Origin of the sequence: Flavobacterium algoris, from assembly GCF_048158525.1 — a bacterium.
Classification (GTDB): Bacteria; Bacteroidota; Bacteroidia; order Flavobacteriales; family Flavobacteriaceae; genus Flavobacterium; species Flavobacterium algoris.
In genome coordinates this window covers 115,344-173,014 of the sequence record NZ_JBLNKT010000006.1, presented here as the reverse complement: position 1 = coordinate 173,014, position 57,671 = coordinate 115,344, and the positions used below count along the sequence as shown (strand labels likewise).

Here is a 57,671-nt window from a genome sequence, read left to right as displayed (position 1 = left end):
CTAAAAAACGGATACAAAAAACTGCTCAAAATTAAATAGCTGATTTTGCTTTTATTCAAAAAATGATTGGCTTTGTAAATCAAAACAGCATCAACAGTAAATTTCAAAGCAAACAATAAAAAGATATTTGGAAACGAAACGAAACCGAATATCCAAAAGCTACTACCTAAAACCAAACACAAATTCCCCCCGAAAACCAGCAATCCCAATCCTTTTCCGAACCTACTTTGATACGAACTTGTTTTCGAAGCCCAACGCACTCTTTGATAGAATAGCGATTTCCAATCATTCAATGGTTTTGTGATGACAATGTTGTTTTCAGATTTCAAATAATGGACTTTTTCAGGAAATTGGGCGATTGCTTTTTGCAATAGAAAAACATCGTCGCCACTTGCAATTCTATCATTTCCATTAAAGCCATTTAGCTCCTGAAAGAAGGATTTCGTGTAGACAAAATTAGCGCCATTACACATAAATCCTTTTTTAATTCCAAAACTTCCTATTGTGGCTCCTTGTAAACTAGCCAAATCCAATTGCTGGAAATGATGCAGAAATGAATCATCACAATCATACGTCACCGCTCCAGCAATCATCGTAACATCATGAAACTGAATGTAATTATCCAACGCTAATAACCAATTTTTACTGACTGTGCAATCGGCATCGGTAGTGATAATCCAATTGGTATTTACGATTTGCATTGCGGTTACAATCGCATCTTTCTTGGGAGAATTCGAAATCCGGATATTCTTTATAATGGAGACCTGAAACCTGAAGTCTGAAACCTGAAATCTTTCGTCGGATTCGTCATCGACCAAAATCACTTCAAACAATTTCATCGGATAATTCAACTTCGATAGACTGTCTAATAAAATAGGTAGATTCTCCGTTTCATTCCGAAAAGGAACGATAATCGAAAATTTAGTTTTTGGCGTTAAGCTGGAATATTCAATTGTATTTACTTTGGTGAAACCATAAGTCAGGGCAATTATCGCCAAGCAATAAAAGAAGATTATCATGTATAAAACAATTGTAATCATAATTATTTTATAAGGTTTCGTCTCTCTCTCCTTTGGAGAGTCCCGAAGCTTCGGGAGGGGAGAGGATTTTAAAATTCAATACATAATAAGTGCCAATAACTACCGGTAAAACTACATTCAGAAACCACATGAGCATGGTCACAAAAATTACTATCCATTCGTTTACACCAATAATTCCAAAGAAATACACCGCTACACTTCCTTTTACGGCAAAATCCAAAAACTGAAAAGTAGGTAAGGAGGAAGCTAAAAAATAAACACTTGTAACCGTGGAAATAACTGTTAAATAAGGCAGATCAACATCAAAAGCCAGAAATAAAAAATAATATTGGTGTGAAAAAACCAAAAAACGACAAATCGCTAAAAAGATGTTTTTTTGATGAATGGGTTTTGGAATTTCGTTAATCTTATGAATCAATCTTTCGATAGAATAGCCTTTAATAGTGAATTTTTTCAAGAAAAATAAAACTAGAAACAAGAGTATTAAAAGTGCGAAAAGTATTGTTACGGTTTTTGTTGTAATCACATTGTATCGTGCATTAAAATACAATAAGCCGAAAATCCCAAAAACAACGGTTAAAATCATTTGGATTCCGTTGCAAATCAGGTTTAAAAAAAGGACGTTTTTAGTGTCTTTTTTTTCGAAAAATAAAGCTTTTCCTGCATATTCGCCCACGCCGTTTGGTGTAAAAAGCCCGGCAGTCAGCGCACCAAGAACTTGTTTAGTAGCTTCGCCCAGCGATATTTTATGGATGAATCCGACCAAATTCTGCCATTTCAAAATTTCAAAAAACCGATTCAAAATACTTAGAAATAAAATAAAGGCGATTCCACCAATTGATTGATTTTTCTGGAATAAAACAATGAATTTTTGCCAATCCAGTTTGTCGTTATTCGCCAATTGATTGTAAATAAAATAGAATGCGGCACCTACAATCAAAACTTTGATTATAAGAACGAGGAATTGCTTAGCTTTGTGAGGAATTGTAATCATTACTGCAAAATAACAAATTTAAATTGGCAAACGAGCGCATCATATTGGGAATCGACCCAGGGACTACGATTATGGGTTTTGGATTGATAAAAATTGTCAATAAAAAAATGGTATTCTTGCAATTGAATGAGTTGCAATTGTCCAAATACGACAATCATTACCAGAAACTGAAAATCATTTTCGAACGTACCATTGAGTTAATCGATACGCACAATCCAGATGAAATTGCGATTGAAGCACCTTTCTTTGGTAAAAATGTGCAATCAATGTTGAAGTTAGGACGCGCACAAGGCGTGGCCATGGCAGCAGGACTTTCAAGAGATATTCCCATTACCGAATACGAACCCAAGAAAATAAAAATGGCAATTACCGGAAACGGAAACGCCAGTAAAGAGCAAGTGGCCAAAATGCTCCAGCAACTTTTAGGATTGAAGGAATTGCCTAAAAATCTCGATAGCACCGATGGATTAGCAGCAGCGGTCTGTCATTTTTTCAATTCCGGAAAAGTGGTTGGCGCTAAAAGTTATACCGGTTGGGATGCTTTTGTAAAACAAAACGAAGAACGAGTTAAAAAATAGTGTTCACTATTCGGTATTCAGTTTTTAGGACTGACCACTGATCATTGTCACTGACCACTAATTATGTCAGGAATCTACATCCATATCCCTTTTTGCAAACAGGCGTGTCACTATTGCGACTTTCATTTTTCGACTTCGATGAAGAAGAAGGAAGAGATGGTTTTGGCTATTGCCAAAGAAATCGAGATGCGTAAAAGTGAGTTTGAGAATGAAATTGTCGAAACGATTTATTTCGGCGGTGGAACTCCAAGTGTTTTAACATCCGAAGAAATTGAATTCTTAATTGTGGCAGTTTATAGCAATTATAAAGTTTCAGAAAATCCAGAAATCACGCTTGAAGCCAATCCTGATGATTTGTCAAGGGAACGAATAATCGAATTGTCTAAAAGCCCAATAAATCGTCTAAGCATAGGGATTCAGTCTTTTTTTGAAGAAGATTTGCAATTGATGAATCGCGCTCATAATTCGGCGGAAGCCAAAAAATGTTTGGAAGAAGCTACCCAGTATTTTGACAATATTTCTCTTGATTTAATTTACGGAATTCCGGGAATGAGCAACGAGAAATGGAAAGAAAACATTGAAACAGCATTGGCATTTGGTATTCTTCATATTTCGAGTTATGCCTTGACGGTGGAACCAAAAACGGCATTGAACAAACTGATTCAAACCGGAAAAATTGCTGCACCCAAAGATGAAGTCGCCCAAGAACATTTTGCTATTTTGGTCGAAACGCTCGAAGCCAATGATTTTATTCATTATGAATTATCGAATTTTGGGAAGGCCAATTATTTTTCAAAAAATAATTCGGCGTATTGGCTGGGAAAGAAATATATTGGAATTGGTCCTTCTGCACACAGTTATGATGGGGTTTCGAGAAGTTGGAATGTTTCAAATAATTCGATTTATTTGAAATCCATTCAAGAAAATAAACTGCCCAACGAAATAGAAATCCTTTCAGTTGCTGATCGTTATAACGAATATGTTATGACAGGTTTGAGAACCATTTGGGGTGTTTCTTTGGATAGAATCGAAAATGAATTTGGGAGTGCATATTTGAAGTATCTTGATGCACAGGCTCAAAAATTCCTTGAGGATGATTTAGTTTTTATTGAAAACAACATTTTAAAACCTACCAAAAAAGGAAAGTTTTTGACGGATGGAATTGCAAGTGATTTGTTTTACTTAAATTTGGAATAGTTAAAATTCGCCATAAGGATAAAAAGGCACAAAGAAATAAGTAAAGTTTGATTCGCAACTTTGCGCCTTAGCGTCTTAGCGGCATAAAAAAATAATTTGTGTTAGCAACAATCCAACATCAAAATCAAACCTTTGAAGTAGATCTATCAAAACCCATTGATATTTCGATTCCGTTAACGAATACTGATGAAAATCCTATTGCTTGGTATATCGAGAAACCAGTCATTGAACCTGTTGTTTTTGGGGATTGGATTGGCAAAGTATCGGAAGGAAAGTCATCTACCAATTTCAATAATATTTTCTTCAATCCACATGGACACGGAACCCACACCGAATGTCTGGGCCATATTACCCGGGAATTTTACAGTGTTAATCAGTCGCTGAAACAGTTTTTCTTCTTGGCAGAATTGATTTCGGTTGTGCCAGAACGACAAGGAGAAGATTTGGTGATTACTTTGGATAATATCTCGACAGCGCTCGATCTGACATTGAAGTTAGGTATTCCAAGAGAAGCGATTATCATTCGAACAATTCCCAATTTAAAACCAAAAAAACAGTTGAAATATTCGAATACGAATCCGCCTTATCTGAATGAAGATGCTGCGCGTTTCATTCGCGAAAGCGGGATTAAGCATTTATTGATTGATTTGCCAAGTGTCGATAAAGAACATGATGAAGGGAAATTATTGGCGCACAAAGCGTTTTGGAATGTGAAAGATGTTAATAATCTGAATGCAGATGCGCGATTGGATTGCACAATTACTGAGATGATTTTTGTTCCAAATGAAGTAAAAGACGGAAGTTATTTGTTGAATTTACAAATGGCGCCATTCGAAAATGATGCGAGTCCAAGTAAACCGATACTATATAAAATATGATATGCTCCGCCAGTTCGCCTTATGGGCTCGTGTCCGTTTCAACCGATAAAAATAAGTTAGACGTTCCATTTATTCAGCACTTTCTGAAAGATATTTATTGGGCTGCAGGAAGAACAATGGCCGAAGTTCAAATCACCATTGATAATTCGTTTTGTTTCGGAATTTATTTAAATGACAAACAAATTGGTTTCGCACGAGTTATTACGGACTATGTCGTTTTTGCCTATTTAATGGATGTTTTTATTACGGAAGAACATCGAGGTAAAGGATATTCCTCGATTCTAATAAACAGTATGATGAAGGAGCCTAAACTAAAAGAGGTTAAAATTTGGAGATTAGCTACATCGGATGCGCATTTTTTATATGAAAAATTTGGATTTAAATTACTGGCTCATCCTGAAAAATTAATGGAGAAAATTATCAAATGAAAACAATTATCAAACTCGAAGAATTAGGATTGTTTGTGCTTGGAATTTATTTTTTCAATCAATTGGATTATACTTGGTGGTGGTTTTAGTTTTAATTTTAACTCCGGATTTATCTATGATTGGATATGTTTTGGAAATAAAACAGGCGCTTCGTGCTATAATTTATTTCATCACAGAGGAATTGCCATAGCATTATATTTTGCTGGAATCTATTTTTCGAATTCACTAATTCAACTTCAGGAGTAATACTGTTTACGCACTCTTCTATGGATCGAAATATGAAACGGGTTTTATGTACACTCATTTGGGTGAAATAGGAAAAAAATAAAACGATGAATCTAGAAACATACTACGAATACTGCCTTTCTAAAAAAGGAGTGACGGAACATTTTCCTTTTGATGAAGATACTTTAGTTTTTAAAGTAGGAGGTAAAATATTTGCTTTGTCGTCATTAAACCAATGGGAAAAAGGACAGCCAGCCGTGAATTTAAAATGTGATCCAGAGCGTGCTCAGGAATTACGCGCTGAATACGATGCTATTCAACCGGGATTTCACATGAATAAAATGCATTGGAACACGATTGCTGTAAATAGAGATGTTCAAGATGCCTTTTTCAAAGAACTGATAGATCATTCCTACAAATTGGTTTTCAAAAGTTTAACAAAGAAAATGCAGAGCGAAATTCAAGAATTAGAAAATTAGGCATTACTTTTGCGAAGAAAATTAGAATAAAAAATTATAAATACATACTGAGTAAATTCAGCATATAATATGAAAGAACAATTTAAAAAGTTTTTAAACGAAGAACAAGATCCTAAAGCTATCGAAAAAATCGCTTCAAAATTGAGTGATTTATTGATGAAGAATGAAGAAATCGGTTATATTGCTGTTCAAAAAAAACCAGCTATTACCGTTTTACCAGATAGTATTGTGATGACCAATAAAAGAATTATCATTTGTCAGCCAAAGAATCTGGGACTTTCCATGAATTTTATTGATTACACTTGGGACGAGATAGAAGGAACTTTTGTGAAAGAAAATATTCTGGGTTCAGAGTTTTCTTTTACAACGAGAACCAATATGGAAGTTTCGATTGATTATATCCCTAAAATTCAAGCGCGAAAAATATTTACTTACGCCAAAGAACAATTAGATATTTTAAAAGGTGGCGCTGTTTCAAATGCACCAATAATTGATGAAGTTCCCGTTGCGCCAATTGAAGAAGTGGAAGTTATCGAAGAAATGGAAACAGAAGAAGTTACCAGTTTTGCTGAAATAATGCCCGTTACACTGCCAGTTTATACTACGGAAAATGAACAATTCAATACTCCGACAGAAACTCCAAAGGAAAATGGGCTAGGTGGATTGTCGCAGGATGAACTTTTTGAAAAACTGCAGAATTATAAAAAATTACTGGATAACGGATTGATTTTGCAAGGTGAATATGATGCCTTCAAAAAAGAAATTTTGAGTTATATGTAGTTTAGGAATCAGAATTTAGAAGTTTAAAAAAATAGAAAACCCGACATGTTTAAGCTTGTCGGGTTTGTTTTTATTATAAAGTTCTTTTCTGTTTTTCTACAAAATTATGGGCTTGTAATTCCAGCAATTCAGTCGCTTTCTTGCGCTGCAAGTCGTATAGGTTTTTATCTTGGGCAATATCTTCATAGACTTTATCGTGCATAGAAGCACTGGTTTTTACCAGTAAATTTCGTTGGTATTTGTCTTGGTCCAAAGTTGCTTTTAGAGCCGTTTCCAAATCTTCCAGTTTAAAATCATATTCTCCTTTTGGGGATAACAATTTAGCAATAATTGGGGAAGTTTCGATTGCCAGAAATAACAGCATGATAAAAAAGGAAGGCAACCAAGGTAATTTATTCAACGCATTGATTCGTGCCATTAAACCGTCAAATCCATCAATTATGGGTTGGGTTTCGGTTACTTTCTTGTCTAAATCTGCTTCAAGTGTTTTGGATTTTTTTTCCATTTCAGCAATTTTGGCTAAGTTGGTTTTTTGTAAGGTATCCAGTTCTTTCTTAACCAAATCATGTTTGGCTATTTTTTCTTTAAAAACGGGGCCTTTGCCTAGTTTTTTGGTTCCGGCGGTTCCTTCGGCTTCAGTGATATAGGTTTCGTAGAGCGTATTGACTTCTTTTTCTTTTTTGGTGATTTCTGATTTTAAACTCGCTATATCAGCTTTATTTTTGTCTAAATCCGATTTGAAATAATTAGCCACTTCCTTTTTGTTATTCAAAGCCATGGCATTTTTCTCTTTCAATAAAACGGTATTAATCTCTTTTTCGAAGATTTTAATTTCCAATGGTTTTGAGATTACTATTGCAATGATTACCGCCAAAATAATTCGGGGCGTGGCTTGTAGAAATTCACTTCCAAATCGGTCCCTTTTTCGAATGGTAGAAACAATAAAACGATCCAAATTAAAAATAAGTAAACTCCAAACTAATCCAAAGAGTAAAGCGGGATACACATTATCAAAAACAGTGAAAAGCGCATAGGCACTGGCAATAAAAGCCATGACGGCAGTAAAGAAAACGGTGGCGCCAATACCAACATATTTGGTTTGTTCGCCTTCGGAACAGCCTTCAAGGAGATTTTTGTCGGCTCCGGAACAGAGGATGAAAAATTGTTTTAACATGATTGATTGAGTTTTTGATTGATTGAGTTACCAGTTCGCCTTTCTGGCTCGTTTGATAATTACAAATTTAACGCCAAATTTCAAATAATGGTATAAATAGTTGGTTTGTTTTTGTTTAGCGATTTTTAGGCATAAAAAAAGCCGTTCATGACGAACGACTTTTTGGTTTTTGAATTAATAATAACTTATGCTAAAGGAGCTCCTGCCATAATTTCGGCATTAGCAAATTCTTCAAATTTGGCGAAGTTAGCTTTGAATTTTTCAGCTAATTCAACCGCTTTTTTATCGTATAGTTCCGGATCTTCCCAAGTATTTCTAGGATTCAATATTTCGCTGGGAACATTAGGGCAAGATTGTGGTTTTGCAATTCCAAATACGGTGTGATTCTCATACGCTACAGCATCTAATTCTCCGTTTAAAGCAGCGGTAATCATAGCTCGCGTATATTTCAGTTTCATTCGGCTTCCTATTCCGTAAGGTCCGCCTGTCCAGCCTGTATTAATCAACCAAACTTTTACATTCGAATCTTTCATTTTTTTGCTTAACATTTCAGCATATTTTGTTGGGTGTAGTGGCATAAAAGGCGCACCAAAACAAGCCGAAAAATTAGGTTGTGGCTCTGTTACACCAGCTTCAGTTCCGGCAACTTTTGCAGTATATCCGGAAATAAAGTGGTACGCAGCCTGACCTGGTGTCAATTTAGAAATTGGAGGTAAAATACCAAAAGAATCCGCAGTTAAGAAGAAGATGTTTTTTGGATTTTCGCCAATTGAACCGGGCTGGATGTTATCAATATGGTAAATAGGATAACTAACTCTGGTGTTTGGTGTTATGGAAACATCTTGAAAATCTACTTCATTAGTTCCGTCTTTGAAAATTACATTCTCTAAAATAGCCCCTTTTTTAATGGCTCTAAAAATATCCGGTTCATTTTCTTCAGTAAGGTTCACTACTTTGGCATAGCATCCTCCTTCAAAATTGAAAACGGTGTTTTCATTCGTCCAGCCATGTTCATCATCTCCAATAAGTTTTCTTTTTGGATCAGCTGATAAAGTTGTTTTACCGGTTCCGGATAAACCAAAGAAAATAGCGGTATCTCCTTCATCACCCACATTAGCACTGCAATGCATTGGTAATGTGTTTTTAAAAACGGGCAAGATAAAATTCAAAGCAGAGAAAATTCCTTTTTTCATTTCACCTGTATATCCTGTTCCACCTATCAGAACTACTTTTCTTGTAAAGTCTAATATAGCAAAATTGCTTTGACGTGTACCGTCAACAGCTGGATCTGCAAGGAAACTTGGTACACAAAGTAAGATCCATTCTGGAGAAAAGTGTGCAAGTTCTTCTATTTCGGGTCTCAAAAACATATTGTAGCAAAATAAATTTGCCCAAGCTGTTTCTGTGACAACTCTCACATTTAATCTGTAATTAGGATCTGCACATACATACGAGTCTCTAACGAAAACTTCTTTATGGGATAAATATGTCGTAACTTTTTTGTACAAAGCTTCAAAAGCATCTGATTCGAAAGGAATGTTTACTTTCCCCCACCAAACTTGGTTTTCAGTAATGCTGTCTTTTACAATAAAACGATCTAATGGTGACCGTCCGGTATATTCACCTGTATTAATTGCCAATGCTCCTGTAGAGCTCTCCATTCCTTGACCAGATTTTATTGTAATTTCATGTAATTCGTCTGGGGATAATTGGTAATTAACTTTTGCATTTTCAATTCCTAAGTCTTTTAACGAAATCGATTGCGAGATAAGGATGTTATTGTCCATAAATTTGATATTGTGTGTGTTTGTTTTATAGACTGCAAAAGTAGAAATTATATTTCAGATAGGATTTGATTATCTTGTTTTTATGATTTTTTATTAATAATATTCAGTAGTAAAACTCCCCAGCCCAGTATTAATAGGAGTCCGCCGATGGGTGTCACAAATCCGATGACTTTAAAATCAAAAGGGGTGAGGCCATTTGTAGCCAATAAATAAATCGATCCTGAAAATAAAATCACTCCAAAAAGAACTAAAAAATAGATTGTTTTTTTTGCTTTTTGAGATAGCTGATTCGTTAGTCCAATAAATAATAAAAAGACAGCATGGTACATTTGATAGCGTACTCCGGTCTCAAAAGTGGAAAGTTGTTCCAGTGACAGTACTTTTTTTAGGGCATGAGCGCCAAATGCCCCTAAAATTATCGCTATCATCCCAAATATTGCTCCTGTTGAAATTATTTTCTTGTCCATTTTTTTAATTTATTTGCTATGCAAAAGTATCTCTTATCGAGACATTGTAAAAGAAATTCTCAAGATTCTTTTTTGAAGCTCGTTTTTTTATAAATGGTAGGTTTTAGCGATTTTATAGCGTTTTGTAAAAATATTTGAATGTTTTAGAAAATACTATTTGTTATAAATACAACAATATTGTATATTTGTGTTATATTTATGTAGTCATGAGAATAATTTTAATCATTGGAGCAGGAAGATCTGCATCGTCTTTGATACAATATCTTTTAAATAAATCAGAAAAGGAGAATCTTCATCTGATTATTGGAGATTTATCATTGGATTTGGCTGAAAAGAAAACCAATAATCACCCAAATGCAACACCAATAGCCTTAGATATTTTTGATGAAAATCAAAGAAAAGAAGCCATTCAAAAAGCCTGTATTGTTATCTCCATGTTGCCCGCACATTTACATATTGAAGTAGCGAAGGATTGTGTTGTTTATAAAAAACACTTAGTCACGGCATCTTATGTTAGTGACGCCATGCAAGAATTGGATACTTTGGCAAAAGAAAACAACTTAATTTTCATGAATGAAATTGGTCTTGATCCGGGAATAGATCACATGAGCGCCATGAAAGTGATTAATGAAATTAAGGACAAAGGAGGCAATATGCTTTTGTTTGAATCTTTCTGTGGCGGACTGGTAGCGCCGGAGTCCGACAATAATCTTTGGAATTATAAATTTACATGGGCTCCCCGAAACGTTGTTCTTGCCGGACAAGGTGGCGCTGCCAAGTTTATTCAGGAAGGAGCTTATAAATACATCCCTTATTGTAATTTATTTAGAAGAACAGAATTTCTTGAAGTAGAAGAGTATGGAAGATTTGAAGCCTATTCTAATAGAGATTCCCTAAAATATAGAAGTGTATATGGTTTAGATGATGTTCTTACTTTATATAGAGGAACAATTCGTCGGGTCGGTTTTTCGAAAGCTTGGAATATGTTTGTGCAATTAGGAATGACGGATGATAGTTATGTTATGGAAGATTCTGAAAACATGAGCTACCGTAAATTTGTTAATTCTTTTTTGCCTTATCATCCAACGGATTCCGTTGAAATAAAAGTACGCCTGATTCTAAAGATTGATCAGGACGATATTATGTGGGATAAATTAGTGGAGTTGGATTTGTTTAACCACAAAAAAATTGTTGGACTTAAAAATGCCACTCCAGCACAAATTCTGGAAAAAATATTGAATGATAGCTGGACACTTCAGCCCGAAGATAAAGATATGATTGTAATGTACCATAAATTCGGATACGAATTAGATGGGGAAAAAAAGCAAATCGATTCTAAAATGGTATGCATAGGCGAAGATCAAACCTATACCGCGATGGCAAAAACAGTTGGTTTACCGGTTGCAATGGCAACATTACTAATTCTTAATGGTAAAATTACCACGCCTGGAGTACAGCTTCCAATTCGCAAAGAAGTGTATTTGCCTATTTTGAAAGAATTAGAAGAATACGGCGTTGTTTTCAAAGAACAAGCCATGCCTTATCTGGGTTATAATCCGGTAAAAGTTTTTTAGTTAATAGTTTGTAGATTTGTAGTTTGAACCATTCCTTAACGGAGTGGTTTTTTATTTTTTATTAATTTCTTCTTCAGAAATCAGTTTCCCATTATCGTATTTTTTAATTAAAATTGGCTTCCCTTTTTTGTCAAAAAATCTCCAATCGCCTGAATAAAACCAGTGCGTGTATCTGCTATCTTTGTCAAATCTTGTTTTCCCTTTTGATTCGACTTTGCCATTTTGATAGTATTTGGTTCGGATGCAATAATCATCTTTGTACTTTTCTTTCATGATGATTTTGTCATTTAGGTAATACTTCCATCTTTTTACCGGATCTCCTTTATGGTATTTCCCTATTGATTTGTATTGCGAACTGTCTTGGGAATATTGCTCTATCCAAAGGCCTTCTCTGCTTTTGTTTACTTTTTGATTAATCGAATTTGTTTTACAGCTGTGCAGTAATTGGAGGAGTAGAAATAAAAAAATAGTATAGCGCATATTTTGAATTTATTCTAAAGAATGGAAATTGTTCCATAAATATAGAAATTATAATCAAACTTTAACAAGAAATATTTTAGCTATTCAGATATTGCGTTAGGGATAGCAGCGGCATCCTTTTGTGACAGGAAGAACGATTGGCGAAACAAATGAAAATGGAACAAAAGATAGAGCGAATAGCCCGACCTTGTTTCTAAATAGAAGTTTTTATTGAACCGGATAGTTCTGGAACAAGGTAACGCCCAAAAAAAAATCCGCTCATTTCTGAACGGATTTTACTATTTATCTGGGAAAAATTATTTAGATAACTCCACAAAATACTTATAAAACAAGGGGATAGTTTCAATTCCTTTCAGGTAATTGAAAATTCCAAAATGTTCGTTTGGCGAGTGAATAGCATCACTGTCAAGACCAAATCCCATCAAAATTGTTTTGCTTTTCAGTTCTTTTTCGAATAAGGCAACAATAGGAATACTTCCTCCTGAACGCACCGGAATGGCAGGAACACCAAAGGTTTCTGTATAGGCCATATTAGCGGCTTTGTAGCCTATGCTGTCAATTGGAGTTACATAACCTTGTCCGCCGTGATGAGGTTTTACTTTTACGGTAACGCCGGCAGGGGCAATGCTCATGAAATGTTTGGTAAATAATTCGGTAATTTGTTCCCAATCTTGATTTGGAACCAAACGCATCGAAATTTTAGCGAAAGCCTTACTTGCAATAACTGTTTTAGCACCTTCTCCGGTGTATCCTCCCCAAATTCCGTTCACGTCAAGTGTAGGACGAATGGAATTTCTTTCGTTAGTAACATATCCTTTTTCGCCATAAACGTCGTTAAGGTCGAGTGCTTTTTTATAATTTTCTAAGTTGAAAGGCGCTTTGGCCATTTCGGCTCTTTCTTCAAGAGATAATTCTTGTACATTGTCATAAAAACCGGGAATGGTAATGTGATTGTCTTCGTCATGAAGGGAAGCAATCATTTTCGCCAGAACGTTAATAGGATTCGCGACTGCTCCTCCATATAAACCAGAATGTAAATCACGGTTTGGCCCCGTAACTTCGACTTCTACATAGCTTAATCCGCGTAATCCAGTAGTGATGGATGGTTGCTGGTTTGAAATCATTCCGGTATCCGAAATCAGAATTACGTCATTCTTTAGCTTTTCCTGGTTGCGTTCCACAAACCAACTCAAACTTTTAGATCCCACTTCTTCTTCGCCTTCAATCATAAATTTTACGTTGCAAGGTAAAGTATTGCTTTGAACCATATATTCCAATGCTTTTACGTGCATGTACATTTGGCCTTTGTCATCACAAGCACCACGAGCAAAAATAGCGCCTTCAGGATGTATATCTGTCTTTTTGATAACGGGTTCAAAGGGTGGAGAAGTCCATAATTCCATTGGATCTGCCGGTTGAACGTCATAATGTCCGTAAACTAAAACCGTAGGTAAGGCTGGATCGATAATTTTTTCACCATAAACGATTGGGTATCCTGGTGTGTCGCAAATCTCAACAAAATCACATCCTGCTTTTTCTAAGCTTATTTTTACAGCCTCGGAAGTGTTGATAACATCTTGAGAGTAAGCGGCATCTGCACTTACGGACGGGATTTTTAATAATTCGATTAATTCGTTTATAAAACGATCTTTATGTTGTTGAACATAAGATTTTATATTTTCCATGGATTTAAATTTTATAGTTTCAAAAGTACAAAAAATAGTATAAATATTTTTTCCATAAATTGCTTTGAAAATTGGAACTTATGTTTATCTTTGCACCCACAATTGAGCGGATATGGTGAAATTGGTAGACATGCCAGACTTAGGATCTGGTGCCGCAAGGCGTGTAGGTTCGAGTCCTATTATCCGCACAAAAAAAGCTTCTCAAGTGAGAAGCTTTTTTTTTATTGTAGTGTAGAAATGAATTTTGCCATTTCAATAATACTCTTTTCATCTTTTAAGGAGTATTTGTGATCCTTTAGATAAATCGCAATTTCTTCTTTTTTAGCAGGAAAGAGATCTTGAAGTTCTTTTTTATTTCTTGGTATTGCTACCGCAATTTCGTTTTTTAGACTCAAATAATACTCTTCATTTGCTTTAACAAGTTTCGCTGGTATTGCTTCCTGATAAGAAGTTCGGGCTTCTACTGCCTTTTGCAACACAATTCGATCTCTTCTATATAAAATGACAGTATTTGTATTGTGTAATTCCGATAAGTATCCATAAATTTCGCCCTCCTTATTCCTGAAATTTAAAAGCTTTATTTTATTTTGCTTCCCAATTATAGTAATTGTGTGATAAGGATTTTGTTTAGTGAGTAAAAATCCTTGCGTATCTTCACCTTTAACTTCAATTGCGTCTGTTGCAGCATTGTAGCGTACTAATAATTTTTTATTGACACCCGAAACTTCTGCTAATTGAAAGTCTTCAATTAGGTATGGAGAACCTTCTATTTTGACTGAATCATGATTGTCGAAGTTTGGATTTCTAAAGAGAACTCCACTTGAGTACGGATCAATTTTTTCAATAATTAGCTGTGCATTAACACTAGAAATAATAAATAGAAGTAATAAGCCGTTGAATAGTTTTTTTTTCATTTTTATTTAGATTCATTTATCCAAGTATTAATTTTCTTTTCTAATAAAGCTAATGGCATTACTCCGGATTCTAATACTTTTTCGTGGAATTTTTTTATATCGAATTTGGTTCCCATTTTATCCTGAGCTTTTTTACGCAATTCCATTATTTTTAATTGTCCAATTTTATAAGATAATGCCTGTCCGGGAATTGCCATGTAGCGTTCGATTTCTGGAATTATACTTGCTTCACTTTCGGCTTCATTTTCCAGAGAATATTTAATCGCTTGTTCTCTAGTCCACCCTTTTGTATGTAAGCCGGTGTCAACCACTAGTCGTACCGCTCTATGCATTTCGTTGCCTAGCATACCAAAATATTGATAAGGATCCTTGTACAGGCCTAATTCTTTACCTAAGCTTTCCGTGTATAAAGCCCAGCCTTCGCCATAAGCGCCAAACCAATTGAATTTTCTAAAATCTGGAAGACTATTGTTTTCTTGTTGCAAGGAAATTTGGAAGTGATGCCCAGGAATGGCTTCATGCAGAAACAAATCATCATCTCCATAAACATTATAGTTAGTTACATCTGGTATTGGTACATAAAAAATACCTGGACGGGAACCATCTGCAGTACCTTGCATGTATTCTGCACTGGCTGTTTTTTCTCTAAAAGCTTCCGTTCTTCTGATTTCAAATTTTGTTTTGGGTTGCAACGAGAATAATTTATCCACATTCGGTTTTATACGGGTATAAATACGTTGGAAATTGGCAATAACTTCTTCGGGTTTTTTGAAAGGTTTTAATTCCTTTTTATTTCTGACTTCTTCAAAAAACTCTAATAAAGTGCCTTTGAACCCCACTTGAGTTTTTACCTTTTCCATTTCGGCATTTATTCGAGCTACTTCTTTCAATCCCAATTCATGAATTTCTTCGGGAGTCATTTCGGTAGTGGTCCATTGTTTTACGTAGGTTGTATATAATTCTTTGCCAAAAGGTAAACTGCCTATTCCACTTGTTGTTCTGGACGAAGGAAGGTATTCGTTTTTTAAGAATTCAGCCATTTTTTTGTGTTGTGGAATCAATTTTTCATTGATTATCGCGGTATATTTTGTCGTTAGCTCTTTTTTTACGGCGTCAGAGAAAGTGGCGGGCATCAATTTTATAGCCGAATAAAACAAATTATCTTCTATTTTTGGGTTTGCCATTTCTGCAAATTGAGGAATTAACTGTATAGTTAATGCTTTTGGTATAACAATACCTTGTTTGATTCCTTTTTTCATATACACCATAGCAGAATCAATCCAAACCGAATATTTATCCATTCTTTTTAAGAAATTAGTATAGTCTTTCTCTGTTTTAAACGGTTGTGCATTCGTTCCTCCGGCAAATTGTCCCATGGTCAAGTGCGTTCCCCAAAATTGGTGTACTGGCATTAAATTAGTAGGTTGCTTTAACAGATTTTTGCCTATTTCGACTTCCCATTTAATGATTTCGTAGCTATTTTTTTCTTCTTCAGAAAGTTTAGTTTCATCAACAGTTTGCAAAGCTTTTTCATATTTGTCAAAAAATGCAGCTTGGGATTTTCTATAACTATCCGTCATTTCAAATTGCAACTGATCGTTGTATTGGTTTTGACCATTTTGTGTTGCAGTCAAAGGATCCAGCGCATTTTTATCGTCAAAGTAGTTTTTTGTCAAGGCACTGAAATCTTCTTTTTTCTCTTTGGACTTGCAGTTTTCCAGCAATAGTAAAATAGTGAATGCTGTTAAAACAAGGGTTATTTTTCTCATAGGGATTGATGGTTAAATAGTTGTAGCTAATTTACTAAAAAAAATGGATTAGTGGTTAATATATTTCTGGGTTTATTGGAACAAAAAAGCTTCTCACATCGAGAAACTTTTTTTATTTAAACGCAATATGGTATAAAAATAAAATCCCATTTAGCCAAAAGCTAAATGGGATTTCTATTTTATTTAAAGTTCGTTTTTATCCGTGATACACTCGGGAAGCAATTATTTTATTTTCCTTTATGTCTAATACTTCTGCAACAAGCATATCTTCTTCTCCGTTCACGGTTCTGACATATTCCATAAAAACACGATCAACGTTTGCGGTAAGGGATTTTACTTTATAGTTCAAACTTGGTAAACGCTCAAAAGCATCTTGCCACCATTCCCGTAACGCATCTTTACCAGTAACAAAGCCATTAGTGTCAGGTTTGTATATTTTTAGTTTTGGACTAAAATGTACTGCATCTTCATCGTACAAAGACAATAGTTTTTCTAACTCTTTATTATTAAAAGTTTCAAACCATTTAAAAGCAATTGATTGTAATTTTTCTGGCGTCATACTAATTTAGGATTGAATTTTTAATTAAAAAAAATCCCATTTCGCTTTATGCGAAAGGGATTTCATTTTTATAATTTCAAAGAAATATTAAACGTTCTTCAAATTGATAATTTCTTGGTCTGTAAGCAATCTCCAGTTTCCTCTTGGCAAATTCTTTTTAGTTAGACCTGCAAAAGAAACTCTGTCAATACGCAATACATCATAGCTGAAGTGTTCAAAAATGTTACGAACTACTTTTACGTTAGACGATCTTAATTGTAAACCAATTTCACTTTTCGCTTCACCATCAATGTAACTTACATCTTCTACAAAAACACGGTGTCCATCAAGAGTCAATCCTTTATTTATCTTTTCTAAATCTTCATATTTCAAGTTTTTATCTAATGAAACTTGGTATATTTTAGATGATTTTTGACTTGGTAAAGTAAACTTACGAATCATATCCGTGTCGTTCGTAAACAATAATAATCCAGTTGTATTCTTATCCATTCTTCCAACAGCACCAATTTTTGCAGTTGTAGAACCTTTTACCAGTTCCAATACATTACGATACTCCTGACCTTCATCCATGGCAGTCGTAAAGTTTTTAGGCTTGTTCAGTAAGATGTACACTTTTTTCTCCGGAGTCAAAGTTGAACCGTCAAAATTCACAACATCTCCAGGTTTCACCATATATCCCATTTCGGTAACAGGAATCCCGTTTACTTTCACCGTTCCGGATTGAATATAAATATCAGCATCACGACGCGAGCACGCACCCGAATTAGCGATGTATTTATTCAAACGAATCTCGTCTTTTACTTTCGGTCTCTTTGGTGCTTGATTTGGTTTTTTCTCTACTTTATCAGTAGCGATATCGGCAACTTTAGTATTTACTTTAACTTTTTTCGGCCCTTGAGCGCGCTTCTGCATGGCAGGTTTTGGCTTATTCGAACTTGGTCTTGAGCTATTTGCTCTTGGACCACTTTTCTTATTATTGCCTTCCTTGTTATTCATAATATTCCAATAATTTGTGCAAAGATACTATTTATATAATTGACAATCAATAAGAGCCAATTATAAAAACGCTAACTATCTAGTTAATAAGCTGATTAATATCTTTTAGTTAGTCTTTTTTGGAGCTATTTCCCGCTTTCCACTCTATCTTTTTCTTTTTAAAGAAAAAAGAAAAAGGATGCCGTTGTAATCGGGGCTAACCTAATGGAGAAATTTGGGAGTTTTTTTAGGAAATGGATTCCCCTTTTTTATAATTCTCACGAAAGAGAAATCTAAATCATCATCAACAATCTTTTTCCGTGCCACAAAACGCTTGGATTGATAAGAACAATACAAAATACTCCAGCCACAATAAGGAATTTCAAGACATTGTGGAGTAACAAAAATTGTGATTTGGTGTTTGATTTCCACAAATAAAGCAAGAAAAAAATCAAGACAATAAGACAGGAATAAAAATAGATATCCATATACCCTACATCGTAAATTTCGATTAAAACATAAACGGGTAATACCGTCAGAATAGTTAAAATAGTAATCGTTTTTTTTGATGTTTCTTCGCCATAAACTATCGGAATCGTTTTATAATCATTGGCTAAATCACCTTTTAGATTTTCTAAATCCTTAATCATTTCCCTAATAAGAAGTAATAGAAATAAAAAAGTGGCATGAGCAAAAATTACTGCAAATTGACTTTTGTAACTCTCCATTTCATAGAAAGGAATTTTAGTGTAAAAATATAATAGTATCGCAAAAAAAGGTAAAACTGCCAGCAATGAAGCCATTAGGTTGCCAATAATTGGGTATTTTTTTATTTTATGAGAATAAAACCAAATCAGGAAAATATAAACCGAAAAGAATAAAAAAGCACGCCACGAAACAAACATCGTTATCAGGGCAACGATAAAATTTAGGCTGAAATAAACGCTTAGTTTAGTTTTTTGGCTGACCAATCGGTCGAGCATCGATTTATTGGGGCGATTGATTAAATCTTTTTGGCTGTCGTAAAAATTATTGATAATATACCCGGAAGCAATGGTAAGCGAGGAAGCAAAGACAATTAAGAATAAAGGAAAATCAAGTAGAATAGTCAAAGCTCTTATCTCAGGAGCGAGAATAAATATCGCCGAAAGGTATTGCGCCAAAATTATAATTGGAATGTTATACCCTCTAACCACAGAGAACAAACTTGCAATTTTCATTATAAGAAGCTTGTGCTGTCTGCTTAACATTTTTTATTAAAAGTTTTTATCAAGTTTTACAAGGTTGTGATTATGGTAAACTTATTTATTTTCAAATTTAGGATTTTGTTTTTAAAATCAACTTGATTTTTTTACAAATAAATACAGGAGAATTCTTCTAAGATGATATTACTGATAAATTTGCTGAATTAAGAGTATTTCTTAGCTGTAAATAGGGGAGAATTTTGGTTTTATCGGATTCAAAATATTGATTAGGCTGTTTTTGAAGATGAGTCAGGATAAATCATTTCGCTAAATTCCTTAACGGGCAAAGGTTTGCTTAAAAGATGTTTTACATATTTATTGCTTTTTGCTCGTGTAATATCATTAGGGTCTAATGTAGATGAAAGCATGAAAATTTGAATTTCTTTTTTCAATTCTTCAGGTAGTATTTCATATTCCGAAAGGAACTCGAATCCATCCATTTCTGGCATTTTTATATCCAATAAAATAATTAGAGATTCTTCAGGATTCCTTTTATAATTGTTAAGCCATTCAATTCCTTGTTTGCCATTATTAACAGTACATATTTCACTTATACCGAGTGTTTTTTTTAGTAATTGTTTGGTGATAATTTGATCAATTATATTGTCGTCAATTATCAAAATTTTATAATTAGACTTCATATTCTTTCGGTATAGTTACTATAAATGTACTTCCAATATTCATTACCGAATCAACTTTTATATATCCATTAAGATTTTCAACAGCTTCTTTTACCAAGTAAAGACCTAATCCAGAACCTTTATTATTGTTATTAGTTACAAAAAACATTTCAAAAATTTTGACCTGATATTCGGTATTAATTCCGATGCCATTATCTTCAATTTCTATTTTGTAAAATTCTCCCATGGTATATGTTTTAATTGAAATATACCTTTTTTCTTTTTTTTCGTCAGAATACTTAATGGCATTTGACAATAAATTATTTAAAATAATTTTTAATCTCAAACCATCACTATGCAATTCATCAATTGATAATTCTTTTACGATGGCGATTTCATCCGTGCCCTTAATATATTGATGTTGAGTAATGATCTCATCTATGATTTTAGTTAAACTGACGGGACCAATGGCTACTTTTTTTCTTTTATTTCTAGAATAATCTATTATTTCTTTTATAAATTCATCTTGCTTATCAAGGCTTTCATGCATTAAGTCTAAATAATACCTAATTTGATCTAAATCATCCTCTAGTCTTACGATTTCTATTAATCCTTTTAGCGACAAGATAGGAGAACGCAAATCGTGTGAAGCGCTATACACAAACTTGTCAAGTTCAGTATTGGCAATGATTAAATTTTTATTTTTATCGTCTGTTTCATCTTTCGAGCGTCTTAGCCTGTTAATCATGACGGAGTAGTAAATACTTACGCTGCCTATGATCACCAAAGTAAAAAATATATTGGTTAAAAGAAGATAGGTTTTAATCAAACGCGTGCCTTCCCCAAGTGATTCAGAGAAATTACGTTCGTTTTTTGTTAATTTATCAGTAATGATATTGATCCGTTGAAAAAATTTTTGCGTGTCTTCAGGTTTTAAATTATTGGTACTTATTTTTTTGTGAGAGTCAATTCCAATTGATTCTAATTGAGCAATTAAATAATCGCCTTTTTGCCATTCATTAATCGCTTTTGCTAAAAAAGGAACGGAATGAAAATATCTAAATAACCAAATTAGATCATCCAGATCTTTCTCATTATTTCTGCCTGCTCTAAATCCATTTTTGATGGTCTCAGTAGTGTCATCATTTGTCAAGCCGATTCGTGCAATTTTATCTCCTTTAGGAACACTTAATTCTTCATTGAATAATTTCCACTGAATTGGGTCCTTAGTAAAAAGATAGGTGATAAGGTGGCGGGTTGCATCTTTTTGTCCTTTAGAATAATGGGACTCTCCATTTACATACGCTCTGGATGCCGATAAAATTTTAATAGTTAGATAGTTAATGACAATCAAAGAAGAACAAGACAAAATCACTATAATCAGAGGAATGAATATATTGCGAAGCTTGAAATTTCCAACAATTTTATTTTCAGACATATTGTTCTTTTTGTAAATAGAAGTGCAAAAAAGCAGATGTTTAAAGATAGGATGTTTTTATTAAAAATGTAGGATTTTTTTTAAATTTATTTGGTAATAAGTTTTAGGAAGAATGATGTAAATTATTGCTTTTAAGTAGCTCATCGAGAAAGTGAAATTCCTATAAATTGCATTGTTATCAAAATGATTTAAAAGTATATAGTTGTACCCAAAAATAAATAATTAGGTAGGTATTCATAACAAATCAAATTGCTTCAAAATGATAATTGTGGTGTAAGTTAAAAGAGAACAAACAGAGTTCACATTATAAAATGCTTGTACAGCCTGCCTAACATTCGGGGAGTTTAAAGTTTAAATTTTTGAGCTTTTAGAACTGATAAACCACTTCTAGTTTGTAATCTTTCAACGAGATTTTGGCTTTCTCTAAATTTTCAGTAAAACCCAAGATGTAGCCACCGCCGCCAGAACCACATAATTTTAAGTAATAATCATTGCTGTCAATTCCTTGTTGCCAGATTCCGTGAAATTGTTCCGGAATCATTGGTTTGAAGTTATTCAAAACCACTTTTGATAATTTTTTGGTGTTCATGAACAAGGATTTCATATCGCCACCAAGGAAATTTTCCACACAGGCATCAGTGTATTTTACAAATTGATTTTTCAACATGGCACGGAATCCTTTGTCTTTAAGGTTTTCCATGAAAATATTCACCATAGGAGCCGTTTCACCTACAATTCCTGAATCTAACAAAAATACAGCACCTTTTCCATCTAAACTTTGTGTTGGAATTCCGGTAGCTTCAATGTTATCTTTAGAATTGATAAGAATTGGAATACTCAAATAACTGTTTAAAGGATCTAAACCAGAACTTTTTCCGTGGAAAAAACTCTCCATTTGAGAAAATATATTTTTTAATTGCAATAATTTTTCACGAGTCAAATTCTCCAGAACCGTGATTTTATTTTGTGCATATTTATCGTAAATAGCTGCTACAAGAGCCCCGCTACTTCCTACACCATAACCTTGAGGAATGCTGGAATCAAAATACATTCCAGTTTCAATATCATTTTTTAAAGTCGCTAAATCAAAAGTTACTAAGTTGGGTTGCTCACTTTGTAATGTTGCTAAATAAGTAACAAAACGTTTAAGATTGCCATTTGATTTTATTGCTTCATCAGATGGATTTTCGTCTCTTTTAAGTGCGCCGTTATAGAAATTATAAGGAATGGACAATCCTTTTGAATCACGAATAATTCCGTATTCTCCAAAGAGTAATATTTTTGAATAAAATAAGGGTCCTTTCATATATGGTCAGTAGTTAGGTAATTTGGGGCTGGTAATTTTCAATAATTTAAAAATCGACTATGTCACCACGATTTTCCTTTTGTATTACTATGTTAATTTCTTCTTGTTGCTCAGGAGTTAATTTTTCCCAAACCTCTTTTTTATTTGATTTCAAAATGTTTTTTATGGCTTCTATTGTAGCTTTGTCGTCAGTTTCTAACAACATCTTTATTAATTCTAATTTTTCAGATTGAATATCCATAACTTCAACTATTTAAAAATAAAGATATTAAAAATTATTCAATCTCAATAGCTCCATTCCCAATTTGATCACAAATGTACTGACCATTTTGACAATAGCCAACTAATTCGTCCTTAATAAATTGTAATACTTTTGGTTTATCCCTATTTGGATACAAAACATGCACATTTGCTCCGGCATCCAGTGTGAAACAAACGGGGATTTTAGTGTCATTTCTAAATTTCCAAATCGCATTAATGATTTCCAAAGTGTTGGGTTTCATCAATATGAAATAAGGCATTGAAGTCATCATCATGGCATGCAAAGTCAAGGCTTCGCTTTCTACAATTTTGATGAATTCCTGTAAATTTCCATTTTCAAAAATGGGGATTAGTTTATCCAAGTTTTCGTGAGCCTGTGCAAATCTTCTTTCGGCAAAAGGATGTTCGTGCATTAAGTCATGGCCAACGGTACTCGAAACCTGTTTTTCACCTTTATCAACTAATAAAATCGTATCCTGATAATCCTTAAAATTAGCATGAATCGGATTTGGAAATTCCACCCCAAATAAATCAGAACTTCCTGAGATATTGGCATGATTTCCCCAAACCACCACACTTCCTTTTACACTTCTACAAGCGCTACCGGAACCTAAGCGTGCTAATAAAGAAGCTTTTTGATAGAAATAGGCTGAAGTCATTTCAGGATTTAATGCTTTTTCTAAACTCATCAGGTTCATTGCTAATGCAGCCATTCCAGATGCAGATGAGGCAATTCCCGAACTGTGTGGAAACGTATTCTCCGTGTCAATTGTAAAATGGTAGTCTTTCAAAAAGGGTAAATAGATTTCAATTCGTTCCAAGAATTTTTGGATTTTTGGTTTGAAATCTTCTTTTGGTTTTCCTTCAAAAAGTAAATCAAAGGAAAATGTACCATCATTTTGTTTTTTGGCGAAAGCCAATTTGGTAATGGTTTTACAATTATTCAATGTAAAACTAACCGAAGGATTGGCCGGAATTTGATTGTCCTTTTTGCCCCAATATTTTACGAGGGCAATATTACTGGGTGCGCTCCATTGGAAATTTCCCTTTTCAACGGAATACATATATTTTGATGGAATAAAATCGTTTGCTGAAATCATGAACTTAAAAATTTATGTAAAGATACTTTTTTTGTTAATTTGTTTATCCGGTTAATCGTTAGAAAGATTTAAGTAAATTTGACCGATAAAAAAATAACCATATAAGTTATATACGTCCATTTAATGGTTTGTTTTATTAAACTTATATTTTCTTTAGTGTCTTATATGGTTTTAAAAAAAAATATCCTGTTTCAAAAATTTTTAAAAACATAAAAATGAATAAGATTACCCGAATATTAGCAATTGTTGTTACTTGTCTTGCTATTGGTTATTTCTCCGGAATAGTCACTCGTTCTGCAATAACAACATGGTATCCTACTTTAGTCAAGCCAAGCTTTAATCCGCCCAATTGGGTTTTTGCACCTGTTTGGAGTATGTTGTATATTATGATGGGCGTTGCTGCAGGATTGGTGTGGAGCCGAATTGATTTTGAAAAAGAAGCGGTTAAAAAAGCATTGATTTTCTTTACGATTCAATTGGCACTAAATGCATTGTGGTCCTATTTATTCTTTGGATTGCACAATCCAATGTTGGCAGGTTTAGAAATTATTGTTTTGTGGCTGATGATTTATGAAACCTATATTCAATTTGCTAAAATCAATAAAATTGCAGGTTATCTGTTTCTTCCGTATTTGGCTTGGGTAAGTTTTGCTGCCGTTTTAAATGGAAGTATTTGGTGGCTTAATAAATAGTTCGCAGGCCCAGTCTCAGTTTTCGGTGCGATTTGAGACTGAAAACTGAATACTAAATTGAGTTCGCCACAATAAACCCACTTGTCCATGCATTTTGGAAATTGAATCCACCTGTAATAGCATCAATATTCACGATTTCTCCTGCAAAATAGAGGTTTTCGTGTAGTTTGCTTTCCATAGTTTTGAAGTTGATTTCCTTTAAATCGATTCCGCCTGCAGTTACAAATTCTTCTTTGAAGGTGCTTTTTCCATTCACTTGAAAAGTCCCATTTGTCAACTGATTTGCCAGATTTTGCAATTGAATTTTAGATAAATCGGCCCATTTAGTTTCTGATTCAATTCCGGAAGCGAGTACCAAACTTTCCCATAACCGATTGGTTAATTCGAATGGTGATTTTTTAGAAACCGATTTTTTGGCGTGTTCTTGTTTTAATTCTTTTAATTTTTTCTCGACATCTTCTTTGTCAGCATCATTCAACCAGTTCACGAAAATAGTGAACTGATAATTTTTTTCATGCAAGATTCGGGCGCCCCAAGCGGAGAGTTTCAATATTGCTGGTCCGCTCATTCCCCAATGGGTAATTAACAATGGTCCTGTCGAGGTAAGTTTGGTGTCTTTTACTTTTACGGTTACTTGTGCCGCAACTCCGGGTAATTCTTTTATTCTGGAATCTTTGATGTTGAAAGTGAATAGGGAAGGTACCGGACTGACAACTGCGTGACCAAAATTCTGCAGCATTTCCCAGACTTTAGGATTGCTTCCTGTAGCTAAAATTAGCTTTTCGGCAAGATAGTTTTCAGTTTGGGTTTCTATTTTCCATTCATTTTCTTTCTTGAAAATAGATTGTACGCTTTGTCCCCTAAGCACTGCAATTCCCAGTTTTTGTGTGGCTTTCAGGAAACAATCAATAATCGTTTGAGACGAATTGGAAACGGGAAACATGCGTCCGTCCGCTTCAATTTTTAATTCTACGCCATGTTTTTCAAACCATTCAATAGTATCGCCAGAGCAAAACTGATGAAAAGGACCTCGTAATTCTTTTTCGCCACGCGGATAAAATTTCACTAATTCGTTAGGCTCAAAACAAGCGTGTGTTACGTTACATCGTCCGCCGCCGGAAATGCGAACTTTATTCAGAAATTCTGTACCACGTTCTAAAATTGCGACTTTCAGTTTTGGATTTTTTTCTACAATATTAATTGCCGTAAAAAATCCTGCTGCGCCACCACCTACTATTATTATATCGAAATTTTGATTCATATTCTATCTGGGAAATCTGTAATAATTCCGTTTACGTTGAATGTTTTTATTTTTTGAATGTCTTCTACTTCATTGATGGTCCAAGGGAAAACCTGCAATCCTTTTTCCTGCATTTGCTCCGTATTCTCTTTTGTTAATAAATGAAAATGCGGGTGAATTGATTTTGCCTGAATGAATTTGGCGAAAGCCAAAGCCAAGTCTAAATTGGTTTCCGTTAAAACGCCAATTGGAATTTTATCATTTAAAAACGCCACTTGTTGCAATGCATTCCAATCAAAACTGGAAACTAAAAAACGGTCGTATTTCCACCCTTTTTTAGTAACATACTTTTCTATAAGTGAAACTACTTTCTCTGCAGTGTCATAATTTTTTAGTTCAATATTGATAAAACAGTCTTGATTTACCAAATCAAAAACATCTCTTAGTGTTGGGATATTGTGTTCTCCATTTATTCGAAAGGCTTTCAATTCGCGCAAAGATAATGCATTTACAAAACCTTTTCCATTGGTCGTTCTATCTATGGTTTCATCATGGATAACCATTAATTCACCATCTGCACTCAAATGCACGTCGAGTTCAATTCCGTCCACCTGCATATCTAATGCTTTTTGGAACGAAACTAAGGTGTTCTCCGGTTCAAAACCTTTGGCGCCGCGATGTGCGATTCTAAGCATTGTTGTTTATTTTTTGTAAAGGTAAACATAATCCAAACGCCTTCATTTCTAAAGGCGTTTGGATTATTACGTTTCTCTTAATAAATATACCTAAACCGTTTTTAAAATGGTACAGGATAAATAGTATGCTCTAGTTTTTCGGTTTCGTCTCCCTTTCCTTTGCAGAGGGTTGGGGAGAGGATTCTAATAAAACAATGTCGAATTCTGAATCGATACTCACTTTCCCATTTGAAACAATCCCTGTTTTTCCAGAATACGCATCTTTTACTTTGACTCCATCTTTAAAAACGGAACCAACGGCAAGTTCTTTTTTGCCAATTGGTAAATCCAGCCCAATTACTACAGCATCTGAATAATTTCCTTTTGTGAAAGTTCTATTAAAAGTGTACGGTTTTGGTGAAATTTGCTTGTGAATTCCTGCTCCAACAGAAGGATGATTTTTTCTGAATTGACCTAATTTTTGCCAATGTAAAAGTGTTTTTTGTGTTTCAGGATTAGTCTTAATATCCTCCCAATTCATCAACGAACGTAGTGTAGCATCCCCTTGAGTTCCTTCAACTACTAATGAACGCGCAGATTCATCTCCGTAATATACTTGTGAAAGTCCTGGACTCAGTAATAATTTTGTTCCCGCTTCTTTACTTTTGGTGCGTTTTGCATCAAAAGGGCCACCATCATCATGGGAAGATAAATAGTTCAAAACACTGTAACCTTTCAGTTCATTATTTAGCTTATCAGAATATTTAGAGAAGATAAATTCATAGTCTTTTTGAGCATCCCATTTGAATTCGAAATTGATCATATTATTGAAGCCATTTTTGTAATAGTTTACTTTTTTGTCTCCAAAATCGAAAGTTTGTCCGCCGCTGATTCCATAATTATACACTTCAGCAATCGTGTAAAAAGAATTGTTATCCAATACTTTTGTAGGGTTGTTTTTCTTCCAGTTTTCAAAAGCATAGTTGCATTGTGTTTTGAAATCAGCCCAAACAGTTTCGTCAGTGTGTTTTACGGTATCGCCTCTGTAACCATCAATTCCATAATCAGCAATATAATCGGTCAGCCATTTGATGATGTAATATTTTGGTGCTTTTGGATATCCGGTGCGAATAAAAAATGCATCCAATTCTTTCATTTCTTGTTCGTAACGACCTTCTTTTTTCCATTTTTCGATTAGAAAAGGAGGTAAGTCTACATTTTGATTGCTCTCTGTTTTTACATCCGGAAGATTCGCGACTAATGTACAAGCGGTTGTATTCGCAAAAGATTTATAATCACAAGTTGGTCCCGTTCTCACCCAGTCATTTGGCCAAACCGTATCCTCAGTCGTTACTGGTCCGGTATGATTGATAACACCATCCAGAACGATTCGAATTCCGTGTGCATGTGCTTTTTCTACTAATGCAGCTAAATCTTCTTTTGTGCCAAAATTAGGGTCTAAGTTCGTCCAGTCTCTGGCCCAATACCCATGAAAGCCATAGCTTAATCCCGTTCCTTCATCTACACCATCGTGGATTTGTTCCACTATCGGTGTAAACCAAATGGCATTAATCCCCAGTTTATCAAAATAGCCTTCGTCAATTTTTTTCGAAATTCCTTTGATGTCACCGCCTTCAAATCCACGAAGTTTTCCTGCAGTTTTGGTTCTGTTGAATGAAACATCATTTGAGGTATCTCCATTATTAAAACGATCAGTCATAAGAAAATACAGATTGGCTCCTTCCCAAACAAATGGGGTTTTAGTTGTATTTTTGTTGCTTTCAGAAACCGTTTTTGTACTGCTACAACTGGTAAAAAGTGTTGTTATTGCTATTAAAATTAGCATTAAATATTTTTTCATTTAGTTGAATTTAATGATTGGTCTTTCGGTAGTTGTTTTTTGAAAAACATAATAAGTATAAGTTTCATTTAAGGTTTCTTAAATGTCTTATAGGATTTAAATTACTTCAATTCTAAAATCAAAACCGATTTTGGTTCTATTATTATTTCATTTGTTATATCAAATGTTAATTCCGAAATTACATCCTTTCCTATTTTAAAATCTTTGATATTTTCTTTAAAACGATGTGTGTTTATTTTGTGCGTTTCATTGCTGTTATTTATCAAGACCATAACCGTTTCCTTGTCATTGTATCTAAAATAGGTGTAGACATTATTCTCCGGAATATAATGTGTCATCTTTCCAAAATGAACCACTGATTTGGTCTTTCTCCAATTGAATAACTTGGCAGTAAAATCAAAATATTCATTTTGCCCAGGAGTTCTTCCTTCTTTAATGAAAGCATTATTTTCATCCCCTTCCCAGCCGCCTGGAAAATCTTGACGAATATCCGCATCACCTTTATTTTTATCACCAATCATTCCAATTTCACTTCCATAATACAATTGCGGAATTCCGCGAATGGTTGCCAGTAAACTCATTGCCATTTTGTATTTTCTAATGTCGTTTCCGTACGTTTGATTGAATCGATTGGTATCGTGATTTTCAACAAAAACCAACATATTATTGATGTTTGGATACAGAAAGTCATTAGTAAAATTGTCATATAGTTTTATCATTCCTTTGTCCCAAGAGCCGTCATCTTCGTTGAAAACTTTTGTTGTTGCTTCGTACAATGTAAAGTCCATTACGCTTGGCAAATAGGAATTGTAATTTTGAATTTGGCCTATTTTACTGTCTTTTTGCCAATACGCCATTTGAGCTTGGCTTTGCATCCAAACTTCCCCTACGATATTGAAATTGGGGTATTCATCTGTGATGGATTTGGTCCACGTAGCTATTCCTTTTGGATCAGAGTAATTATACGTATCTACTCTAAAGCCATCTAAATTTGCATATTCAATCCACCAAATTGCATTTTGAATCAGGTATTTTAATGCCAAAGGATTCGATAAGTTTAAATCTGGCATTGATGGTGCAAACCAGCCATTCAGGCATGTTTCGGTATCAATTTTAGAGGCATGCGTATCGTTTATAACCGTTCTTTTATGATTGGTTTGTGTGTAATTTTCAAACTGATTGATCCACCCTTTTGTAGGTAAATCTTTCATCATCCAATGTTTAATTCCCCAATGATTGGTTACATAATCCATAACCAATTTCATGTTTTTTTTATGCATTTCAGAAGATAATCGTACGTAATCTTCATTGGTTCCGTAACGAGGGTCTATTTTATAAACATCAGATTGACCGTAAGTGTGATACGAAAAAGAAGGGTCGTTATCTTCACAAAGTGGCGTGCTCCATATTGTCGTTGCTCCAAGAGAAGATATGTAATCTAAGTTTTTTATAATCCCTTCGATGTCACCTCCATGTCTGCCTCCGGGTAATTCCCGATTGTATTTTTCAATGGTGGAGTTTTCGCTGTCATTATTTCTGTTTCCATTGGCAAAACGATCTGGCATCAATAAATACATCATATCCGAGGAATCGTAACTTTTGCGTTGAGCGGAATTTTCTCTTCTTTTCTTTAAAGAATATTTTTGTGTGAACGACTCTCTATTGTTATTTTTGAAAGTAAAAATCAAATCGGTTGCCGGCACTTTTTTCGTGTCAATAGTGATGAAAATATAGTTAGGATTTTCAGTTCGGGTAACGTTTGTGATTTTTATTGCATTAGATACTGAAACTTGATATTGCGCTATATTTTTACCGTAAAAGAGAATTTGCAATTCCGGATTTTTCATACCCGCATACCAAAAAGGAGGTTCGACCTTTTGAATTTGAGCGTTTAAGGATAAAGACATAAAGAAAAGGAATAAGGTTATTTTTTTTAGAAAGCTCCTATTTATGAAAGGGAATGTAGCAATTTTATTCATTATTTTGTACTTTTTAGTGATATTAAATTTGTAGTTAGGAGAAAACTATATTTTAAAAACTGTTGATAATTAAACAATCCCAATAAAAATTGGGATTGTCTGTGAGCCTTTGAGGCCTCTTACTAAATGATAGAATTGACTACAAGTTCCAACAATTAATTTACTTATACGGATACTGATTGATTAGCCAAAACAGCGATTTCTTTTCCGTTGACGACTATAGATAAATCTTTTTGACCATCGATTGAAAATGAAGTTTCTTCATGAGTAATGTCCACTTTCAAAATTTGATTTCTGAAATTTATTTTAAAGGAATAACCGTTCCATTCTTTTGGAATTTTTGGAGAAAAATGAAGTTTGTCTTCTTTAATTCTCATTCCGCCGAAACCTTCCACAATACTCATCCAAGTCCCGGCCATTGAAGTTATATGGCAGCCTTCTTCTACTTCCTTATTATAATCATCTAAATCAAGACGTGAAGTTCTTAAATAGAAAGTATACGCCATATCCATTTTGTCCAATAGCGCCGCTTGAATCGAGTGCACGCAAGGCGAAAGTGAACTTTCATGAACTGTAAAGGATTCGTAAAATTCAAAATTATTTTTCAGTTCTTCTTTCGAAAAATGATCTTCAAAGAAATAGAAACACTGTAAAACATCGGCTTGTTTGATATAAGGCGAACGCAAAATTCTATCCCAAGACCATTTTTGGTTGATTGGTCTTTGGCTTTTGTCTAAATCAGCCACTTTTACTAAATCTTTGTCCAAGAATCCGTCTTGTTGCAAGTACACATTATGTTCTTCCGAAAAAGGGAAGTACATATTATCAGATACTTTTTTCCAAGATTGCAATTCAGAATCCGAAATTTTAACTTTCTCCGAAATTCTTTTGTGATCCGATGGATATTCCAATGATACTTTTTGAATCTGTTCGTACGTATAATCCAAACACCATTTTGCAATATAATTGGTATAGAAATTATTGTTTACGTTGTTTTCATATTCGTTTGGTCCTGTAACTCCAAGGATAACATATTTGTCAAGATTAGTCGAAAAATTAGCTCTTTGATGCCAAAAACGTGCAATTCCTATTAATACTTCCAGTCCTTTTTCAGGAATATAACTGTAATCTCCAGTGTATCTGTAGAAGTTATAAATCGCAAATGCAATGGCGCCATTTCTATGAATTTCTTCAAATGTAATTTCCCATTCGTTATGACATTCTTCTCCATTCATGGTCACCATTGGATACAAAGCAGCGCCGTTTGTAAATCCTAATTTGGCAGCGTTTTCAATGGCTTTGTCCAATTGATTGTAACGGTATGTCAATAAGTTTCTTGCTACTTCCTGGTCTTTTGTTGCCATGTAAAATGGGATGCAATACGCTTCAGTGTCCCAATAAGTAGATCCGCCATATTTTTCTCCTGTGAAACCTTTTGGTCCAATATTCAAACGGGAATCTTTTCCTAAATAGGTTTGGTTCAACTGAAAAATATTGAAACGAATTCCTTGTTGCGCTTTCACGTCACCATCAATCGTGATATCCGACATTTCCCAAATTTTTGCCCAAGCCTCAATTTGATCTTGTAACATTTGGTCGTATCCTTTTGCTAATGCAGTTTGAATCACTTTTTCGGCAGCAGTTTGCGTATTTACATGATTCAAAGAAACAGTGTAACCACCAATTTTTTGGATTGATGATTTTTGGCCTTGAGCCACAACAACATCATAACTAAATTTGATTTTATCTGAAACAGCTTCGATATTGGAAGGAGAAATACTTGTTTTCTCTCCTTTAATCAAAATGCTATTCTGCATAAAAGTAGTTACCTTGAAATGCGTCTTGAATGTCTGTGCAGTTATAAAAGCTTCGTTTCCTGATTTTTTGACATCAAGTATTTCCCAGAATTTTTCTTCCCAGTTCGCATCTTCATTGGTTACACCAGCATCAATATAAGGTTTGTAAATTATTTTCGCATCCTTATTTAAAGGTGTGATTTCGTAATTTATGATTCCAACTTCATCTAAAATTATAGAGAGGAATCGACGGATATTTACAGAGATTTCAGTCCCATTTTTTAAAGTTGCCTCAAAAGAACGGTGATACCAGCCTTCTTTCATATTTAATTCCCGACGAAAGTTTTTGACCTCTGAACAGGTGTTCAAATCTAATTTTTCACCGTTGATTTCGATTTCAATTCCAATCCAATTTGGCGCATTGAGAACTTTTGCGAAATATTCTGGATATCCATTTTTCCACCAGCCCACTTTGGTTTTGTCAGGATAATATATTCCGGCAATGTAACTTCCTTGAAATGTTTCGCCGCTATAATTTTCTTCAAAATTCGCACGTTGTCCCATTGCTCCGTTACCAATACTGAAAAGACTCTCAGATGATTTTACGCTCTCTACATCAAATCCTTCTTCAATGATCGACCAATTGTCAGGTTTTATATAATCTTGATTCATTTTTTCTAATTTAAAAATTCAATGATTTAAAAATTCAAGGATTGTTTTTTGATTATACACAATCTTGTCTTTTTTTACTTTTTTGAATCTTGTTTCTTTATTCTTTAATTAATTCTTCTATAAAATCGGTATCTATTTCCGTAAAGTCTTTGAAGATGTATTTTGCTTCATGTAAAACAGTCGCTTCACCAATTCCTACACTTGTCATTTTTCCGATATTGGCGGCTTGTACACCAGCTACTGAATCTTCAAAAACGATAGCGTTTTCTGGACTTATATTTAATAGTTTAGCCGCAATCAGGAAAACTTCCGGATCAGGTTTCGCGTTGGTAACATCATTTCCATCTACAACAACATTGAAATAAGATAATATTCCAGTTTTCTCGAGAATTGGTCTGGCATTTTTACTTGCTGAACCTAAAGCGATAGGTTGATTTTTTTCTTTTAAAAATTTTAAAATTGTAAAAACACCAGGAAGAATTTCACTTTCATTCATATCTACCAAATAGGTTAGATAATCCTCGTTTTTTTGAATTAACCATTTGTCTTTGTCTTCTTGTGAAGCTTCAACATTTCCTAATTCTAAAATTATGTCTAATGAACGCACTCTGCTAACTCCTTTCAAAAGTTCGTTATGTTCGAGTGTGAAATCAATATTTAATTCTTTTGCAATTTTTTGCCAAGCCAAAAAATGGTATTTGGCGGTGTCAACAATAACTCCGTCGAGGTCGAAGATGAATGCTTTTTTATTCATTGATTGTAATTTTTGATTCGTCATTAATGGTAAGAGCAATAATTCCCGCAAGAATCATTGATGCTCCACCAATCAAAAGTGCATAAATAGGTTCGTTATTAAAAAATTTAGAAACTAAAAATCCTAAAATGGATGCAGCAACTAATTGTGGTATTACGATAAAGAAGTTGAAAACGCCCATATAATATCCCATTTTGTTAGATGGTAATGAACCGGATAACATAGCATACGGGATTGATAAAATACTTGCCCAAGCTATTCCAACACCAATCATTGGAAGCCATTCCATAGTGAATGCAGTTGGTTCTGATATAAAATAAATAGAGATAAGACCAAGACCACCACAAACTAATGCCGCAAAATGGGTGAATTTTCTACTGGTATATTTGGCTAATAATGGCAGTAAAAAAGAAGCAATTGCCGCAATTAAATTATAATTAGCAAACATTTCGCCTACTTGATTTGCGCCGGTATTATAGGCCGTAGATGTGGTGTCTGTTGTTCCATAAATGTGTTGGGTAACTGCAAGAGTGGTATAAATCCACATGGAGAAAAGCGCAAACCAGGAAAAGAATTGAACCCATGCCAATTGTTTCATGATTTTTGGCATAAACTGAAAATCATTCATAATAGTTACGAATCCATTTTCAGTATTATTTGTTTTTTGCATTAATCCGGAAAGTAACATAGCCAATCCGCCAAGACCAATAAGTCCCAGTGATAAAACGTATAAATCTTTCTTTAAATCAAATTCATAGATGGCTAACGAAAATAGTACACTAACAATCAGGAATGAAATTCCCTTTGTTAGATGTGATTTTGCATTAGATGCAAACCAATCAGCAGAATGTTCTTCTTTTATAAAAGTGTCTTCTTTGTGTTTTTCAAAAGCGGCTAATTCTTCCGGAGAATATTCTTTGGATGTGATAACTGTCCATAGTACCGTTATGATAAATACAATTCCACCGAAGTAAAAGGAATATTTCACCGAATCTGGAATGATACCTAGAGGAGCTGTGTTTTGAACTCCGAAATGGGTAAAAATCAAAGGCAGTTTTGAAGCGAAATAAGCACCAATACCAATGAAGAAACTTTGCATAGCAAATCCCATCGTACGTTGTTTTTCTGGCAGGTTGTCTCCAACAAAAGCACGAAATGGTTCCATTGAAACATTGATAGACGCATCCATGATCCAAAGCATTCCTGCAGCAATCCAAAGCACTGGGGAATTAGGCATTGCAAATAAAGCCGCCGAAGCTAAGATTGCACCTGCTAAAAAGTAGGGTTTTCTTCTTCCTAATTTTGTCCAGGTTCGATCTGAAAAATAGCCAATAATTGGTTGAATAATTAATCCGGTCAAAGGAGCAGCAACCCATAAAATTGGGATGTCGTCAATATTAGCACCTAAAGTTTGAAATATTCTACTGACATTCGAATTTTGCAAGGCAAAACCCATTTGAATTCCCAGAAATCCGAAACTCATGTTCCAAATTTGCCAGAAACTTAATTTACGCTTCTCCATTATCGTAATTTAAAAATTAATACGATAAGCGCTATGCTTATCAAAACTTGTCTTATTTTCGAAGTAAAAGTAAAAGCTTTGATGGGGTAAATATAAAAATATATTTCAAACTTTTATTTTTTAGAAACAAATAAGGTAAAAGATTATCAACTACAAGGTTGTAGTAATGAATATTATACACCTAATTTAAAAATTAGTCGCAGTTTTCAGTCACAGTTTTCAGAAAGAAACTGAAAACTGAAAACTGTGACTGAAAACTGATAAATTCTACGAGGTAGATTCTCTTTCGATTAAATGAGTTTCAATTACTTCTGTTTTATAATTTTCTGCTTCATCATCCTCATGTTCTGCTTCCAATCTTTCAATAAGCATTTTTGCTGCTTTATTTCCCATCTTTATACCACTTTGACTAACGGTTGTAATGGTAGGAGTAGAGTATTTTGAAATAATTCCATCCGTAAAAGCAATAACAGCTAAGTCTTTAGGGACATTGAGTCCAATTTTGTTAGCCGTTTTAATGCAGATTACAGCAAAAAGCTCATTAACGGCAAAAACGGCATCAATCGCTTTGTCTTCCAATAATTTTCCGATGATTATTTCGCAAGTTTCAACGTCTTCGATTTTAATAATTAGATTTTCATCAAAAGGGATGTTGTTGTCTAATAATGCTTTTATGTAGCCATCCGTACGCAGTTTGCCGACACTGACATAATCAACGGTAGTAACCAGCGCAATTTTCTTTCTTCCTTTATCAATCAAGCTTTGAACTGCTTCATAGGCTGAAAGTTTGTCGTCAATAATAACCTTATCGCAAAGAATTTCATTGGTAACGCGGTCAAACATTACGACTGGCATTCCTTGGTCAATTACTTCGGTAATATGGTGGAAATCACCTTTGAACTGGGTTTCTTTAGAAAGGGACATAATGAAGCCATCGATACTTCCATTGGCAAGCATTTCCATATTAAGGACTTCTTTGTCAAAAGAATCGTCTGACAGGCAGATGATTACGCTATATCCATTTTCGTTTGCAACCTGTTCTATTCCATTGATAACAGTGGAGAAAAAATGATGAACAATTTCAGGTATGATAATCCCTATGGTTTTTGTTTTTCGATTCTTTAAACTCAGGGCAATATTATTGGGTTTGTAGTTGTAAAATTTGGCGAAAGCTTGCACTTTTAGTCTGGTATCTTCTCCAATTTCTAAACTATTTCTTAAAGATTTTGAAACTGTAGAAATCGAAACGTCAAGTTCTTTAGCGATTTGTTTAAGCGTTACCTTCCTTTTCATAAATTGTAAAATTGATAAAAATTATTTTCGTAATAAAGATATGATTTGTTTTTATTAATGGCAATTTATCCCTTAAATAATTAGAAAATAAAGAAAGTTTTCAACACTATCACGTTTTCGTAAACCAAATAAAAAGGGGGTTTGTCGGGCGTGACAAAATTTACATAAATTTAACATTCGAAGTAAAATTAAAAGTTAAAAACACATCCAAATTTCAAATTAATTTAAACAAAAAGTATGAAAACAATTTATAAAAAGTTGTTATTTTTATTACTACTACTGCCTCTTAGTATTCTGGCTCAGAATACTCTTAATGGTGTTGTTCTTGACAAAGTATCAGGACAGCCCATTCCTGGAGTAAATGTAAATGTTCAAGGCGTCACAAATGGTGTTTCAACAGATTTTGATGGTAAATATCAGTTATCAAATGTTAAGAAAGGCGATAAAGTCGTTTTTTCTTTTATTGGTTACAAAAATACTGTTGTTAATTTTGATTCCCAAAAAGCATTAAGTGTTTCTTTGGAAGAAGATTCAAATCAACTGAAAGAAGTTGTAATCCAAGTGGGTTACGGTACCGTTAAGAAAAAAGATGCAACAGGAGCAGTTACTGTATTGACATCAAAAGATTTTAATAAAGGACCGGTTACCTCTGCGGATCAAATGATTCAGGGAAAAGTAGCGGGATTGCAAATCATTAATGGAGGTGGTTCTCCTGGTGTTGATCCTGTTATTAGAATTAGAAGTGGGTCTTCCTTATCAGCAAATAATGATCCTTTGTATGTTATTGATGGGATTCCAGTTGCAAATGGTGGAGTAGAAGGTGGTAGAAATCCATTGGCCACTATTAATCAAAATAATATAGAATCTATTTCGGTATTGAAAGACGCTTCTGCAACGGCTATTTATGGTTCTCGTGCCTCAAATGGAGTAATTATTATTACTACCAAAAAAGGAAAATCAGGCGAATTGAAAGTAAGTTATAATGCAAATCTTCAAGTTTCTGAAATCACTAAAAAAGTAGATGCTTTATCAAGTACACAATTCAGAGATTTTGTGGCGGCTAATGGTAATGCTGCTCAACAAGCATTAGTGGGCAGTGCTAACACAGATTGGCAGAAAGAAATATACAGAACCGCTATTGGTACTGATCATAATATCGCATTAAGTGGCGGTACTGATAACGTAGTTTATAGAGCTTCTGTAGGTTATGCTAATTTGAGTGGTATCTTAAAAAGAGATAATGTAGAGAGAACAACTTTAGGCGCTAACGTTACGGGTAATTTCTTGGACAAACATTTAAAAATTGAGTTTAATAATAATACTTCTTTAATAAACAGTAATTACAGTAATAGTGGTGCTATAGGCGGTGCTGTTGGTTTTGATCCAACTCAGCCTGTAAGAAATGCAGATGGTACTTACTTTCAATGGTTGACTTCGCCTACAGAGATTAATCAATTAGCGGGTGTGAATCCAGTTTCTCAAATTGAGCAACAAAATAATTATGGTGGTTTTTATAGAAGTCTAGGAAATGTGCAAGTAGATTACAAAATGCATTTTCTGCCAGAATTGAAAGCAGTTGCTAATTTTGGTTACGACGAAATGAGTGGAACCGGTTATGGTAATACAGCAGCTGATTATCGTAATGGTCTTAAAGGTTCTGGATATAATAATTCGTATAAAAATATTGAATCCAGAAACAATAAGTTGATGGATTTGTATTTAAACTACAACAAAAAAATAGAATCAATCGCTACACAATTTGATGTAACTGGTGGGTATTCTTATCAAGATTTTAAGGAATCTAAACATAAGTCAGGTTATAATTTTGAAAATAACCTAACAACAGAAGAATTATTTACTCCAACTCGTATTAATTTGCAATCTTTTTTTGCAAGAACTAATATAACGATTGCGGATAAGTATTTAGTAACGATGTCTTATAGACGTGATGGAACTTCAAGATTCACACCTGAATATCGTTGGTCAAATTTCCCTGCAGTAGCTGTAGCTTGGAAAGTGAATGAAGAAAATTTCTTGAAAGATGTAACTACTATCTCTAGTTTAAAACTTAGGGGTGGTTGGGGTATTACAGGACAACAAAATATTGGGAATCCATATCCTTCTATTCCGTTGTATTTAGCTTCAAACAGTGCTGCGCAATATCAATTAGGAAATACTTTCTATACAACATATAGACCGCAACCATACAATAGTAATCTAAAATGGGAACAGACAACTACCGTTAATGCAGGAGTTGATTTTGGACTTTTTAATAACAGAATTACAGGTACAATTGATGCGTATCAAAGAACTACTAAAGATTTATTGTTATTCACAGATAATCCAGCATTTTTTGGATTCTCAAATGCAGACAATTATAATATTGGTACAATAGACAATAAAGGGATTGAATTGGCGGCAGAAGTAGTGGCTGTAAGAACAGATAATTTAGAATGGACTATAGGTGGTAATATTACTTTCCAAGACTCTAAAATTACTAAATTGACTACAACTCAGGACAACACTCCGGGAATTACTGACGTAGGAGGTATAGATGGAGGAACAGGTAACTATATTCAAAATCACCAAGTAGGATATTCCCCTAATACTTTTTTAGTTTATGAACAAGCTTATGGAGCAGATGGGAAACCACTTGACGGAATTTTTATAGATAGAAATAAAGATGGTGTTGTGAATGCGGATGATAAATACCGTTTCCATAAGCCGGCAGCCGATGTGTTTTATGCATTTAATACAAGTGTTACCTATAAAAATTGGGACATGGGAATGAATTGGAGAGGATCTTGGGGTAATTTTAATTACAACAATGTAGATTCTAATAAAGGAGTTTACAATAATATATTAACAAGAAATACAGATTTGAATAACGGAGTTGCTAATCTTTTAGAAACAGGTTTTGCTAAATCAAATGATTTGCAACTGCATTCTGATTATTATATTCAAAATGCTTCTTTTATCAGGTTAGATAATGTAAGTGTTGGGTATACTTTTAATCAAAAACCAAATTCAAGCTCATTAGTTAAATTAACCTTAGCTGCTCAAAACGTTCTTATCATTACTAAATATAGTGGATTAGATCCTGAGATTTCTGGAGGTATAGATAAAAATTTATATCCAAGACCTATTACTTTCACTTTAGGGCTAAACGTTAATTTCTAATTCAAATAACAAGAAAAATGAAAAATATACAAAAAAAATTATTGAGCATTTCTTTGTTACTGTTGGTGATGGTATTCCCATCATGTACAAGTGAACTAGATCAATCACCTGATACTGGATCTTCTATCTCTGGATCTGAGTTTTTTAGCACACCAGAATCTTATAAACAAAATCTAGCCAAATTATATGCTGGTTTTGCTACTTCAGGTCAACAAGGACCTGCTGGTTCACCTGACATTTCAGGTATTGATGAAGGGACAAGTCAATACATTAGAGGATACTGGATGATGCAAGAATTAACTACTGATGAAGCGGTTATTGGATGGAATGATGGAACTATTAAGGATTTTCATTCTCAGGCTTGGACGACTTCGGATAATTTCATCAATGCAACTTTCGCTCGTTTCTCTTTTCAAATTGTAAACTGTAATGAGTTTTTGCGTCAAACTACGGATGAAAAATTAACCGCTAGGGGAATAGATGCAACTTTGAAAGCTGAAATAGCTACTTATAGAGCAGAAGCTCGTTTCTTAAGAGCAATAACGTATTGGCATTTAATAGATACTTTTGGTGGTAGTTCTTTAGTAACGGAGGATTCTCCAACTACTTTTTATTATCCGGAATATGCTACAAGAGCGGAGTTGTACAAATTTATTGATGACGAATTAACAGCGATTACTCCATTGTTGAAAGCACCAAAATCAAATGAGGCTTTTCGTGTGGATCAAGCTGCTGCTTGGATGTTACAAGCTAAATTATACATGAACGCTAAAGTATATATTGGTACAGACCATTATGCGGAAGCAGTTCCTTTGATTTCAAAAATAACAGGTTCAGCATATTCTTTACATACAAACTACAATCAATTGTTTTTGGCAGATAATGATAAAAACGGAGCTCAAAACGAATTTATATTTGCTATAGCTTTTGATGGTCTTCATACTCAAACATACGGCGGGACTACTTTCTTGACACATGCTCCTGTTGGAGGTAGCATGAATGCGGCAAGCTTTGGAATTAATGGTGGATGGGGTGGTATTAGAACCACGGCAGCTTTTGTAGATAAATTTGATGCAAATACTACTGATACTCGTGGACAATTCTATAAAGCTGGTCAGACTAAAGAAATTAAGGATATTAGTAATTTTACTGATGGTTATGCTATTCAAAAGTTTAGAAATGTTGATGTAAATGGTAAGCAAGGTTCAGATAAAGCAGGTAACTTCTCTGATGCGGATTTTCCGATTTTTCGTCTAGCAGATGCTTATTTGATGTATGCTGAATGTGCCGTGAGAGGTGCTGCTGGTGCTACTATTGCAAATGCAACTACTTATGTAAATGCATTGCGAACTAGAGCTAAAGGAGCGACGGTAACTCAAGGAGATTTAACATTAGATTTTATTCTTGACGAAAGAGCAAGAGAATTGCACTGGGAAGGACACAGAAGAACGGATTTAATTCGTTTTGGAAAATTTACTGGAGGTAGTTATATCTGGCCTTGGAAAGGTGGTTCAGCATCTGGTTCACCTACGCAATCGTACAGAGATTTATTTCCTATTCCGGCAAAGGCATTAGCCACAAACCAAAAATTGCAACAAAATACTGGATATTAATAATTAAAAAATTTTATAAAAATGAAAAATATAACTAAATCAATAATAGCTTTATTTGCAGTAGTTGCTTTGTCTTGTAGCGTAGAAGATGTTCAGGACAGACCCGTTATTGAAGGAGTTGATGCTCCTGTATTGACTGCTCCAACTGCAGGTGCGGCTTATATATTAAAACCTGAAAATGCAACTGCTCAAGCTGAGCGTTTTACATGGAAATTAGCTAATTTTGGAGGGGATGTCCAAGTGGATTATGTTGTTGAAATGGATACAAAAGGGAATGACTTTAAAACACCTAAAGAAATAGGGAGTTCTTTACCTTCTCAAAACCAAGTGTCAGTTTCAGTAGCGGCAATAAATGGAGCTGCATTATCATTAAAAGCAACACCTTTTGCTCCTGGTGAATTTCAAGTAAGAGTTAAAGCAACTGCTGGAACTTTAGCTCCAATGTATTCTAATGTAATTGGAATTGTTGTTACACCTTATACTACTGAAAATCCTAAATTATATCTTATTGGTAATTTTTTAAAAATTAGTGGTTATGGCGAAGACTGGATTAATGCTCCAACTTTACCTGCTATATCAGCATCTGGATATGGAAAAACTGATTTTGAAGGATATGTTAATATAAATAATACTTCTGCTCAGTTTAAATTCATACCTCAAGCGACAAGTTTTGATGGTGATTATGGGAATGCTACAGGACCGGACGGGACATATACTGGTTTGCTTTTGCAAACGGGAGAATCTAATGCTGGTTTGCCAGCTCCTAAAACTGCAGGGTATTATTTAATGGAAGCTGATACTCAAAAATTGACATACAAAGCGACTCTTACTGCATGGTCGGTAACAGGATCTGGAACTCCTTTAGGTTGGCCAGCTGGTCCTGATGGAACTCCAGGGCAAGATCAAGATATGACTTATAATCCAACAACTAAAGTTTGGACTATTACTTTAAATTTGACTGCTGCGGAAATAAAATTTAGAGCTAATGATGATTGGAAGGTAAATTATGGAGATAAAGGTGCTGATGGAATATTAGATTTCAATAGTGACAATATCAAAGTTCCTTCTGCTGGAAATTATACAATTACGTTAGATTTAAGTTCTCCTAGAAATTACAAATATACGCTTACAAAAAATTAATATTTTTTAAATTTGAAAGGGCTATCTTATGGATAGCCTTTTTTTTATAAAATCAAAAGCTATGAAAAAAATTATACTTTTAGTATCGCTTTTCTTGTCAATAGTGGCTTCGGCTCAGCAACAAAATGTAGCGAATACGATTAGCCCAAATCCTTTTGAAGAGACAACCTCTATTACAATAACAATTAATGGTAGCAGTGTTGATGAAGCAGCCTGGGGCATTACTGACCATTCTTTGTATCTGTGGGCTTGGTCTTATGATACGAATGATGCTGGCAGTCTAGATTGCCCAACAAATGGCTCGTGGACAGCTTCTAGTGAAACTAATAAATTAACCTACACGGCAGGTGCAGATATCTATAGAATTACGTTTACCCCAAATGTTTTTTATAGTAGAAATGGAATTGGTAGAATTGGTTTTCTTGTTAAAGCCAAAGATGGTACAGGCGACAAAAAATCACAAGATACTTATGCTGAAGTTGGAGCTTTTCAAGTAAACCTTACTTCTCCAGCGGAAAACAGCTCTGTAATTGTAACTTCTGGTTCGAGCCAAAGTATTTCAGCCAATAATACCAATGGAAACGCCAGCTATAACTTAAAAGCAAACGGTGCAAGTATAAATACAAATACAAGTACTGCTAGTTATACTTTTAATGACACTAATATTAATGGTAATAGAAATTATGCATTGGAGGTAACACAAGGAAGTGCTACAGTAACCAAAAAATTTACAGTAATTGTAAATCCAGGAACCGTTAGTGCAGTAATGCCTGCAGGTTTATTGGACGGAATAAATTATAATGCTACTGATGCTACAAAAGCAACTTTAGTTCTGGATGCTCCGTTAAAGGATTTCGTTTACATCGCCGGTAGTTTTAATAACTGGCAACCGGATGCAAACTATGCCATGAAAAAAGATCCTGTTTCAGGAAAATTCTGGTTGGAACTAACAGGATTAGCTTCAGGTACAAATTATACATATCAATATTGGGTAGTTGATGCAACTCCTATTGCAGGGACACCATCTCTGGTAAAAACAGCAGATCCTTATTCTACTTTAGTATTATCGGCTGACGATGATCCTTATATTCCGTCGGTATCTTATCCAAATTTGCCAGTATATCCGGTAGGTCAACAAAGAGAAGTGACGGTTTTGCAAACGGGGCAAATACCTTATGCATGGACAACTGCAACCACTAATTTTGTAAAACCTGAAAAGGAAAAATTGGTTGTTTACGAACTTTTAGTAAGAGATTTTGATGCCGCCAGAAGTTACCAAAGTGTAATTGACAGAATTGATTATTTCAAGAATTTAAAAATAAATGCTATTGAATTATTACCAGTAATGGAATTTGAAGGTAATGAAAGTTGGGGTTACAACACTTCTTTCCATATGGCTTTAGATAAGTTTTATGGTACTTCAAGTAAATTTAAAGAATTAGTAGATGTTTGTCATCAAAATGGTATTGCGGTAATTCTGGATGTAGCATTAAACCATGCGTTTGACAGAAATCCAATGGTCAGAATGTGGATGAATGATCCTGACGGAGATGGTTGGGGTTCGCCTTCAACGGAGAATCCTTATTTCAATACTGTGGCAAAACACAGTTATAGTGTAGGGAACGATTTTAATCATGCTTCGGCCTTGACGAAAAATTACGTAAAAAGAGTAATAAAACAGTGGATTCAAGAATATAAAATTGACGGTTTCCGTTGGGATTTGACTAAAGGGTTTACGCAAAATTGTACGGCGAATGATGAGTCTTGTACCAATGCCTATCAAGCGGACAGAGTTACCATCTTAAAAGACTATGCGGATTATTCCTGGAGTCTGGATCCTACGCATTATACAATTTTTGAACACTTAGGAACAGATGCTGAGGAACAAGAGTGGGCAAATTATAGAATTTCCGAAACACCAAGTAAAGGGATTATGATGTGGGGTAAGATGACCGATCCTTATAATCAATTGACTATGGGGTATAATTCTAACAATGATATCTCGAGAATGAATAGTGCCAGCCATGGATTTAATAAAAACAGATTGATGGGTTATGCTGAAAGTCATGATGAGGAACGATTGATGTATAAAAACATACAATATGGTGCCAATCTAAATGGATATAATGTAAAAACGCCGGCAACTGCTTTGTCAAGAATGTCAGCTTTAGGAGCGGTTTCTTTATTAGTACCGGGACCAAAAATGATTTGGCATTTTGGTGAATTAGGTTGGGATATTTCTATTTTTAGCTGCAATGACGGCTCTGTAAATACCTCTGTAGATGCTATTTCAGGAGACTGTAAATTGGACAAAAAACCACAACCACAATGGGCAAATAATTGGCTAGGGGATGCCGGTAGAAATAAAATCTACACGGATTGGGCAAAAATGATTAGTATGAAAATTGCGGAACCCGTTTTTTCTGGAACTGCAACAATGACAAGTGGTGCTTCATTAACGCCTAATATCAAGATTACCAATAGCGCTTTGGCGGGAACGCAACTTAAAGATGTATTGGTATTAGCTAATTTTGATTTGTCTGCTAAAGATGTAACGACTGGTTTTCCTTATACTGGAACTTGGTACAATTTGATGAATAATACAACGATTACGGTTACTGATGTGAATGCTCCGATTAGTATTCCAGCAGGCGGTTTTCTAATTTATGGAAATAAAGTGGCAAACTTAGCAATTGCTAATTATGAAAAACCCAATAGCGTTCATTTGTATCCAAATCCTGTTTCAAGTTATTTTATGTTAAATACTAATACCACTAAAGTTCAGGTTTTCTCAATCACGGGACAAATGGTAAAAAGCTTTAATGGCAGTCATTCTAAAGATACTCCTTTTGCGATCAGTGATTTAAGCAAAGGACTTTATATTGTAAAAGTTCTGAATGATAACAATGAAACAGAAGTAATGAAATTTATAAAAGAGTAATATTTACTTCGAATATTAAAAAGGCTGTCCCTAAAAAGACAGCCTTTTTTTTGCGCAAAAAAAACTGCTTCCAAAGGGAAGCAGTTTTTAACAAATTACTACAACTAAAAAAAATTATACTTTTTCATTTTTGATTTCTTCTACAATTTCTGGATTCAACAAAGTGGAGATGTCTCCAAAATTTGAATAATCCCCTTCTGCTATTTTACGTAAAATTCTACGCATGATTTTACCGGAACGTGTTTTTGGTAAACCAGAAACAAACTGGATTTTATCCAGTTTCGCAATAGGTCCTATGTGATCCGATATATGTTGGTTGATTTCTTTACTAAGATTTTCTCTATCGCGATATTCTCCGGTTTCTTTTAAAATTACAAAACCATACAAGGCATTTCCTTTGATGTCATGTGGAAAACCTACAATAGCAGATTCTGCAACTGCCGGGTGTTCATTGATAGCATCTTCAATAGGCGCTGTTCCCAGATTATGGCCTGAAACAATAACGACGTCATCAACACGGCCAGTAATTCTGTAATACCCAACTTCATCACGCAAAGCTCCGTCTCCAGTAAAATATTTACCTGGAAAAGCAGAGAAATAAGTGTCTTTATATCGTTGGTGGTCTCCCCAAATAGTTCTAGCAATTCCAGGCCAAGGAAATTTAATACACAAACTGCCCGTAACCTGATTTCCTTCTATTTCGTTCCGTCTTTCATCCATTAAAACAGGCTGAATTCCCGGTAAGGGAAGTGAAGCGTAGGTTGGTTTTGTTGGAGTAACAAAGGCTATTGGTGAAATCATAATTCCTCCGGTTTCGGTTTGCCACCATGTGTCAACTACCGGACATTTTTTATCTCCAACGTGATTGTTATACCAGTGCCAAGCTTCTTCATTGATAGGCTCTCCTACGGAACCAATCACTTTTAAAGAAGTTAATTGGTAGCGTTGCACGTATTCGATACTTTCTTTTGCCAAAGCTCTAATGGCAGTAGGAGCGGTATAAAACTGAGTTACTTTGTGCTTTTCAATCGTTTGCCAAAAACGGCTGAAATCAGGATAAGAGGGAACTCCTTCAAAAATTACAGTCGTGGCTCCGTTCAATAACGGCCCATAAACAATGTAGGAGTGTCCGGTAATCCAACCAATATCAGCAGTACACCAGAAAATGTCATTTTCTTCATAGCTAAAAACGTTCTTGAAAGTATAAGCAGTATAAACCATATAACCAGCCGTAGTATGCACCATTCCTTTCGGTTTTCCTGTTGAACCCGAAGTATAAAGGATAAACAGAGGATCTTCGGCATCCATAATTTCTGCAACATTATTATCTGATGCTCGATCTAAAAGAGGTTGCAGCCATTGATCACGGCCTTCTTTCATAGTAACGGAAGTATTCGTTCTTTTTACCACTAGTACATTCGAAACTCCGGTACAACTGGTTAATGCATCGTCGATTATTCCTTTTAAATCAATCGTTTTATTACCACGATAACCACCATCTGAGGTGATGACCATGTTACAATCGCAGTCATTTATTCTTGTTGCAACAGCAGAGGCTGAGAATCCGGCAAAAACAACCGAATGGATAGCTCCGATTCTGGCGCAAGCCAAAGTAGTAATGGCCAATTCAGGAATCATGGGTAAATAAATACAGACACGATCTCCTTTTTTTACACCTTGTTCTCTCAATACATTTGCCATTTTACAAACACGTTGGTGCAATTCATTATACGAAATGTGTAGCGCTTCTTCATTGGGATCATTCGGTTCAAAAATGATCGCCGTTTTGTCTCCTTTTTTAGCAAGATGTCTGTCAATGCAGTTTTTAGTGATGTTTACTTTGGCATCAACAAACCATTTTATTTCGGCTTCTGCCATATTAAAATCGATCACTTTTTCCCATTGTTGGTACCAAGTAAAATTTTCGGCAGCAATTTTGTCCCAGAATTTTTTTGGTTCGCGAACTGATTTTTTATATTCTTTAAAGTATTCTTCTAAGGTATTAATTTTATAGCGACTCATAATTGTGATATTTTCTTATTTAGTATTATAAACTCCAATTTCATATTTTTTCAAAACAGCTTTTATTTCATCAACAATCGATTCATCATCTATCGTTGAAGGGATTTGATAATTTTCTCCGTCAGAAATACTTCTCATTAGTTTTCTCAGGGTTTTCCCGGAACGTGTTTTTAGTAGTCTATCTACCATTACAACATTCCGGAGGGATGCTACAGTACCAATTTGTTGACGAACTGCGAGTTTTACTACTTCCGCTTTTACTTCAAAAAAAGTGTATTTTTTTACCGTTTGTGTGACTGGCGAATCATAAATGAGAGCTATCTGGTCCCCATAACCATCTTGAATATGCTTGTCTAAAGCCAAGTAACAGATGTTTAATTCTCCATCTTTGTACCAAAGCGGATATCCATTTTCATCTTTTGATATAATAGTTTCCGGTTTATTATACCATTCTATCGCCATCGCCTGTTCTTTCCAGAAAGCTTAAGGTTGATTAATGCTGTGAGTATAAAAATCTTTATAATTCATTTGTTGTTGGTTGTTTATAGTTTAAAAAATCCCTGCATCGCTGCAAAAACCCAATAGTTTATATCAATCCCTGTACCTGTTCGACCAATTTTTTGACTGAAAAAGGCTTGAGTACATATAAATTTGCACCTAATGAAAGTCCTTTTTCAATATCTTTTTCTTTGTTTTTTGCCGTTAGGAAAATGACTTTGCAATGTTTTAGTCGTTCGTCTTTTTTAATTTGTTCCAATGTAGCGTAACCGTCAACCATTGGCATCATTACGTCCAGAATGATGACATCCGGAAGTTGATTCTTCAAAATCTCTAAAGCTTCTTGTCCGTCGCGTGCAATGAAAACTTCAAAATTGTTCTTTTTGAATGTGTATTCAAGTGACATGACAATATTTGGTTCGTCATCTACAATTAAAATTTTTTTCATTTTTTAATAATTTTCAGTAGTATTATAATTGGGTAAAGTGAAAATAAATGTCGCTCCGTTTGTCTCCGTGTTATCCGCCCAGATCTTTCCTTTATGATGTTCAATAATCTGTTTGCAAATAGCTAATCCTAAACCACTTCCGATTGGTTTTTTTACATTTTGATTTCGAGATTGATAAAATTTATCAAAAATGGCTTCAAAATCTTCTTCTTTAATTCCTTTGCCATTATTATGGATGCAGACTTCAACAACTTCTTTTTTCTCTGTTATTTTGATGCTGATTTTTCCATCAGTTTCTGAACTGAACTTAATAGCGTTTGATAACAAATTGTTAATGACCTGAATGATTCGTTCTTCATCATAAAAGGCTTTTATTTCTTTTTCAGCCTCATCGAATTCGATACTTATTTTTTTATTTTTAATCAATTGCTTCAATGAAAGCAGCGTTTTTTCAACGGTTTTAGAAATGTTATTTTTCGAAAGATATATTTTTTGTTTTCCCGTTTCGAATTTTTCTAAATCCAGAATCTTGTCTATTAAACGATTCAAACGATCCGATTCGGAAATGATATTCTGCAGGAACTGTTTTCTCAATTCTTCTGGAATATCGTCGTCATCATGAAGGATTTCGCTTGCGGCGCGAATCGCGGTTATTGGCGTTCGTAACTCATGCGTAACCGTGTCCAGAAATTCGTCTTTTTGAATGTCTTTGTTTACTAATTCTAAATTTGCATTTTTTAATTGATCGGATATTTTTTTTAATTCATTGGAAGTATCCGTTAATTTCTTGTTGATAATAATGTTCTCTTTGGATTCTTCGAGAATTCGCAACACTTCAGTCAAGCTGATTTTATCTTCTTTGACGACACTTGATATTAATATTTTGGCGGAAGCCGTACCAATATGTCCCGTCAATAAATCCTCCGCAAACTTTATAAACCGTGCATCGGCTGTAGTGATGTTTTTATCAATATTGTATTTTAAATTGAAAATGGTCATGGCTCTTTTTGTTCTTTCTTCTCCAAGAAATCGCTGTAAAATTTTTTGAATATCAGAAATATAAGCGGTTCCTTTCCAAACAAATGCATCTTCATGATTGGTGATGTATTTGTCAATATCCACAAACATTTCCGCATAATTGCGTTCTCTGTAATTTCCTTTGAAACTTACAGAAATTGCGGCATAACAGATAAGGTTAAAAAATAAACTCCAAAAAACAGCATGAGGAATAGGTTCTAAGTAATCCAATCCAAAAAGCTGAAACGGTTTTAACAGTACAATTCCCCAAGGCCCTTCCTGAATAAATAGGCTGGAAGATTTTGTGATACCAATGGCGTAGGGAATTAATAAGGTGTAAAAGCAAATCAAAAAGCCCATTATAATTCCTGTTATAGCTCCTTTTTTTGAACCTCTTCTCCAGAATAATGCTCCAAAAAAAGAAGGTGCTAGTTGTCCAATAACAACAAATGAAACCAAGCCAATGGAAACCAACGAGTAATCTAAAATGAAAATTCGGTAGATGGCATACGCCAAAATAATTAACGAAAAAATGCCTATTTTTCGGCTAATCAGAATGCGTTTACTGTTTTTTTCTTGAGAAGAATTTTTGAGTGAACCAATGAAACCGTAAGGAATCAACAGATTATTACTTAACATGGTTGCTAATGCAATCGATGAAACAATAATCATGGAGATGGCAGCAGAGAATCCACCAAGAAATACTAAAACGGTCAAGAAATTATTGTTGAAAAATTGAGGAATCAATAATGAGAAGGTGTCTGAATTGAGTCCTTTTCCCTGAAAAAGAATATTTCCTCCCCAAGCAATTGGAAAAACAAAAATATTGAACAGCAATAAATACAACGGAAAAAGCCACATGGCTGTTCGAATATGGGTTTCTTTATTGTTTTCAACAATTGCGGTATGGAATTGTCTTGGCAACAGAAAAATTGCAAACATGGACAATATGCAAAGAAAAAACCAATTTATTCCGCTTGTTAAGTCGCCTATCGAATTCTTCTTTTCGAAATTTTCAAGAACTGCAGCTTTGGTGTAAATATCTCCAAAACCATCGTAAACAAAATAAGTTACATAAATTCCGATGATTAAAAAGAAAACTAGTTTTAAGATTGATTCTATTGCGACTGCCGTAACGATTCCGCGTCTTTTTTCGGAAGCATCAACGTATTTTGTTCCGTAATAAGAGGCAAATAAAGCCAGTGCCAGACAAACATAAGTAGTAGTGTCCGTAAAAATATTATCGCTTGACTGCGTTTTTGTGACAATATGGAATGTATCTGAAATCGATTTTAACTGTAAAGAAATGTAGGGTACAATTCCAAAAACACAAATCATAGTTACTAATGCGCCAAGAAATCTACTGTTTCCGTATCTCAAAGAAATAAAATCGGCAATACTGGAGATTTTATTTACTCTCGAAATTTGGATAATTCTCTTGAGGACAACCATCCAAGTGGGGATTATTATTATTGGACCTAAGTAAATTGGTAAGTAGCTTAAACCAGATTCTGCTGCAACACCAATGCTTCCATAATAGGTCCATGCGGTGCAATAAACCGCTAAGGAAAAAGAATAGATATAAGGATTATTCGTCCATTTAGAATGGCTTCTTTTTTCAGCCCAATAGGCGATGTAAAAAAGAATGGACACATAAAGTGCTAAAATCAGTAAAAGTCCTATGCTACTCATAATATCTTTTTATGATTAGGTAGGTGATGGCAATTGAAAATAACCATGCCGAAAAAATATAGATATACACGATTGGGAAACCAAAAAGGGGTTTAGAACTGTCAAATAAAAGCAAAAGAGGTATGTTCAACGCTAATAGCATTAGCATGGAAAGTATAACTAACTTTTGTTCGTGTCTTTTTTTCATTTGAAGATAATATTATTTTTCAGCGTAAAATGGTGTCAACATTTTTAAATGCGACTATATGTAATAAAAATAAGCAATCTCTACCGATTAATGTAGAGACTGCATAGTAGAAATTTATTTAATAATTATTTTTTTTCATCGTAATCGCCCATTAAGGAAAAATAACCAAAGGTGCCTAGCCCTAAAACGATTAATGGTGTTAGTATAAATAAGATGATAATTCCAAATACTAAATCCTCTTGTTTACCGGACATGAATTTTGGCAATCCAAAGGTAAAGATGCAAAAATATGCTGCCGCAATTGCTAAGGCGATCCAAACTAATCCTAAAACTCTTTTTATCTGATTCATAGCTGTGTTTTTTATATGTGAGCGTTTTTATCTTTATTTTTAATGTAAATCATTCCAACTACAAAGCTGACTGCAGCAATAACAATTGGATACCAAAGTCCTTCGAGATAAAATTCTGGATTTCCTGCTTCTTTTGCATTTATAACAAAATAGGTGGAGATCGCAGGAAGCAATCCTCCAAAAATTCCGTTTCCTACGTGATAGGGCAACGACATAGAAGTATATCTAATTTTCACGGGGAACATTTCTACCAAGAATGCTGCAATAGGGCCGTAGACCATAGTAACAAATAGCACTTGTATAAATATCAAAAAGATTAAAGCCCACTTATCATCCCAATTAATATTAATAGTGGTTTTGGTTTCAATTTTTGGTTTTCCATCAACTATCTTCGCTGTTCCATTCTCTAAAGATACCGTTTTTACTTCAAGAAATTTAGTCCCGTCAGTATACTCTTTGCTAGTGGTATAAATTGAATCCATAGTTTGTTTCTTGTTCTCTTTCAGTTCAGAAACCACTTTGGTATTAGCGACAATTTCAGTTTTGTTTTTTACAGAGGTAGTTTCATACATTTGTTTGTAAATGGGTCTGTATAATAAAATGGCCAATAACATTCCTCCCATCATTATGTATTTTCTACCCACTTTGTCACTTAACCAACCAAATACAATGAAAAAGGGCGTTCCTAATATTAATGCAATTCCCAACAAAGTATCCACTTGAGAAGAGTCAATAGACATAACTGTTTTTAAGAAACTCATGGCGTAAAATTGACCGGTGTACCAGACAACCCCTTGTCCCATGGTAGCTCCAAATAAAGCCAATAAAACAAATTTTAAATTGTAACGATTTCCGAAACTTTCTTTTAACGGATTAGTACTTGTTTTTCCTTCTGATTTCGCTTTGGCAAAAACCGGAGATTCATCCATGTTTTTTCTAATTAAATAGGAAACTCCAACCATAATGATAGAAACCCAGAATGGAACTCTCCATCCCCATTCGTCAAATTGTTCAGGAGTAAGAAGATTTCTTGTGGCTAAAATAACCATTAAGGAAATAAACAAACCAACCGTTGCCGTAGTTTGAATCCAGGAAGTCCAATATCCTCTTTGCCCTACTGGTGCATGTTCTGCCACATAAGTTGCGGCTCCACCATATTCGCCACCAAGTGCCAGACCTTGAAGCATTCGCAATATTAATACTAATAATGGCGCCATAAAGCCAATGGTTTCATAACTGGGAATACAACCGATCAGGAAGGTAGCACCACCCATTAGTAGCAAGGTAACCATGAAGGTATATTTTCGTCCAATTAAATCTCCTAATCTCCCGAAGAAAAGTGCTCCAAAGGGACGAACTACAAAACCAACTGCAAAAGTGGCTAGGGTTGCCAGGAAGGCTGCGGTTGGATTATCTGCCGGGAAAAATTTAGTTGAAATTACAACGGCCAAACTTCCAAAAATGTAGAAGTCATACCATTCAATCATTGTTCCCATGGAGGATGCGGAAATAACTTTCCAGATTCCTTTTGTTGATTTTTCTTTCATAAAATTGATATTATAGTGGTTTGGTTAATTATTTTAAAAGGCATAGACACAGGAAACCATAGCTCTTAGGTTAGCAACGTCTTTTTTGTTAGTGGATGCTTTTGCGTATAAATCAGTATCACCCCAAGTTGCTGTGGTGTATTCTAATTCTGGTGTAACTCTGAATTTGTTGCTTTTGAAATCAATTCTTCCCGAAGCTCTCCAAACATTGTCTACTACTCTCGGTCCCGTAATACCTCTGCCATATACTTGGGCAGTACTTCCAGCGGCAGTATTGGCTCCGTTATTTTTGGTAGTTCCAAAGAAAAAACCAGGAGCAATCGCTTTTGCGTTGCTTGCGATGTCAATCCAAAAAGAAGTTGTTTTTGTTGGGTCGTAAGACTGAATTCCAGAAGTTGTAGATCCTGTAAAACCACCTAGCATCACCAGATTGTTTAAGTTGCCACCTGAAATTCCATAAACTTTGATAATAATTTTGTCATTTGAATATTTAGCATAGCCAAATACGGAAGAGCTATTTACGTTTTCGGTAGTTACAATATTAGTTGCGCTAACTGTCAAAGGTTGCATTGACTTGTACTCTATTCCCGCGCCTAAAAACCAGTTTTTTCCTTTGTACTGAATTTGGCCATTCAAAGAAGGTAAAGCTGAATTGATTGAGGCTGAATTTTGAGTTCCTGTGGTGCCAAGAGCAAAAAATTCTCTTTCTTTATATGCGGTAGCGATTACAGTAACTTTTTTTGTTAAAGCTTGTTTTAATTTCACTTGGGTAGCCCATCCGAAAGGATTAAATATAATCCCAGTATTAAAGTTTGCAACACCAGGAAAAACTTCGGGGATGAAAGTTGGGTACCAGGTTTGTCCCATGGTTAAGGATGTTTTAGACCAATCCATATTTACGTAGGCATGTCGTAATCTCAAAGTTCCAATAGTTCCATCTGTATTTCCGAAAAAGTCACCTTCAATATTTCCACTCATTTTTGCGCCCCAAACATCAGGGCCCTTGACTTTAATTCCAAATCGAGACGTTATCGATAAAAAGTTGGATTGTGATACTGCATTTGCATCTTTGCCGTTGGCGTCTAATGCAACATCCAAAGGATATAAATTTAAATTGTCCTCGCGAACAGTTGCGGATTTTCTAGAATCGAAGATATAATCCGTTTTTACAAATCCATACAGGTTTATACTCCAATCTTTTTCAGCTGGCGCGGAAGGGACAGTCTGAGAATATCCTTTAAGGGAAGAAATTCCAATCAAAAGGATAAGGCAGTATTTTTTCATAGTAAATAAGATTTGGTTAGGGGAAGTGGTTAGTTTCAACACTGCCAAATTCTAATTTTTTGTTTTAAAAAAAAATTAAGTTATATATATCTGTAAAGTGATATAGTTAATCCTTAAAACGTTCCCATTTTATAAGCATAAATTTATCACCAAGTTCCGTTATTATCATGCCGGCTCCTGAAAGTAATCCTTTGTTTTTTATATACTCGACCAGCTCTAAATGGTTAAAAATCTTATAAGTAGGATGGTAATTAGCATGAGAGGGTTTTTTGATATTAAATGTCTTCACCCAATTACTTACCGTGACATGTGAAACGCCTATAATGCGCTCTATTTCGCGATAACTTAGTCCTTCCAAGTAGAGTTGTAATGCTTTGGTAACGTAATAATCGTCTATTTTTTTTCCAATTTTGTTTACAGTGAAAAAATACTTACAATTTTTACATAGGTACCTTTGTTTGTTGTTGACTATGCCACTTTTTACTATGTGATTATTTTGACATTTCGGGCAGGTTAAAAGTTCCATGTATATAAATTTTGCATAAATATACTAATTTAGCAATTATTATTTTTAGAAATTCATAATATGAAATAAAAATATTTACGAAACCTGCATTTATATTGGTAAAATTGATAAATATCTCTGAAGTTGAAGTGTTTTTTGAAATCGATTTTTCGGCTTGTAAAAACGAAAACTTACAATTAGGAACTTTATTACATTTATAAAGTCTTAAACTAATGCTTTTTGATAACACCTTTTTACTATTCAGAAACATTGTTTTCCGATAAAAAAGAAGCCAAATTAATGGCTTCTTAAAAAGAATCGTAATTTAGAGTTGCAAAATTCAAATAACGATGAGTAAAAATAAATGTTTTTCGACTAAATCTGTTTTCGGACAGTTGATTTCTTTAATAGATGGTTTAATGATTCAGGAAATAAAAAGGGTCTAGCTTTTTTCAGACTAAACCCTTAGATTCTACTAATATTGAATTTTTTTATACGATTTCAAGTTTTAATCAACTCCTTTTAGAATTTCCCCGTTTGCGTGAACTACTAATTTACGAACTTCATTATTTTTTTTAATTTTTAAATGGTATTGTTTCTTGATTATATCACCATTCTCCTGAGAAAATAGAAATTTGTCGTTGATAATTTGCCAGCCTGGGAAGTCTTTGTAAATAGAATAAATCACTTTGCTGGGAAGTCGCACGTTTTGATAATTTTCTACAACTCGTGTTAACTTTCCATTCCCATTATAGGTTGCTGCCAAAGAGTCGTTTTTAGTTTCCATGGTCACTAAATAGCTGTCAAATCCTTCGTAATCTTTGCCCAGATTATAGCTAATAAATTGTTGCTATAGTCCTCTGACGCTTGCGTCAGGATTTTTGTCGGTTAAATAAACAGAGAAATCTTTTCCGGCACTCCGAATTACCACTTCAGGTAATTGTTCTAATGTAAGACTTCCTTCTTCTGAATCACTACTTTTCTTATCTTGGGAATAAGAGAGGGTCACAAACCCTGCAAAAAACAAAATTATAATAAATGATTTCATAACTTTCTTTATTAATATTAAATCACTAATCTTTAATACTAAAATAAATTACAAGGCTTTTGATTTACCTCCCCTTGCTGTTTTGATAATTTATTTTATTTCTTAATAAATTGTTGTACGGAATAGTTCTAATTTACATTTAATAACATTTGTTTAGTTTAGTAAAATTATGATTTTTAAGTAGGTAATACAGTTAATGAAATCTATCCTTACTGTTAAAAAAGACTAAGTTTTATGGCGTTTTTTAAATAGGATTAGGGCGACGACTTACGATGGAAATAAAGCTTCAAAAAAGATTGCGTTAAATAAGCAAAGAATTGAAACTTCTTGTAATTGATGATGCTTACGATTTGATAAATTACAGGAAAGGATTAAAAACAAAAAACCCAAACATTTCTGTTTGGGTTTTGTGGTACCTCCAGGGATCGAACCAGGGACACATGGATTTTCAGTCCATTGCTCTACCATCTGAGCTAAGGTACCTCGCTATTGCGGGTGCAAATATAGAATGATTTTTAGTTTATCCAAAACAATTTTTAAAAAAAATCAATTCGTATCTTCGCAACATCAAAAAATAAAATATGGTTCTAGCTGTTGATGTCGGAAATACCAGAATTAAAGCCGCTGTCTTTGAGGGTGATATACTTGTGGAGAATTTCGTTTTTGTTAAAAATGAACTGCAAAAAAATATTCAAAATATTTTAAAAAAATACAATAAGTTTGCTGATTTGGTCATTTCATGCGTTGGAGATGTCGAAAAACAATCGTTTTTGGAGTTTGAAAATGATTTAAAAGTTCATTTTATGTCCCATGAGGATATCTTTCCATTCGTTAATTGTTATGCTACCCCTAAAACTTTAGGAATTGATCGTATGGTTCTTGCTGCAGGTGCAACACTGCAATTTCCAAACCAAAACCGATTGGTAATTGATGCGGGAACTTGTGTTACATTTGATTTTATAGACGAAGATAATAATTATCTGGGAGGGGCAATAACGCCAGGGTTGCGGTTGCGCTATGAGTCATTGCATAATTACACTGCAAAATTACCGCTACTTACGTTGGAAAGCCCTAAAGGTTTAATAGGGAATTCAACTTCTGATTCGATTCATTCCGGTGTAGTTAATGGATTAGTCTATGAGATTGACGGTTTCATCGATGAATATAGCAGACAGTATTCAAATTTTATAATAATTTTAACGGGTGGAGACACAGAATTTTTGGCTAAACGATTAAAAAATACCATATTTGCCAATTCAAATTTTCTTTTAGAGAGTTTGAGCCAAACATTTCAATATAAAATCAAAAATGATTAAAAAATTTATAATAAGCGCTTGCTTGCTTTTGTCACTTGTATCCTTTGCTCAAGAAGGAACTTCATCACCGTACTCTTTTTATGGGATTGGTGACATAAGATTTAAAGGAACGCTTGAAAATAGGTCTATGGCGGGTGTTGCCGTAGAGCAGGATAGTATTCATATCAATTTAGAAAATCCAGCCAGTTTTTCAAATTTGAAATTAACTACGTTCTCCTTGGGAGGTACTTATGCAACTAAAAGCTTGAAAAGCGATGCCGGTTCAGCAAACACGCGCAGAACAACTTTAGATTATTTAGCTGTTGGTTTGCCTTTGGGTAAATTTGGAGCAGGTTTTGGATTGATTCCTTATTCTTCGGTAGGATACAAAATAGAGTCGTTATCAGCAATTGACGGAGCTGTAAACAGACGATTAAGAGGGAATGGCGGTTTAAATAAAGTCTTTTTA

The 57,671-nt window shown here is 34.4% G+C and carries 50 protein-coding genes, 2 tRNA genes and 1 pseudogene (2 of these 53 cut by a window edge); 16 read left to right on the top strand and 37 right to left on the bottom strand.

Annotation, left to right across the window (positions count from 1 at the left end):
* Window positions 1-1,040 carry the 5' portion of a glycosyltransferase family 2 protein gene (locus ACM55I_RS05290; RefSeq protein ID WP_416845720.1) on the bottom strand. The gene continues 64 nt to the left of window position 1, outside the view, so 1,040 of the gene's 1,104 nt are visible here — the first part of the coding sequence; it begins with the start codon at window positions 1,038-1,040; its stop codon lies beyond the left edge, outside the window.
* A gap of 7 nt (window positions 1,041-1,047) precedes the next feature.
* The gene (locus ACM55I_RS05285; protein WP_416845719.1) at window positions 1,048-2,034 is read right to left on the bottom strand and encodes a hypothetical protein; all 987 of its coding nucleotides are present in this window, start codon (window positions 2,032-2,034) and stop codon (window positions 1,048-1,050) included.
* Window positions 2,035-2,057: 23 nt separating this feature from the next.
* On the opposite strand from ACM55I_RS05285, the gene ruvC reads away from it, so the two are divergent.
* The 7 genes from ruvC (at window position 2,058) to ACM55I_RS05250 (ending at window position 6,599) form a co-directional block, all read left to right on the top strand.
* Complete coding sequence (gene ruvC, locus ACM55I_RS05280) at window positions 2,058-2,612, top strand: crossover junction endodeoxyribonuclease RuvC (protein ID WP_416845718.1); 555 nt, start codon at window positions 2,058-2,060, stop codon at window positions 2,610-2,612.
* A 63-nt stretch (window positions 2,613-2,675) separates the two neighbouring features.
* Window positions 2,676-3,809, top strand: a complete 1,134-nt coding sequence (gene hemW / locus ACM55I_RS05275) for a radical SAM family heme chaperone HemW (RefSeq protein WP_416845717.1) — start codon at window positions 2,676-2,678, stop codon at window positions 3,807-3,809.
* A 98-nt stretch (window positions 3,810-3,907) separates the two neighbouring features.
* The gene (locus tag ACM55I_RS05270; protein ID WP_416845716.1) at window positions 3,908-4,687 is read left to right on the top strand and encodes a cyclase family protein; all 780 of its coding nucleotides are present in this window, start codon (window positions 3,908-3,910) and stop codon (window positions 4,685-4,687) included.
* Window positions 4,684-5,115 (top strand): GNAT family N-acetyltransferase, encoded by a 432-nt coding sequence (locus ACM55I_RS05265; RefSeq protein ID WP_416845715.1) that lies wholly within the window; start codon window positions 4,684-4,686, stop codon window positions 5,113-5,115. Before ACM55I_RS05270 ends, ACM55I_RS05265 begins: the two co-directional genes overlap by 4 nt.
* Before the next feature lie 48 nt (window positions 5,116-5,163).
* Entirely contained in the window at window positions 5,164-5,361 is a 198-nt protein-coding gene (locus tag ACM55I_RS05260) for a DUF4260 family protein (RefSeq protein ID WP_416845725.1), read from the top strand.
* 86 nt (window positions 5,362-5,447) lie between these two features.
* On the top strand, window positions 5,448-5,819 hold the full coding sequence (locus tag ACM55I_RS05255; protein ID WP_416845714.1) for an MmcQ/YjbR family DNA-binding protein: 372 nt from the start codon (window positions 5,448-5,450) through the stop codon (window positions 5,817-5,819).
* A gap of 69 nt (window positions 5,820-5,888) precedes the next feature.
* Window positions 5,889-6,599: a PH domain-containing protein gene (locus ACM55I_RS05250; RefSeq protein ID WP_416845713.1), complete on the top strand. Its 711-nt coding sequence runs from the start codon at window positions 5,889-5,891 to the stop codon at window positions 6,597-6,599.
* A gap of 73 nt (window positions 6,600-6,672) precedes the next feature.
* Here ACM55I_RS05250 and ACM55I_RS05245 read toward each other — a convergent pair whose 3' ends face one another.
* From ACM55I_RS05245 to ACM55I_RS05235, 3 genes are all read right to left on the bottom strand, one after another.
* Entirely contained in the window at window positions 6,673-7,773 is a 1,101-nt protein-coding gene (locus ACM55I_RS05245; RefSeq protein ID WP_416845712.1) for a DUF4407 domain-containing protein, read from the bottom strand.
* Between the two features lie 185 nt (window positions 7,774-7,958).
* Window positions 7,959-9,560 carry a phosphoenolpyruvate carboxykinase (ATP) gene (pckA, locus tag ACM55I_RS05240; RefSeq protein ID WP_416845711.1) on the bottom strand — a complete coding sequence of 534 codons (1,602 nt, stop codon included), beginning with the start codon at window positions 9,558-9,560 and terminating at the stop codon, window positions 7,959-7,961.
* A gap of 80 nt (window positions 9,561-9,640) precedes the next feature.
* On the bottom strand, window positions 9,641-10,027 hold the full coding sequence (locus ACM55I_RS05235; RefSeq protein WP_416845710.1) for a DUF423 domain-containing protein: 387 nt from the start codon (window positions 10,025-10,027) through the stop codon (window positions 9,641-9,643).
* Between the two features lie 206 nt (window positions 10,028-10,233).
* On the opposite strand from ACM55I_RS05235, the gene ACM55I_RS05230 reads away from it, so the two are divergent.
* The gene (locus tag ACM55I_RS05230) at window positions 10,234-11,601 is read left to right on the top strand and encodes a saccharopine dehydrogenase family protein (RefSeq protein ID WP_416845709.1); all 1,368 of its coding nucleotides are present in this window, start codon (window positions 10,234-10,236) and stop codon (window positions 11,599-11,601) included.
* Window positions 11,602-11,652: 51 nt separating this feature from the next.
* On the opposite strand, the gene ACM55I_RS05225 is transcribed toward ACM55I_RS05230, so the two are convergent.
* Entirely contained in the window at window positions 11,653-12,081 is a 429-nt protein-coding gene (locus tag ACM55I_RS05225) for a hypothetical protein (protein WP_416845708.1), read from the bottom strand.
* 296 nt (window positions 12,082-12,377) lie between these two features.
* Window positions 12,378-13,766 carry a dipeptidase gene (locus tag ACM55I_RS05220; protein ID WP_416845707.1) on the bottom strand — a complete coding sequence of 463 codons (1,389 nt, stop codon included), beginning with the start codon at window positions 13,764-13,766 and terminating at the stop codon, window positions 12,378-12,380.
* A gap of 106 nt (window positions 13,767-13,872) precedes the next feature.
* Between ACM55I_RS05220 and ACM55I_RS05215 the strand changes: the two genes are divergently transcribed.
* Window positions 13,873-13,954 (top strand) — tRNA-Leu (locus tag ACM55I_RS05215).
* 33 nt (window positions 13,955-13,987) lie between these two features.
* Here the strand turns inward: ACM55I_RS05215 and ACM55I_RS05210 are convergent.
* The 10 genes from ACM55I_RS05210 to ACM55I_RS05165 all read right to left on the bottom strand — a co-directional run bounded on the left by ACM55I_RS05210 (window position 13,988) and on the right by ACM55I_RS05165 (window position 23,952).
* Entirely contained in the window at window positions 13,988-14,680 is a 693-nt protein-coding gene (locus ACM55I_RS05210) for a hypothetical protein (RefSeq protein ID WP_416845706.1), read from the bottom strand.
* A gap of 2 nt (window positions 14,681-14,682) precedes the next feature.
* Window positions 14,683-16,449, bottom strand: coding sequence for a DUF885 domain-containing protein (locus ACM55I_RS05205; protein ID WP_416845705.1), 1,767 nt, complete (start codon window positions 16,447-16,449; stop codon window positions 14,683-14,685).
* Between the two features lie 196 nt (window positions 16,450-16,645).
* Complete coding sequence (locus ACM55I_RS05200; protein ID WP_416845704.1) at window positions 16,646-17,008, bottom strand: nuclear transport factor 2 family protein; 363 nt, start codon at window positions 17,006-17,008, stop codon at window positions 16,646-16,648.
* A gap of 87 nt (window positions 17,009-17,095) precedes the next feature.
* Window positions 17,096-18,004, bottom strand: a complete 909-nt coding sequence (locus ACM55I_RS05195; RefSeq protein ID WP_416845703.1) for a pseudouridine synthase — start codon at window positions 18,002-18,004, stop codon at window positions 17,096-17,098.
* A gap of 272 nt (window positions 18,005-18,276) precedes the next feature.
* Window positions 18,277-19,233: a geranylgeranylglycerol-phosphate geranylgeranyltransferase gene (locus ACM55I_RS05190; RefSeq protein ID WP_416845702.1), complete on the bottom strand. Its 957-nt coding sequence runs from the start codon at window positions 19,231-19,233 to the stop codon at window positions 18,277-18,279.
* A gap of 221 nt (window positions 19,234-19,454) precedes the next feature.
* Window positions 19,455-19,868, bottom strand: coding sequence for a response regulator (locus tag ACM55I_RS05185; protein WP_416845701.1), 414 nt, complete (start codon window positions 19,866-19,868; stop codon window positions 19,455-19,457).
* Window positions 19,858-21,285: a sensor histidine kinase gene (locus tag ACM55I_RS05180; protein WP_416845700.1), complete on the bottom strand. Its 1,428-nt coding sequence runs from the start codon at window positions 21,283-21,285 to the stop codon at window positions 19,858-19,860. Before ACM55I_RS05180 ends, ACM55I_RS05185 begins: the two co-directional genes overlap by 11 nt.
* Before the next feature lie 367 nt (window positions 21,286-21,652).
* Window positions 21,653-22,591 carry a mevalonate kinase family protein gene (locus ACM55I_RS05175; RefSeq protein WP_416845699.1) on the bottom strand — a complete coding sequence of 313 codons (939 nt, stop codon included), beginning with the start codon at window positions 22,589-22,591 and terminating at the stop codon, window positions 21,653-21,655.
* 46 nt (window positions 22,592-22,637) lie between these two features.
* Window positions 22,638-22,832 carry a hypothetical protein gene (locus ACM55I_RS05170; RefSeq protein ID WP_416845698.1) on the bottom strand — a complete coding sequence of 65 codons (195 nt, stop codon included), beginning with the start codon at window positions 22,830-22,832 and terminating at the stop codon, window positions 22,638-22,640.
* 34 nt (window positions 22,833-22,866) lie between these two features.
* Entirely contained in the window at window positions 22,867-23,952 is a 1,086-nt protein-coding gene (locus ACM55I_RS05165) for a diphosphomevalonate decarboxylase (protein ID WP_416845697.1), read from the bottom strand.
* A 215-nt stretch (window positions 23,953-24,167) separates the two neighbouring features.
* Here ACM55I_RS05165 and ACM55I_RS05160 point away from each other — a divergent pair, with 215 nt between their 5' ends.
* On the top strand, window positions 24,168-24,644 hold the full coding sequence (locus ACM55I_RS05160) for a TspO/MBR family protein (protein WP_416845696.1): 477 nt from the start codon (window positions 24,168-24,170) through the stop codon (window positions 24,642-24,644).
* A gap of 52 nt (window positions 24,645-24,696) precedes the next feature.
* On the opposite strand, the gene ACM55I_RS05155 is transcribed toward ACM55I_RS05160, so the two are convergent.
* From ACM55I_RS05155 to ACM55I_RS05120, 8 genes are all read right to left on the bottom strand, one after another.
* The gene (locus ACM55I_RS05155; protein ID WP_416845695.1) at window positions 24,697-25,905 is read right to left on the bottom strand and encodes a BaiN/RdsA family NAD(P)/FAD-dependent oxidoreductase; all 1,209 of its coding nucleotides are present in this window, start codon (window positions 25,903-25,905) and stop codon (window positions 24,697-24,699) included.
* The gene (locus ACM55I_RS05150; protein WP_416845694.1) at window positions 25,902-26,579 is read right to left on the bottom strand and encodes a glycerophosphodiester phosphodiesterase; all 678 of its coding nucleotides are present in this window, start codon (window positions 26,577-26,579) and stop codon (window positions 25,902-25,904) included. Before ACM55I_RS05150 ends, ACM55I_RS05155 begins: the two co-directional genes overlap by 4 nt.
* A 130-nt stretch (window positions 26,580-26,709) precedes the next feature.
* A complete protein-coding gene (locus tag ACM55I_RS05145) occupies window positions 26,710-28,419 on the bottom strand; it encodes an alpha-amylase family glycosyl hydrolase (protein ID WP_416845693.1) in 1,710 nt (569 codons plus the stop codon).
* Window positions 28,420-28,520: 101 nt separating this feature from the next.
* Entirely contained in the window at window positions 28,521-30,398 is a 1,878-nt protein-coding gene (locus tag ACM55I_RS05140) for a glycoside hydrolase family 13 protein (protein WP_416845692.1), read from the bottom strand.
* A 164-nt stretch (window positions 30,399-30,562) separates the two neighbouring features.
* Window positions 30,563-32,866, bottom strand: coding sequence for a glycoside hydrolase family 65 protein (locus ACM55I_RS05135; RefSeq protein WP_416845691.1), 2,304 nt, complete (start codon window positions 32,864-32,866; stop codon window positions 30,563-30,565).
* A 97-nt stretch (window positions 32,867-32,963) separates the two neighbouring features.
* Window positions 32,964-33,620: a beta-phosphoglucomutase gene (pgmB, locus tag ACM55I_RS05130; protein WP_416845690.1), complete on the bottom strand. Its 657-nt coding sequence runs from the start codon at window positions 33,618-33,620 to the stop codon at window positions 32,964-32,966.
* Window positions 33,613-35,142 carry an MFS transporter gene (locus ACM55I_RS05125; RefSeq protein ID WP_416845689.1) on the bottom strand — a complete coding sequence of 510 codons (1,530 nt, stop codon included), beginning with the start codon at window positions 35,140-35,142 and terminating at the stop codon, window positions 33,613-33,615. The genes pgmB and ACM55I_RS05125 overlap by 8 nt, the downstream gene beginning before the upstream one ends.
* A gap of 267 nt (window positions 35,143-35,409) precedes the next feature.
* Entirely contained in the window at window positions 35,410-36,435 is a 1,026-nt protein-coding gene (locus tag ACM55I_RS05120; RefSeq protein WP_416845688.1) for a LacI family DNA-binding transcriptional regulator, read from the bottom strand.
* 237 nt (window positions 36,436-36,672) lie between these two features.
* Here ACM55I_RS05120 and ACM55I_RS05115 point away from each other — a divergent pair, with 237 nt between their 5' ends.
* The 4 genes from ACM55I_RS05115 to ACM55I_RS05100 all read left to right on the top strand — a co-directional run bounded on the left by ACM55I_RS05115 (window position 36,673) and on the right by ACM55I_RS05100 (window position 45,309).
* Entirely contained in the window at window positions 36,673-39,615 is a 2,943-nt protein-coding gene (locus ACM55I_RS05115; RefSeq protein WP_416845687.1) for a SusC/RagA family TonB-linked outer membrane protein, read from the top strand.
* A gap of 17 nt (window positions 39,616-39,632) precedes the next feature.
* Window positions 39,633-41,228: a RagB/SusD family nutrient uptake outer membrane protein gene (locus ACM55I_RS05110; RefSeq protein WP_416845686.1), complete on the top strand. Its 1,596-nt coding sequence runs from the start codon at window positions 39,633-39,635 to the stop codon at window positions 41,226-41,228.
* Between the two features lie 21 nt (window positions 41,229-41,249).
* On the top strand, window positions 41,250-42,368 hold the full coding sequence (locus tag ACM55I_RS05105; RefSeq protein ID WP_416845685.1) for a SusE domain-containing protein: 1,119 nt from the start codon (window positions 41,250-41,252) through the stop codon (window positions 42,366-42,368).
* 61 nt (window positions 42,369-42,429) lie between these two features.
* A complete protein-coding gene (locus ACM55I_RS05100; protein ID WP_416845684.1) occupies window positions 42,430-45,309 on the top strand; it encodes an alpha-amylase family glycosyl hydrolase in 2,880 nt (959 codons plus the stop codon).
* 114 nt (window positions 45,310-45,423) lie between these two features.
* On the opposite strand, the gene acs is transcribed toward ACM55I_RS05100, so the two are convergent.
* From acs to ACM55I_RS05040, 12 genes and pseudogenes are all read right to left on the bottom strand, one after another.
* On the bottom strand, window positions 45,424-47,331 hold the full coding sequence (gene acs, locus ACM55I_RS05095; protein WP_416845683.1) for an acetate--CoA ligase: 1,908 nt from the start codon (window positions 47,329-47,331) through the stop codon (window positions 45,424-45,426).
* Between the two features lie 15 nt (window positions 47,332-47,346).
* Window positions 47,347-47,694, bottom strand: a complete 348-nt coding sequence (locus ACM55I_RS05090) for an AMP-binding enzyme (protein ID WP_416845724.1) — start codon at window positions 47,692-47,694, stop codon at window positions 47,347-47,349.
* 9 nt (window positions 47,695-47,703) lie between these two features.
* Window positions 47,704-47,802, bottom strand: a pseudogene (locus ACM55I_RS05085) (hypothetical protein); the annotation flags it as partial.
* A 115-nt stretch (window positions 47,803-47,917) separates the two neighbouring features.
* Complete coding sequence (locus tag ACM55I_RS05080) at window positions 47,918-48,277, bottom strand: response regulator transcription factor (RefSeq protein WP_073205424.1); 360 nt, start codon at window positions 48,275-48,277, stop codon at window positions 47,918-47,920.
* Between the two features lie 3 nt (window positions 48,278-48,280).
* The gene (locus tag ACM55I_RS05075) at window positions 48,281-50,986 is read right to left on the bottom strand and encodes an ATP-binding protein (RefSeq protein WP_416845682.1); all 2,706 of its coding nucleotides are present in this window, start codon (window positions 50,984-50,986) and stop codon (window positions 48,281-48,283) included.
* Window positions 50,987-51,298: 312 nt separating this feature from the next.
* Entirely contained in the window at window positions 51,299-51,523 is a 225-nt protein-coding gene (locus ACM55I_RS05070) for a DUF6814 family protein (RefSeq protein ID WP_035668533.1), read from the bottom strand.
* Window positions 51,524-51,534: 11 nt separating this feature from the next.
* Window positions 51,535-53,070 (bottom strand): MFS transporter, encoded by a 1,536-nt coding sequence (locus tag ACM55I_RS05065; protein WP_416845681.1) that lies wholly within the window; start codon window positions 53,068-53,070, stop codon window positions 51,535-51,537.
* A 33-nt stretch (window positions 53,071-53,103) separates the two neighbouring features.
* On the bottom strand, window positions 53,104-54,354 hold the full coding sequence (locus ACM55I_RS05060; protein WP_416845680.1) for a DcaP family trimeric outer membrane transporter: 1,251 nt from the start codon (window positions 54,352-54,354) through the stop codon (window positions 53,104-53,106).
* A 106-nt stretch (window positions 54,355-54,460) separates the two neighbouring features.
* Window positions 54,461-54,880, bottom strand: coding sequence for a transposase-like zinc-binding domain-containing protein (locus ACM55I_RS05055; protein ID WP_379857118.1), 420 nt, complete (start codon window positions 54,878-54,880; stop codon window positions 54,461-54,463).
* A gap of 487 nt (window positions 54,881-55,367) precedes the next feature.
* On the bottom strand, window positions 55,368-55,646 hold the full coding sequence (locus tag ACM55I_RS05050; RefSeq protein ID WP_416845679.1) for a hypothetical protein: 279 nt from the start codon (window positions 55,644-55,646) through the stop codon (window positions 55,368-55,370).
* A 63-nt stretch (window positions 55,647-55,709) separates the two neighbouring features.
* A complete protein-coding gene (locus tag ACM55I_RS05045) occupies window positions 55,710-55,907 on the bottom strand; it encodes a hypothetical protein (RefSeq protein ID WP_416845678.1) in 198 nt (65 codons plus the stop codon).
* Between the two features lie 410 nt (window positions 55,908-56,317).
* A tRNA-Phe gene (locus tag ACM55I_RS05040) sits at window positions 56,318-56,390 on the bottom strand.
* 98 nt (window positions 56,391-56,488) lie between these two features.
* Here ACM55I_RS05040 and ACM55I_RS05035 point away from each other — a divergent pair.
* Window positions 56,489-57,223 carry a type III pantothenate kinase gene (locus ACM55I_RS05035; RefSeq protein ID WP_416845677.1) on the top strand — a complete coding sequence of 245 codons (735 nt, stop codon included), beginning with the start codon at window positions 56,489-56,491 and terminating at the stop codon, window positions 57,221-57,223.
* Window positions 57,216-57,671, top strand: partial view of a hypothetical protein gene (locus ACM55I_RS05030; protein WP_416845676.1) — the 5' end (the start) only. It continues 795 nt past the right edge of the window; only the first 456 of its 1,251 coding nucleotides appear in the window; the start codon lies at window positions 57,216-57,218; its stop codon lies beyond the right edge, outside the window. The genes ACM55I_RS05035 and ACM55I_RS05030 overlap by 8 nt, the downstream gene beginning before the upstream one ends.

Bases quoted from the DNA above. Each gene is read 5' to 3' on its own strand.
- ACM55I_RS05075 (WP_416845682.1), bottom strand. From the start codon at position 50,986: ATGAGTAGCATAGGACTTTTACTGATTTTAGCACTTTATGTGTCCATT.
- ACM55I_RS05065 (WP_416845681.1), bottom strand. From the start codon at position 53,070: ATGAAAGAAAAATCAACAAAAGGAATCTGGAAAGTTATTTCCGCATCC.
- ACM55I_RS05115 (WP_416845687.1), top strand. From the start codon at position 36,673: ATGAAAACAATTTATAAAAAGTTGTTATTTTTATTACTACTACTGCCT.
- ACM55I_RS05120 (WP_416845688.1), bottom strand. From the start codon at position 36,435: ATGAAAAGGAAGGTAACGCTTAAACAAATCGCTAAAGAACTTGACGTT.
- ACM55I_RS05245 (WP_416845712.1), bottom strand. From the start codon at position 7,773: ATGTTAAAACAATTTTTCATCCTCTGTTCCGGAGCCGACAAAAATCTC.
- ACM55I_RS05140 (WP_416845692.1), bottom strand. From the start codon at position 30,398: ATGAATAAAATTGCTACATTCCCTTTCATAAATAGGAGCTTTCTAAAA.
- hemW (WP_416845717.1), top strand. From the start codon at position 2,676: ATGTCAGGAATCTACATCCATATCCCTTTTTGCAAACAGGCGTGTCAC.
- ACM55I_RS05125 (WP_416845689.1), bottom strand. From the start codon at position 35,142: ATGGAGAAGCGTAAATTAAGTTTCTGGCAAATTTGGAACATGAGTTTC.
- ACM55I_RS05220 (WP_416845707.1), bottom strand. From the start codon at position 13,766: ATGGAAAATATAAAATCTTATGTTCAACAACATAAAGATCGTTTTATA.
- ACM55I_RS05050 (WP_416845679.1), bottom strand. From the start codon at position 55,646: ATGGAAACTAAAAACGACTCTTTGGCAGCAACCTATAATGGGAATGGA.
- ACM55I_RS05165 (WP_416845697.1), bottom strand. From the start codon at position 23,952: ATGATTTCAGCAAACGATTTTATTCCATCAAAATATATGTATTCCGTT.
- ACM55I_RS05210 (WP_416845706.1), bottom strand. From the start codon at position 14,680: ATGAAAAAAAAACTATTCAACGGCTTATTACTTCTATTTATTATTTCT.
- ACM55I_RS05175 (WP_416845699.1), bottom strand. From the start codon at position 22,591: ATGAAAGGACCCTTATTTTATTCAAAAATATTACTCTTTGGAGAATAC.
- ACM55I_RS05155 (WP_416845695.1), bottom strand. From the start codon at position 25,905: ATGAATCAAAATTTCGATATAATAATAGTAGGTGGTGGCGCAGCAGGA.
- ACM55I_RS05100 (WP_416845684.1), top strand. From the start codon at position 42,430: ATGAAAAAAATTATACTTTTAGTATCGCTTTTCTTGTCAATAGTGGCT.
- ACM55I_RS05055 (WP_379857118.1), bottom strand. From the start codon at position 54,880: ATGGAACTTTTAACCTGCCCGAAATGTCAAAATAATCACATAGTAAAA.
- ACM55I_RS05185 (WP_416845701.1), bottom strand. From the start codon at position 19,868: ATGAAGTCTAATTATAAAATTTTGATAATTGACGACAATATAATTGAT.
- ACM55I_RS05235 (WP_416845710.1), bottom strand. From the start codon at position 10,027: ATGGACAAGAAAATAATTTCAACAGGAGCAATATTTGGGATGATAGCG.
- ACM55I_RS05160 (WP_416845696.1), top strand. From the start codon at position 24,168: ATGAATAAGATTACCCGAATATTAGCAATTGTTGTTACTTGTCTTGCT.
- pckA (WP_416845711.1), bottom strand. From the start codon at position 9,560: ATGGACAATAACATCCTTATCTCGCAATCGATTTCGTTAAAAGACTTA.
- ACM55I_RS05070 (WP_035668533.1), bottom strand. From the start codon at position 51,523: ATGAATCAGATAAAAAGAGTTTTAGGATTAGTTTGGATCGCCTTAGCA.
- ACM55I_RS05110 (WP_416845686.1), top strand. From the start codon at position 39,633: ATGAAAAATATACAAAAAAAATTATTGAGCATTTCTTTGTTACTGTTG.
- ACM55I_RS05265 (WP_416845715.1), top strand. From the start codon at position 4,684: ATGATATGCTCCGCCAGTTCGCCTTATGGGCTCGTGTCCGTTTCAACC.
- ACM55I_RS05250 (WP_416845713.1), top strand. From the start codon at position 5,889: ATGAAAGAACAATTTAAAAAGTTTTTAAACGAAGAACAAGATCCTAAA.
- ACM55I_RS05080 (WP_073205424.1), bottom strand. From the start codon at position 48,277: ATGAAAAAAATTTTAATTGTAGATGACGAACCAAATATTGTCATGTCA.
- ACM55I_RS05230 (WP_416845709.1), top strand. From the start codon at position 10,234: ATGAGAATAATTTTAATCATTGGAGCAGGAAGATCTGCATCGTCTTTG.
- ACM55I_RS05135 (WP_416845691.1), bottom strand. From the start codon at position 32,866: ATGAATCAAGATTATATAAAACCTGACAATTGGTCGATCATTGAAGAA.
- acs (WP_416845683.1), bottom strand. From the start codon at position 47,331: ATGAGTCGCTATAAAATTAATACCTTAGAAGAATACTTTAAAGAATAT.
- ACM55I_RS05195 (WP_416845703.1), bottom strand. From the start codon at position 18,004: ATGAATAACAAGGAAGGCAATAATAAGAAAAGTGGTCCAAGAGCAAAT.
- ACM55I_RS05180 (WP_416845700.1), bottom strand. From the start codon at position 21,285: ATGTCTGAAAATAAAATTGTTGGAAATTTCAAGCTTCGCAATATATTC.
- ACM55I_RS05105 (WP_416845685.1), top strand. From the start codon at position 41,250: ATGAAAAATATAACTAAATCAATAATAGCTTTATTTGCAGTAGTTGCT.
- ACM55I_RS05060 (WP_416845680.1), bottom strand. From the start codon at position 54,354: ATGAAAAAATACTGCCTTATCCTTTTGATTGGAATTTCTTCCCTTAAA.
- ACM55I_RS05150 (WP_416845694.1), bottom strand. From the start codon at position 26,579: ATGCTTAGAATCGCACATCGCGGCGCCAAAGGTTTTGAACCGGAGAAC.
- ACM55I_RS05205 (WP_416845705.1), bottom strand. From the start codon at position 16,449: ATGAGAAAAATAACCCTTGTTTTAACAGCATTCACTATTTTACTATTG.
- ACM55I_RS05225 (WP_416845708.1), bottom strand. From the start codon at position 12,081: ATGCGCTATACTATTTTTTTATTTCTACTCCTCCAATTACTGCACAGC.
- pgmB (WP_416845690.1), bottom strand. From the start codon at position 33,620: ATGAATAAAAAAGCATTCATCTTCGACCTCGACGGAGTTATTGTTGAC.
- ACM55I_RS05200 (WP_416845704.1), bottom strand. From the start codon at position 17,008: ATGACGCCAGAAAAATTACAATCAATTGCTTTTAAATGGTTTGAAACT.
- ACM55I_RS05285 (WP_416845719.1), bottom strand. From the start codon at position 2,034: ATGATTACAATTCCTCACAAAGCTAAGCAATTCCTCGTTCTTATAATC.
- ACM55I_RS05190 (WP_416845702.1), bottom strand. From the start codon at position 19,233: ATGTTAAGCAGACAGCACAAGCTTCTTATAATGAAAATTGCAAGTTTG.
- ACM55I_RS05145 (WP_416845693.1), bottom strand. From the start codon at position 28,419: ATGAAAAAATATTTAATGCTAATTTTAATAGCAATAACAACACTTTTT.
- ACM55I_RS05255 (WP_416845714.1), top strand. From the start codon at position 5,448: ATGAATCTAGAAACATACTACGAATACTGCCTTTCTAAAAAAGGAGTG.
- ACM55I_RS05035 (WP_416845677.1), top strand. From the start codon at position 56,489: ATGGTTCTAGCTGTTGATGTCGGAAATACCAGAATTAAAGCCGCTGTC.
- ACM55I_RS05045 (WP_416845678.1), bottom strand. From the start codon at position 55,907: ATGAAATCATTTATTATAATTTTGTTTTTTGCAGGGTTTGTGACCCTC.
- ACM55I_RS05170 (WP_416845698.1), bottom strand. From the start codon at position 22,832: ATGGATATTCAATCTGAAAAATTAGAATTAATAAAGATGTTGTTAGAA.